Raw genomic sequence first — 56,914 nt, forward strand, 5'->3', positions numbered from 1 at the left:
TCCGGCCGGAAATCCGTTCGTCCCAGGGGCGCTGCCAAAATATCGAAAACAACCCCATGCAAAGTAGCCGGCGGTAGCCAGCGTTCGACCAGACAACTTGACACGTCCGGCAACTCAGGGGTATTATTCTAATATTCCGAAATTGCGCATTCCTGCTCTAGTCCGCCTCCGCGCTGAGGAAGCGGACGCCGAACGTATCGGCGTTGGCTTCGCCCCAATCGTAGAGTGCCTGCAGCATCGGCTTCAGCATCTCGCCGCGCTTGGTCAGGCAATAGCGCGAGGAGCCGCCGCCGCGCTCCTGCCTGACGAAGCCTGAATTGCAGAGATCGCGCAGGCGCTCGGTCAACACCTTGTCGCTGAGCTGCGGGATGTCGTGGCGCAATTCGCCATAGCGCATCGGCCGGACCTTGAGCCGGCTCAGGATCACCGTCTTCCATTTGCCGCTGAGCTGATCGATCGAGAACTCGACCGGGCAACCATATTTGCGCTTGGTCTTGCGGATCATTGCAACTCTCCCGCGGCACTTTCCATCTGGTTCGTTGAGAGCCGCCATCGATCCATCTAAGCACGCATTGCACGGGTTGGGCGAGTTCAGGGATCATTGCAAGGCATGACAGACGACAATTCCGCCCAAGGTCCAAGCGACAAGCAACAGCCGCGCAAACGCATCGTCGTCAGACGCAACGGGCCCTACGAACCGGAGCCCGGCATTCCGATCGTCGATCATCTCGGCGTGCCGATCGCAGCCGAGGCCCCAATGCGGCTGTGCCGCTGCGGACAATCGCAGACCAGGCCGTTCTGCGACGACAGCCACGTCGCGCGCGGCTTCACCGACGCCAGGGATCCGCGGCGCGCGCCGGACAGGCTCGAGGTCTATGCCGGGCAGCAGGCGTTCGTGTTCGACAATCGCGGCACCTGCGCGCATTCCGGCTTCTGCACCGACCGTCTCACCTCCGTGTTTCGTCTCGGCGAGCAGCCTTTCATCGCACCCAGCGGGGCGCGGTTTGACGACCTCCTCAACGCGGTGCGCAGATGCCCCTCGGGCGCGCTTGGCATCGGTATCGGCCCCAAGCGTGACGCCAGCCTGTCCGACGTCAGCAGGCCGCCGCAGATCGAAGTGTCGAAGGACGGGCCCTATCGCGTCACCGGCGATGTCGAACTGGTCGATGAGGATGGCGCGCCGATCACACAGAACGCGGGCGCGTCGCAAGAGCATGCCAGCCTGTGCCGCTGCGGCGCGTCGCTGAACAAGCCGTTTTGCAGCGGCATGCATTGGAACGTCGCGTTTCGCGATCCCGTTCCCGATCCCGATCCGATGCGCGAGCCGACTCTGTTCGAATGGGCCGGCGGCTATCCGGCGCTGCTCGACATGACGCGCATCTTCTACAGTCGTTACGTGCCGGAAGATCCGCTGCTCGGGCCGCTGTTCGCCGAGATGTCGCCGGACCATCCGGAGCGGGTGGCGGCGTGGCTCAGCGAGGTGTTCGGCGGTCCGTGCTTCTACACCGAGCGCTATGGCGGCTATCGCCGGATGGTGTCGCAGCACATAGGCAAGGAGATCCGGCCGGAGCAGCGCGCATTGTGGGCGACCTACATGGTGCAGAGCGCCGACGATGCCGGCTTGCCGAGCGATCCGGAATTCCGCGCCGCCTTCGTCGCCTATATCGAATGGGGCTCGCGCATCGCGGTGGAGAATTCCGGCGCCGGCGCGACACCGCCGCCGAACATGCCGGTGCCGCGATGGTGGTGGGTCTGCAACGCAACGCCCGCTGCGCGGCCGTCCGCAACGGCGAGCGATGCGCAGGCCGCGAACGAGATCAGCGTGGCACTCCCCGGTCCCGACGAGGCCGTGCAGTTCGAGCAGCACATCCGGCCGTTGTTCCGGCCGATGGACCGCAGTTCGATGCTGTTCGCCTTCGATCTCTGGAACGAGGCGGATGTCGCCAGGCACTGCCAACAAATCCTGGCACGGCTCAAGGCCGGGACCATGCCCTGCGATGGCGCCTGGCCGGCCGAGCGAGTGGCACTGTTCGCGCGCTGGGCGAATGGGCAGAATCCGCCGACCTGATTGCGCCGAGCCGATCTCGGAGCAATTTCGAGCGATTTCGGTGAACGGCGCTGCAAATTGTGCAGTGGCGGCGCTCGCTCTGGCAGGTTAGACAGTGCCCGCCATTCAGTGGAGACCCAAATGAGCATTCAGCGTTTCGAAACCGGCCCGCGCATGAGCCAGGCCGTCGTGCACGGCAACACCGTCTATCTCGCCGGCGTCGTCGCCGGCAAGGCCGCGGGCGGCAGCGTCACCGACCAGACCAAGGACATCCTGGCGATCATCGACGGCCACCTCGCCAAGGCCGGCACCGACAAGTCGAAGCTGCTCAGCGCGACGATCTACATCACCGACATGAAGACGTTCCCGGAAATGAACGCGGTGTGGGACGGCTGGGTCTCGCAGGGCAACACCCCGGCCCGCGCCACCGTCGAGGCCAAGCTGGCGGCGCCGCAGTACAATGTCGAGATCATGGTCGTCGCGGCGAAATAGACGCGACGCACGTCATCCAAAGGATACCGGATGCCCCGGATCGCAAAGCGCAATTCGGGGCATTTTCATCTAGCACTCACGCGCTGATCCGCGCTCGCTCGCCCGCAGCCTCACCGAGATCGGACTGAAGCCAGCGGGCAATCCGGCGCCATGAACCGGCGAGAGCCTTGCAGCCCATGAACAGTCCGAGGTGACCACACGGCTCAGTATGGCATTGCAGCCACGCGGGCGGCGTGGCCAAGAGCCGCGCTGTCGCAAATGCCTGGTCGGGCGGAACAACGATGTCGTTCTCTGCGGCGAGCAGGAAGACGGGCTGCTTCACGGCAGCGAGATCGACCTTGCAGCCAAGCGCAACGAAGTCTCCAGCCGCGATCCGGTTCTGGCGAAAGATCCAGTCGGTCACTTCGAGGTAGTAGGTGCCCGGCAGATCGAGCGTCTCGTCATTCCAGCGCGTGAAGCGATCGAGCAACGCCCGCGCATCCTCCGAATTGCGGTCGAGCCGCCTCTGCAGCGCCGCTTCCGCGTCACGCATGGTGAACGGGATGCTCCAGGCCTGCAGCATGTGCTTGCCGCTGATGATCCCATCCCCCTGACGGACCAGCGCCTCGAAGCCTTGCGATGGAAGCGAGGCGACCATCCGGGAAAGCTCCGACGGTACCGAGACGTCGACCGGGCTGCCGGCAAGCACAAGCCGCCGTACCTTGCCGGGAAAGCGCGCCGCATAGAGCAACGACAGCCAGCCGCCCTGACAGAGACCTGCAAGGTCGACCGGCGGCCCGATCGTGTCGACGGCCACGTTGAGATCGGACAGAAAGGTGTCGATCGAGAAATATCGCATCTCCGGTGCCGCCGAGCGCCAATCCGTGAGATAGAGACGCGCAACGCCGGCCTTCTGCAACGCCTCCATCAGGCTGTGGCCGGGGGCAAGATCCGCAATCTGCGCGCGATGCAGCGCATAGGGCGCGCAGACCAGCAGCGGCCGGCCTTCGGCCGCTCTCGAGAAATCCAGCAGGCACATCGACGGCAGCTGAAGCGCGACCGAATGGGCTGTCGTCCAGGGCAGCGCCGCCGCTTCGCCCGGCGAATCCGTGGGCTCGGGCGGACGGTTAGGGTACCACTGCGAGTAGATGTCCAGCGCCAATCGCGCGGCTTCAAACGGCCATAGCCAGGCGTCCTGCGCCCAGCTGGTGCTCGCACTTCGATCCGATCGATCCGTCTTTTCGGGCAAGCTCATTCACCGATTGATCGCTACCGGGATGGTCTGGCCAACGCGGGTCACCTTCACGCCCACAAATTCAGGTCGGATCAGTTTACGCCAAACCGGCTGGCGCGGCAGCCACGCCGGGATGTCACGATCTCGCGACCCCGGCGCCGCTTGCTGCCAAGCAGCAAAAGTCCGTCGTTTCAGCGGACCAAAGCGCGATGAGATTGGGTTGAATCATCATCGCGCTTTAGCTCCTTGTTTGAGCATGATCTTTTCGGAAAACCGCTCCACCCTTTTCCGGATCATGCTCTAGGCGGCGCGTGCCGTGCCCTTCTCCGCCTCGAGCTTGCGCGCGAACAGCCAGCGGAAATAGGTCAGCGGGGCATCGGCGCCGATCGCGAGCAGCTGATAGTCCGGATCGGCGTCGAACACGCGCTGCTGCGCCTCGATGATATCCTTGTCCTCGTTGAACCCTTCCTCGAGGCTGTGCCGCAGCGACAGCGCGATGTTCGGATTGTCGATGTCGAAATCGTGCAGATAATTCCAGAAGAAGTGTGTGGTCGAGCGCGTCTCCGGCGTCATGAACTGCGCGTTGCGATACGACCGCGTGCCCGGAACCTGGACGCCCTTCTCGACGCCCTGCCCCGCCGGCGCAAACGTGGTGTCGAGCGTGAAGATGCCGGGCACGATCATGCGGCCGATATTGCGGCGGTCGATCTTGTCGGTTTTGTTCGGGATCACCTTCTTGTGGTAGGGCGGCGGCTCGGCGCCCATGTGCCAGCGCTCGACACGGAAACCGTCGTCCAGCTTCTCGATCGCGACCGGCTTGGTCTTGTAGGCGTATTCCTCGGAGCCGCCGAGCGTGTTGGTGTGCACGAAGGCGAGATGCGCGAAGTCGCTGAGGTTGTCGACAATCAGGAGCCAGTTGGCCTTGTAGTGCATGTAACCCGGCAGGCCGCGCCATCTGGGATCCTCGAGCGGCGGATAGTCGAGGATCAGTTTCGGATCGGCCTTCTCGGGATCGCCGGTCCAGATGAAGATCAAATTGTAGCGCTCGACCACGGGATAGCTGCGCACGCCGAGCTTCGCGGGGATCGTGTCCTGGCCGGGAATCTGGATGCATTTGCCGTCGGCAGCGAACTTCATGCCGTGGTACATGCACCTGATGTCGTCGCCCTCGATGCGTCCCATCGAAAGCGGCGCGGCGCGATGACAGCAGCGGTCGTCCAGCGCGACGACTTTGCCGCTCGACCCGCGATAGAGCACGATCGGCCGTTCCAGGATGGTGCGCGCGACCATCTTGCCGTCGATCAGTTCGTGATTCCACGCCGCCACGTACCAGGTGTTGCGCAGGAAAATTCCGTCGTCAGCCATCTCTCCCTCCCGATGCAAGATTTGGTTGCGACGAGGTTAGGTGATTGCGGTCACCGGGATAATCCGATTTGGCTGGACACACTGTACCGGTGGATGGACAATCGGCCATGGAGTGGCGCGACTGGGAGCTGTTTTGCGAGGTTGTTGAGCATGGCGGCTTCACCGCGGCTGCGCGCGTGCTCGGCCATCCCAAATCGAGCCTCAGTGCTGCGGTGCAGCGTCTCGAAGCCAATCTCGGGCTGCGGCTGATCGAGCGCACCACCCGGCACCTGCGGCTGACCGATTCCGGCGAGACCATCTATCGCAAGGTGCGCCCGCTGTTCGCGGCGCTGCACGACACCCACAGCGAGGCGCTGGCGATGTCCAGCGCGGTTGCGGGCACGCTGCGCATCAAGGCGCCTTATGAATTCGGCGCGCATCATGCGGGACCGGTTGCCTGCGCGGTGATGGGTCGCTATCCGGAGCTTTCGATCCGGATCGACGTCGAGCACGACATCGTTAGTCCGATCGCCGAGAACTACGACATCGTGTTTGCGATGCTGGAGACGCCGCTGCCGTCGGCCGGGATCGTGATCCGCCGCGTCTTCACGCTCGAGCGCGGCCTGTTCGCGGCTCCGGCACTGCTGGAGAAATTCGGCGAGCCGCGCACGCTGGATGATCTGAGAAAGCTGCCGCTGCTGACCGGCCCCAGCGATCCGCCATGGGCGATCACCGCTCCCGGCGGCGCGGTCGAGCATCTCGCGGTCGATCGCGCACGCCTGACCAGTTCGAATGCCCATGTCCGGCTCCAGGCCGCGCTCGCCGGCCATGGCGTGCTGCGGGTCACCGCCAGCTATACCCGCGCCGCCGTCGCGGCCGGCCAGTTGCGGCGGCTGCTGCCCGATCATGTTTGCGAGCCGCTCAACGTGCATGCGCTGTTGCCGGCGCGGCAATTTGTCCCGGCGAAGGTGCGCTGCTTCCTCGATGCGATGGAGGCGCATGCGCGCGGGGATCCGGAGGCCTATATCAGGCCGTAGCAGTCTTTTTTGGCCGATTACCATTTTCCCGGGAACCTGCACGGCCGGTCGGCATCCAATGATATTATTCCGCCAACAGTGAGGGCGATCCCGCCATGCGCCAGGCCCATGTAACGTCCCTGCCGCCGACCAGCTCGGGCGATGCCGAGCTCGTGCAACGCGCGCTCGCCCGCGACGAGGCCGCAATCCGCGCCATCATGCAGGCGAATAATCGCCGGCTGTTCCGGCTGGCGCGCGGCATCCTGCGCAACGACCACGAGGCCGAGGACGTGGTTCAGGACGCTTATGTGCGCGCCTTTACCCATCTCGACCAGTTCCGCGGCGACTCCAGCCTGTCGACCTGGCTGTCGCGGATCGCGATGAACGAGGCGCTCGGCCGCCTGCGCCGCAGGCACAGCAGCGTCGAATGGTCCGATCTGCCGAAAGGTGCTCCTGAAGCCCAGATCATCCAGTTCCCCCTGTCGTCAACGGACGATCCGGAAAAATCCATGGCCCAGCGTGAGATCCAGCGCGTCGTCGAGCACGCGATCGACGAGCTGCCCGAGGCGTTCCGCCTCGTCTTCATCACCCGCGTGATCGAGGGCATGAATGTCGAGGAGACCGCTGAGATCCTCGGCCTCAAGCCGGAAACCGTGAAGACCCGCCTGCACCGCGCCCGCACCATGCTGCGCGACAATGTCGAGCGGAAGATCGGCCCCGTCGTCATGGAGGCCTTTCCCTTCGCGGGCAAGCGCTGCGAGCGATTGACCGAGGCGGTTCTGAAACGGCTGCGCGCCACGGCCTGAATTTTTCGGGAACCTCTGCTCGTCCGCACCATCCAACTCCTGTGCAAGCAACGACGCGCCGCGCGCTACGCCCGGCTCAACAGGAGTGTCAAACCATGTTCGTTCGATTGGGTATCGCGGTCGCCGCGCTCAGCCTCCTCAACTGCGCTGCGCTGGCGCAGGGCGCAAAGCCGACCGATCCGCAGATCGCGCACATCGCCTATACGGCCGGCGTGATCGACATCAATGCCGCCAAGCAGGCGGAAGAGAAGGCCTCCAACAAGGAGGTCAAGGCGTTCGCCAAGGACATGGCGCGCGACCACGAGGCGGTGAACAAGCAGGCGCTCGACCTCGTCAAGAAATTGAAGGTGACGCCGGAGGACAACGACACCAGCAAGGCGCTGTCGAAGCAGGCGGCCGACAAACTCGCCGAACTCGGCAAGCTGAAGGGCGCCGCCTATGACAAGGCCTATATCGACAACGAGGTCGCCTACCACAAGGCCGTCAACACCGCGCTGGAGACGCAGCTGATCCCCTCGGCCAGCAATCCCGAGCTGAAGGGCCTGCTGCAGACCGGCCTGAAGATCTTCCAGGGCCACCAGCAGCATGCCGAACACGTCGCGGCCGGCCTGAAGTAAGGAGGCGCGCGATGTTGCCAGGACGCTGTCTCGCAACGCTGGCTTTGCTCGCGCTCGGCGCGATGGCTGTCCCGGCGCATGCGGCGACCATCCAGATCGTGATGGAGAATCTGGTGATCTCCCCGGCCGAGGTGTCGGCCAAGGTCGGCGACACCATCGAATGGGTCAACAAGGACGTGCTGGCGCACACCGCCACCGCGAAGAACGGCGACTTCGACGTGACGATCGCGCCGAAGAAGACGGTCAAGTCGGTCCTGACCAAGGCCGGCACGGTCGACTATTACTGCCGCTACCATCCCAACATGAAGGCGGTGCTGACGATCGCACCATAGCCCGCGCGATGACCTCAGAGGTAATCGATCGGCGCACGCGAACCTTCGATAGTCCGGACCGCCGTACAGTCCGGCACTATCGAAGGAGAGCACCATGACCGACCATGCCACCATCGCCCGCCGCTATATCGATCTCTGGAACGAGCGGACGCCGAGCCGGCGCCGCGAGATGCTGAGCGAGAACTGGACCGCCGATGCGCGCTATATCGATCCGCTGATGAGCGGCGACGGCCATGAGGGCGTCGACGCACTGATCGCGGGCGTGCAGCAGAAGTTTCCGGACTTCCGCTTCAAGCTGATCGGGGAGCCGAACGGCTTCGGCGACCATGTCCGGTTCTCCTGGGGCCTTGGCCCTGACGGCGTCGACAGCCCGATCAAGGGCACCGACTTCGCCATGCTGAAGGACGGCCGGATCAGGAGCATCACCGGCTTCCTCGACCAGGTGCCGGGCGCCTGAGGCGCCGCTTCCACGCCGGCGATGTCGCTGCCAGAGCGTTTTCGAGCGAAGTGGATCCCGGTTCGCGCCAGGAAAACGCGTCAAAACAAAGAATCCAGAGCCCCGTTCCGATTCCTTCGGAACGGAAAAGGCTCTAGTCTTCCCGAAACACAGGGAGGACGCCATGAAGGCAGATTACGCCTTCGAGACTTCTGTCGTCAGCGACATCACGCCGGCGCTGCTGGCGATCGGCCGCGACAGCTTTCCGCAAGCCCTGATCGGCGCGCTGCGCCGCGTCGCCGGTGTCGGTCATTGCATGGTATTCTCGTTCACCGGCCCGCGGACCGCCGCGTGCCTGCTCGATGTCGGCAACATCCCGACCGGGCGCGACCTCGGGATCGCCTATTCCGAACATTTCCATCAGGCCGACCCGAACCGCGATGCGGTGTTCGAGGGGCGGACGCAGGCTGCGCCGATCGTGCTGCCGAACTTTGCCCGCCGGATGTACAGCGACGGCTACCGCAAGATCTTCTTCGACGACTCCGACATTGTCGACAAGTTCGCCTCCGCGATCTGGACCGGCGACACCTGCTTCTATGTCAACTTCTACCAGATCACCGCGCAAGGCCGCTTCAGCCGCGAGCAGATCGCGCGCCTGGCCGCGGTCGCTCCGGCGTTGACGGCGGCCGTGGCGCGGCATTTCCAGCGCGACCCGGCACCGGATGTTGATCCGATCGAGCGGTTGAAGATCCTGTTTGCGACCGCCGAGCCGCTGGCAAGGCTGACCGGGCGTGAGCAGGAGGTCTGCCTGCGCATCCTCTCCGGCCTCAGCTCGGAAGCGATCGCCGCCGAGCTCGGCATCGGGCTGCACTCCGCCCTCACCTATCGCAAGCGCGCTTATGACAAGCTCGGCATCTCCTCGCAGAACGAGCTGTTCGCGATCGCGCTGCGCCTGATGGCGTCGGCGCGTCAGTTGAACTGAGCGCGCTCCAGGCGATGGTCTCCCGCTGTCCCCAGCGGTGGGGACAGACGGGCCGCGCCGCCCGGCCTATGCTCGGTCCGAAAACCCGAGGCCAAACCGAGATCACGTCGTGAGCACCGCGCCCCATTTCAATATCGACGTCCCCGCCTTCTGGCAGGATCCCTACCCGGCGCTGGCGCGCATGCGCAAGGAGGCGCCGATCGCCTTCGTGCCGCAACTCGGCAGCACGCTGCTGTGCAGCCGCGACGACATCTTCATCTCGGAGAAGCAGATCGACGTGTTCTCATCGCACCAGCCCGAGGGGCTGATGAACAAGCTGATGGGCCACAACATGATGCGCAAGGACGGCGATGCGCACATGAACGAGCGCAAGGCGATCTTTCCGGCGATCTCGCCCAAAACGGTCAGATCGCACTGGACGGCGCAGTTCGAAGCCCACGCGACGCGCATTCTCGACGAACTGAAGCCGGACGGCGTGGTCGATTTCGTGCAGGCATTCGCGCTGCCGTTCTCGGCCGAATGCCTGAAGTCGATCACCGGCCTCACCAATATGCGCTTCCAGGACATGAACGCGTGGTCGCAGGGTATGATCGACGGCATCGCCAATTATGTCGGCGATCCCGCGATCGAGACGCGGTGCCATGCGGCGACCTCCGGGATCGATGCCGCGATCGACGACATGGCCCCCAGGCTGCGCAAGACGCCCGACCTCAGCCTGCTCGGCGTGATGCTGCAGACCGACATGCCGATGGAGAGCGTGCGCGCCAATATCAAGCTTGCGATCTCGGGCGGCCAGAACGAGCCGCGCGATGCGATCGCCGGCACGGTATGGGCGCTGCTGACTCATCCCGACCAGCTTGCGCTGGCGACGAGCGGCACGATCCCGTGGCTGCAGGTGTTCGAGGAATATGCGCGCTGGATCTCGCCGATCGGGATGTCGCCGCGGCGGATCGCAAAGCCCTGGACGATCAGGGACGTCGCATTCGAGACCAATGAGCGCGTGTTCCTGATGTTCGGCTCGGCGAACCGCGACGAGAAGCACTTCGACAAGCCCGACGCGTTCGATGTGCGCCGCGACGCCAGCAAGAGCATCGCGTTCGGTGCCGGTCCACATTTCTGCGCCGGCGCCTGGGCCTCGCGCGCCATGGTCGCCGACGTCGCGCTGCCCGCGATCTTCAAGCGGCTGAAGAATCTGCGCCTGATCGAGCACCAGCCGGCGCGGATCGGCGGCTGGGCGTTCCGCGGCCTGCTGGATTTGCCGGTGACGTGGGACGCATAGCCCCCGTTACCGTCCCCAGCGCAGCACGACCGGATCGAGTGTCCGCGCGATCTCGATCAGCCCCGCGCGCGTCGCCGGATGCAGCGGTTGCAGCGGGTGGCGCACTGCATCGGACTTGATGACGCCGCCCTCGCGCATCAGCACCTTGCAGGCCTGCAGCCCGCATTGCCGGTTCTCGTAATTGATCAGCGGCAGCCAGCGCGCATAGGCCTGCACCGCCTCGTCGCGCCGGCCGGCGAAGAACGGATCCATGATCTGGCGGATGCCGTCGGGATAGCCGCCGCCGGTCATCGCGCCGGTGGCGCCGGCATCGAGATCGGCCATCAGCGTGATCGCCTCCTCGCCGTCCCACGGCCCCTCGATCTCGGCGCCGCCCTTCTCGATCAGGCCGCGCAGCTTGTTCGCCGCCATCGGCACCTCGATCTTGAAGTACCTGATATTGGCGAGCTCCTTCGCCATCCGCGCCAGGAAATCGACCGAGAGCGGCGTGCCCGCGACCGGCGCGTCCTGGATCATGATCGGGATGTTGATGGCATCCGACACGATCCGATAAAACTCATAGATGGCTGGCTCGCCGACGCGGAAGGTCGCGCCGTGATAGGGCGGCATGATCATCACCATCGCAGCACCGGCGGCTTCCGCCTCGCGGCTGCGCGCGGCGCAGACCGCCGAGGAGAAATGCGTGGTGGTGACGATGACGGGAATGCGGCCGGCGACATGCTCGAGCACCGTATGCATCACGGTCTCGCGCTCGGCGTCGGTCAGCACGAACTGCTCGGAGAAATTGGCGAGGATGCAGTTGCCGTGGGAGCCGGCGTCGATCATGAAGTCGACGCAGCGCCGCTGGCCATCGAGGTCGAGATTGCCGTTGGCGTCGAAGATGGTCGGCGCCACGGGGAAGACGCCGCGATAGGGGCGCTTTGCGACTGATGTCATCATAACGACCTCCCAGGTTGTTGTCGGATTTTCTTGTCAGCTCTGGCGGAACGGCAGCGGCGGGCCATCGAGCCGGCGCAGGCCCGGCTCGCGGCGCTCCAGCCACCAACCATACTGCTTCGGCCAGGACGCGAACACCTCGCCGCCTGCACCTCCGAGCGCGAGCTCGGCGTGCAGCGGCCAGTTCGGATCGAACAGCGCCTCGCGGCCGATCGCGACCAGATCGGCCTGGCCTTTGGCCAGGACGTCTTCGGCCTGCTGCGGATGCAGGATGAGGCCGACCGCGATGGTCGCAACGTCGGCGGCGCGGCGGATCTCATCGGCATAGGGCACCTGAAAGCCGTAGCCGCGCGGAATCCGCGCCGCGGTCGCCGAGCCGAGCAGGCCGCCCGACGAGCAATCGATCAAATCGACACCGCGCGCCCTGGCTTCGCGGGCGAACGCGACCTGGTCCTCGAGCGTCAGGCCGCCGTCGATACCGTCGACCGAGGAAATCCGCACCGACAGCGGCCGCTCCGCCGGCCAGGCCGCGCGCACGGTCTCGATGATCTCGAGCGGATAGCGCATCCGCCCGGCGCGATCGCCGCCATAGGCATCGGTGCGGCGGTTCGACAATGGCGAGAGGAATTCATGCAGCAGATAGCCATGCGCGCAATGCACCTCGACGAATTCGAAGCCGGCCTCCACCGCGCGCAAGGTGGCGCGCCGCCATTGCTCACGCAGCGCGGCGAGTTCGGCCGCGTCGAGCGCGTGCGGCATCAGCCAGCCGTCTTCCATCGGGATCGCGCTCGGCGCCACCGTCAGCCACGGCAGATCGCCGCGGCCGCGGTCGGCCTCATCGAGGGCGGCATTGCCGTACCAGGGACGCTGCATGCTGGCCTTGCGGCCGGCATGCGCGAGCTGGATCGAGGGCACTGCGCCATTGTCCTTGAGGAAGGCGGCGATCCGTTCGAGCGGCGCGATCTGCTCGTCATTCCAGATGCCGACGTCGCCATGGGTGATGCGACCCTCCGCTGTCACCGCCGCAGCCTCGACCATCACGAGCCCGGCGCCGCCCTGGGCAAATTTACCAAGATGGACAAGGTGCCAGTCATTGGCCAAGCCGTCGGTTGCCGAATACTGGCACATCGGCGAGATCAGGATGCGGTTTCGGGAGCTCACGCCGCGAAGCGTGATCGGCTGAAACAGAAGCGGCTGCGACATCGGGACCTGCGGGACGGTGTTGGCGGGAGAAATCGTGGCGGAAAGCTAGGCGGCGCGCCCCGGGATCGCAAGTCATGCCGCGGCGCAGGCGGCAAGACCTGCACGCATGCAGCACTTGCGGAGCGGCGCGATCTGCAAAACCAGCAACATCTGCCGCAGAAAATTTCCCGGCTGGTAGACACTTTCGGTCATCCCCGGGTCACGTCACGGATCGCAATTCGTCGCGGACATCCCTACATTGCCGGCATGAAGAAAATCGGATTCCTTTCGTTCGGGCACTGGACGCCCTCGCCGCAGTCGCAGGCCCGCTCGGCCGCGGATGTGCTGCTGCAATCCATCGACCTTGCGGTCGCGGCCGAAGAGCTCGGCGCGGACGGCGCGTATTTTCGCGTCCATCACTTCGCGCGCCAACTGGCCTCGCCGTTCCCGCTGCTGGCGGCCGTTGGCGCCAGGACCAGCCGGATCGAAATCGGCACCGCCGTGATCGACATGCGCTACGAAAATCCGCTCTACATGATCGAGGACGCCGGCGCGGCCGACCTGATCGCGAGGGGACGCCTGCAACTCGGCATCAGCCGCGGCTCACCCGAGCAGGTGATCGATGGCTGGCGCTATTTCGGCTATCAGCCGGGCGAGGGCGAAACCGATGCCGACATGGGCCGGCGTCATGCCGAGATCTTCCTCGACATGCTGCGCGGCCAGGGATTTGCGCAGCCCAATCCACGGCCGATGTTTCCCAATCCTCCCGGCCTGCTGCGGCTCGAACCACTCTCGGAAGGCCTGCGCGAGCGCATCTGGTGGGGCGCCGGCTCGAACGCCACCGCGGTGTGGGCGGCGAAGCTCGGGATGAACCTGCAAAGCTCGACGCTGAAGAACGACGAGACCGGAGAGGCTTTCCACGTCCAGCAGGCCGCCCAGATCCGGGCCTATCGTGCCGCCTGGAAGGAAGCCGGGCACACGCGCGAGCCGCGGGTCTCGGTGAGCCGCAGCATCTTCGCGCTGGTCGACGATCGCGACCGCGCCTATTTCGGCAACGGCCAGGAGGAAGACCAGATCGGCTTCATCGACGAGAGGACGCGCGCAATCTTCGGCCGCGGCTACGCCGCCGAGCCGGACAGGCTGATCGAGCAGCTCAAGACGGATGAGGCGATCGCAGAGGCCGATACCTTGCTTCTGACCGTCCCCAATCAGCTCGGCGTCGATTACAACGCGCATGTGATCGAGACGATCTTGACCCAGATCGCGCCCGCTTTGGGCTGGCGCTGAATCCATCGCGAACGTCAGCGATACTCGCCCGGCGCGCAGCCTCGTCACATCGAGCAGGACCGGGATAAGGACCCGCGCCGGCCGTCTTCTAGGGGGCTGTTGAGAGGGAACGGCCAGGCGCGGGCTTGAACCGACCGTTCTCGCCGGAGGTCGGTCGGCTCTATTCGACCAATGCCGGAACCCGCGACATCGTTCCGGCGGAACTTCGTTCTCAAACGCGGAGAACTACGGAAACATAACTGCGCGTTGTGAGAAGAACAGGTCGAGTACGGTGCGTTAGGCGCGCACGTTGCGTGAACAGATCGCCGTAATATCCCGGGATAATAACGAAAGGCCGTCTGCGGATCCACTGGGTCAGGAATCCCTGTCGCGATTGCGCCGGGTGAGGTCGAGCCGATCGACGCGCTCATCGATCCGCCGGTTCAGCTCCTCGTCTTCTCGCGTATTGCTGCCGCGACGGGCGCGAACCACCAATGCACAACATCCGAGCAAAACGATCGCGAAGAGCGCGTAGTACCACCATGCCATGCACTGATCTCAAATGAACGCTCGCGATACCGCCGGAAAGTCATCGTTCAGGCCGATGAGGACGCGCCGACCTTGGCGCATAATAAGGGTTCACCAGACAGGTCGCCGGCATGCCCACAGCGCTGGCCTGGCACTGATCTATCGACGTGAAGATGCAGTCCATGCGCTCGCCGACCAACTCACCGTAAACATGCATGCAGACGGGATAGCGCGGATCATACATTTGCGCGGATGCCGGCCTCGTCATCCAAAGCGCGCCCAGCGCAAGCAGCAGCGCTCCAAGCAACCTCACGTCACGTCTCCTGCTGTCGCCAAATACATTGCCGTGCCGACAAACTGTCCCGCGACATTTGCCTGAAGGCTGGAGCGGGCGAAGGGAATCGAACCCTCGTATGCAGCTTGGGAAGCTGCCGTTCTACCATTGAACTACGCCCGCGATCTCAATGCTTGAGGTCGCACCTCACGGGTGCGACCCGGCCGGACCATAGCCCGGGCGGAGGCAGCGGATCAAGCGCGCATTGGAGCCGATCGCCGCACCGCCCCCGCTAGTGGCCCATCCTCACGAGCACGTCATTGATGACAAAAGCCGCGGCGGCGGATGCGTCGCAGGTGCCGCTTCGTGCATAGATGCAGGCATCGGCGATGCCGACGCGGGCACAGCTTTGCCTTGAATAATCCGCCGGCAGATCACCGGCGGCCGCGGGCCGCGCGAGGATGCGGTTGAAGGTCGGCTTGGTCGCCTGCAACAGCGGCGGCAGGATCAGCTCGGCGAGCGGATCGGCGGGCTCCAGCGCATAGAGCGGTACTGGGCCGACCAATCGTTCCCGCCCTGGCAACAGCTGGAAACGAACATTGTAAAGTGCGAGGCCGCACAGCTGCGGATCGCTGCGCAGTTCGGCGGCGAGCCGCGCTGCGCCGACACCGCGCGTCCAGTAGTCCCGCATCCCCTCGCTAGCGCCGGCGAGCGTCACCGAGAGCAAGGCCCAGCCGCCGGTGACGATCGGCAATGCCCAGCGGCGCCACCCGGGCTTTGCGCGCAGCCATTGCACCCAATCGGCCGATCCCAGCGCCGCGACGATGATGAACAGTGCCACCGACAGGAAGACGAAGCGGTATTCCTTGTGGGCGATCAAGCTGTGGAAGACGAGGTTGACCAGCGCCACGGCCAGCAGCAGCGGCGCATGCCGCGCGCCGCGCCAGATCGCGGCGAGCGGCAACACGATCGCCGCCGACCACACGATCAGGAAGTTGGCGAGATAGGCCGAAGGGGGCGTCACGCCGAACTCGGTCGCGCGATCGTGCAGCAGGTTTTCCTTGATGTTGCCGATCAGCCAGGCGAACGGCACGGCGCCATGCGCAAGGTCGATCGCGGCGGTGAGCACCAGCGCGGCGAGACCGCCCGCGATCAGGGGAATCAGGTTTCGCCAACGCATCCAGCAGGCGCCGAGCGCAAGCGCGGCGATGGCCGGCGCGTACTGAAAGCGGCAGACAAAGGCAAAAGCGAGCAACGCGCCGCCGATCGCCAGATGCCGCTGCGACGGACGGCCGGTCACCAGCAGCGCCGCCGGCACGACTAGCGCCGTCGCCAACGGCTCGCCCAATGTGTGCGGCGAGAGCAGGATCAACTCGAACCAGACTGCCGCCGCGAACGCCGCGACGATGGCATGGGTTCGCGAAATCCGTGCACCAAAGAACCAGGCGCTGACCACGATCGACAGTGACGCAGATGCGGCGACCAGGCGCGGCACCAGGAAAGCGCCCTCGCCCCCGGCGCAATCAAGCCGCCCACCGCGACCGGCCCGGCCAGCAATGTCGGCAGGAACCAGCCGCGAATGCCTTCGCGCCACTCCCACGTCAAAATGCCGTCATGGCCGAGCATCCGCCACGCCGGCTCGAGATACTGAAAGATCTCGTCCGGATACATCACGTTGGGCCAGAGCGCGGCCGCAAGGCGCAGGACCAATGCCGGCAACAGCAATGCGAACAGCGGATGAAGACGCCCGGTCGATGTCCCGGCCACGGCTGTGCTGCCGCGCGCCCCATCCGCGCCGGTGCTGGTCATCGTTCCGCCGATCGTACCGTGGAGCAGCATGCTGACGACCAGATAGCGGGCAAAGCCTTTAAGATGCGTGACTGATAAATTGGCGAGGTCACACAGAAGGGGCCGCGACATGGTTAGCTAAACGTCAAGATTCCGGATGCGCGCGCCGGCGACAATGTTAGGATCGCGCGCGTGGGGGCTGGTGGCGTCATGGCGGGGCGTGGGTATACCATTTTCGACACGGCGATCGGCCGATGCGGCATCGCGTGGGGCGAGCTCGGCGTGGCTGGCGTGCAGCTTCCCGAGCTGCGCGAGATCGAGACCCGCAAGCGGCTATTCAAGCTTTATCCTGACGCGCGCGAGATGCGGCCTCCCGAGGAGGTCGCTGTCGCGATCGAGGGCATCGCCGCGACCTTGCGCGGCGGCATTGGGGACCTTGCCGGCGTTGCGCTCGACATGAGCGGCATCCCGGCCTTCAACGCGCGCGTCTACCAGTTTGTCCGGACCATTCCCCGCGGCGAAACCCGGACCTATGACGAGGTGGCGAGCGCCTTGCGCGCGTCCGGCGCGGTCTATTCGGTGGCACAGGCGCTCGGCCGCAATCCCTTCATGGTCATGGTGCCCTGCCACCGCGTGCTCGAGGCAGGCAATTATGCCGACCGGATCTCGCCGAACGGCGGCAGCATCTCGAAACGGCGGCTGCTCTCGATCGAGGGCGCCCAGCCGACCACCAGCAAGACCCTTTTTGATGTGCTGCTGCCCGTTGCACGACTCCGGCCGCAAGCTTAAATCCGGGGTATGGTCCGAACCACGCTGCTGCAGCGCGATCGCATCACGGTGAACGAGTTCCGCTGCACGGCGGAACCCGGCGACAAGCCGTTCGCCGAGCAGTTCGCCTCCCACTCGGTGTCCTATGTGCGCAGCGGCAGCTTCGGCTGCCATTGCCGCGGCCGCTTCCATGAGCTGGTGGCAGGCTCGATCCTGGTCGGCCATCCCGGCGACGAATACACCTGCACGCACGACCACGTGGTCGGCGACGAATGCCTGTCGTTCTTCCTCGACCCGGTGCTGGTCGAGACCATCGGCGACCGCGCGGCGGTCTGGCAGGTCGGGTCGGTGCCGCCGCTGCCGGAACTGATGGTGATCGGCGAGCTCGCGCAAACGGCGGCAGCTGGCAACAGCGACGTCGGTCTCGACGAGATCGGCCACCTCCTCACCAGCCGCCTTGTCGAGCTGGTGTCCGACCGCAAGACAAAGCCGCTCACCGCAGGCTTGCGCGATCGCCGCCGCGCCGTCGAGGCCGCGCTGTGGATCGACGCCAATTCACACCATCAGATCGACCTCGACGAGGCCGCCGAACAGGCCGGCTTGAGCACCTTCCATTTCCTGCGGCTGTTTTCCGCCGTGCTCGGCGTCACCCCGCATCAATATCTCGTGCGCTCGCGGCTGCGCCATGCGGCGCGGCGGCTCGCGGATGACGACAGCCCGGTCACCGACATCGCCTATGACGTCGGTTTCGGCGATCTGTCCAATTTCGTGCGCAGCTTCCACCGCGCCGCCGGTGCCTCGCCGCTCAAGTTCCGCCAGGCCTCGCGCGGCGACCGCAAGATTTTCCAAGAACGTCTCGCGCTGCAATAGCTAGGCTGCTCCCGTCCGCGCGTCTTTCGATGCGCTTAGCGACTGGAGATTCCTCATGTACGACCATATCGGATTGCGCGTTGCCGACCTCGACGCCAGCGTGCGCTTCTACACCGCAGTGCTGGCGCCACTCGGCTTCGTGCTCTGCTCGCGCGACGACAGCGGCGCCGGTTTCGGCCCGAAGGGCGAGCCCGCGCTCTGGCTGCATTTGCACAAGGGCAAGGCCCAAGGCGGCGCGCACGTTGCGTTCCGTGCCCCGAGCCATGACGCGATCAAGACATTCCATACCGAAGGCCTGAAGGCCGGCGGCAAGGACAACGGCGCGGCGGGCCATCGCAAGGATTACAGCCCGACCTATTACGCGGCGTTCCTGCTCGACCCCGACGGCAACAATGTCGAGGCGGTGTCGACCTAGCACACCACAGCTCCGCCGTCATTGCGAGTGGAGCGAAGCAATCCATCTTTCCGCCTGCTGCGGTGTGGATTGCTTCGTCGCTTCGCTCCTCGCAATGACGACACATCTGAAACCAACGAGGATTGAACAATGGCTTCCATTCACAAGGATATCCCGATCGACGCGCCGGCAGATCATGTCTGGGACGCGTTGCGCGATTTCGGCGCACTGCATACGCGGCTAGTGCCGGGCTTCGTGACTGACACGCAACTGGACGGCGACGTCCGCACCGTCAGCTTCTCCAACGGCACCGTGGCGCGCGAGACGCTGGTCGATTGCGACGACCAGCGAAAGCGGCTGGTCTATGCGATCAGCAGCGAGCGGTTGAAGCAGCATTCCGCCTCGGTGCAGGTGTTCGCCGAGGGCGACACGCGCTGCCGCGTGGTGTGGATCGCCGACGTGCTGCCGCACGAGGTCGCGCCATACATGGACGCGCAGATGGATCTCGGCGCGGCGGCGATGCAAGCCGCGATGGCCAAATCGGCCAGGGAGAAGAGCGCGGCGTGATCCGCTAGGTCATGCGACTGGCCGCGCATTTCGAACTATGACCGTCACCCTGAGGAGGTCGCGAAGCGACCGTCTCGAAGGGCGACAGTCCCGCTGTTTCTACGAGCGCACGCCGAAACACCTGGGCCGTCGATCCTTCGAGACGCCGCTTCGCGGCTCCTCAGGATGACGGATTTAATATCTACGACAGCGCCGGCTGCACTTCTGCGACCGGTGCCGACTTGCCCCAGCGCGTCAGGATCACGCTGAGGCAGGACAGCACGCCGAGCACGCCCATCGAGGCGGCGGCGAGTGCGAAGAAGTTCTGCGCGCTCGCCTCATGCGTCGACAGCCACCAGCCGCCGGTGCCGATGAAGATCAGCCGCGCTGTCTGCGCCAGCACCGGACCCAGCACCTTCGCGGCACCCTGCGAGGAGAAATACATCGACATCGCAAGGCCGATGAACGCGTACATCGGCGCGGCGGTCGAGAGATATTGATGGCTGGTCGCCCGCACGTGCGGATCATTGGTGAACAGATTGACCCAGAGGTCGGGGAAGACGGCGATGAAGCTGCCGACCACGCCGACCGCAAGGAACGACACCGTGCCCGCGGTCCAGGCGATGCGCCGGGCGCGCGCGACGCGCTCGGCGCCGACCGCCATGCCGATCATCGGCACCGAGGCGATGCCGACCGCGAAGGCGACGGAGGTCAGCATGAATTCGAGCCGCGCGCCGATGCCGTAGCCGGCGAGCACCGCGGTGCCGAACTGCGCCAGCATGTGGGTGAAGATCGAGATCGTCAGAACCGACTGCAACGGCGAGAAGCAGGACACCGCGCCGACCTTGAGGATGTCGATGAACATCGCCCATTGCACGCGCAGCCCCTTGAGTTTCGGCTTCACGCGGGCACGGCCCGAGAACAGATACCAGCCCATCACGCTGATGCTGATCGAATAGGCGATCAGCGACCCCGCGGCGACGCCGCGCATGCCGAATTGCGGCACCGGACCGAGACCGAGCCCGAGCGTGCCGCCGAGAATGATCTGCCACACCGCCGAGGACAGGATCATGGTCGACGGCAGCTTCATGTTGCCGGTGCCGCGCAGGATGCCGGCCATGGTGTTCATCAGCCAGGGCAGGATCGCGCCGCCGAAGAACACCTGCGAATAGGCGATCGCCTGCGCCAGCACATTGCCCCGGCCGCCGAGCAGTTCGAGCAGGCGCGGGCCGAAGATCAGCATGCCCAGCATGAACGTCAAACCAAAGGTCAGGCCGATCAGCAGCGCATGCATCGCCAGCGTCGAGGCACGCTCGATCTCGCCGGCACCGAGCGCACGCGCGATCGCGGATGCGACGCCGCCGCCCATCGCGCCGCCGGACATCGTCATGGTCAGGATCACGCAGGGAAACACCAGCGCCATCGCCGCGAGCGACTCGACGCCGAGCCGGCCGATATACGAAGTCTCCGCGATCACGACGCAGGTGCCGGCGGAGAGCGCGATCACGTTCGGCCACGCCAGCCATAGCAGCGTGCGCAGGATCGGCCCGTCGAGCAGCGCATTGCGCGCCGGCTTGGTCACCGGCGGCGGCAGCGGCCGCTCTTGTTCGTCGACAGGAATTTCGGCGAGGCCGAGATCGGACATTTCTACTCCCACGCGCGATCTGGGGAGCCGCGCCATGGTGTTTCCCTACCATGGCGGCGGCGGAATCCACGTGCGCGGGGCGCAAGGGGGGCCTGCGCGATTGCAGGTGAACCCGGATGAACCTTGGGGCTAGCCGATCGACCAGACGAACGGCGCGCCGGCGGCGCGGTTCGGCTTCAGATGCACCGGAATATGCCGCCCGCAGCCGGCGGCCAGCCCTTCGAACAGGCCTGTCAATACGCTGGCGCAGGCCGGATGATAGTCGGCCACGTCGGCCATCAGCTTCCAGCCCTGCTGGCGGATTTCGAACTGGCCCTCGGATTCGGTGATGTCAGCAATATCGTCCTGCGACTCGAAGAGAGTGCGCAGGAATGCGGCAAATTCCGTGGCACGGCCACGGCGGCCGCCGAGCGCCTGCGCGACCTCGTCGTAATACTGCATGCCGATCAGTCTGCCGGTGAGATGCAGCAGATAGCTCGCATCCTCCGGGCCGAACACCTGCACGATGACCGGCGCGGCCGTCTTCACATATTCCATCGCGTAGTTGCGATAGGCCTTTTCCAGCCGCGGCTTCGGCCAGCTGTCGACCGGCAGCGCCGGCGCGGTGTTGGGATCGAATAGCGGCGCCTCGATATGGCGCGCGAACACCAGGCGCTGGTCGAGCTCGAGCGGATGATCGTACTCGCAGTAATAGCCTTCGAGGCCGTCTTGGCCGTCGACACTCTGCTTGGTGCAGACGAAGCCGAGCCGCAAGTCCCCGAGCGCGACGCCGTTGTTGGCGTGCCAGCCGCGCAGCATCGCGCGCGAAACCTCGCCGGGCACGCCGCAGATCGCCGTGCCCTTCCAGATCCAGCGCGGCGGCGGATAGCGGATCCAGGCCTTGCGGTCGGTCTCATACATGTATTCGACATGCACGCCGCCGATCCAGTTGGAGAGGTAATGATATTGCGCGGCCGCGACCGCCGGCGGCAGGCTGTCGAGGCCGAGCTTCTTCAAGCCGGGCAGGAAGCGCTCCTGCTGCTGGCGACGAAACACGCGGAAGACGAACTCGGCGGCATCAGCCGTGCCGCGCCGCGTGACGACGGTGAGGATCAGCCCGGTGAAGAAGGCGTGATAGAGATCGGCGACGCTGCGCCACTTCCGCCATTGCGTTTCGCGCGCGTCCTGCTCTCCGGTCATGTCTGCTCCCGCTGTTCTTGTTGGCGAGATAAAGCCTCGCGCGCGCAATCGTAGCCCGGATGCAGCGAAGCGCAATCCGGGGCGGCTCAATGCGCGTATGCAGCGCCCCGGATTTCGCTAGCGCTTCATCCGGGCTACGGAATTACACGCGCGCGAAACGGAATTACACGCGAAAATGCTTGGAGAGCTTCAGGCCCTGCGCCTGATAGTTCGAGCCGATGCGCTGGCCGTACAGCGCGTCGGGGCGCTCGAGCATCCGCTCATAGACGAGGCGGCCGACGATCTGGCCATGCTCGAGGATGAACGGCACCTCGCGCGAGCGCACCTCCAGCACGGCGCGCGCCCCCTTTCCGCCGGCGCCGGCATAGCCGAAGCCGGGATCGAAGAAGCCGGCATAATGGACGCGGAATTCGCCGACCAGCGGATCGAACGGCACCATCTCCGCGGCGTAGTCCGGCGGCACCTGCACCGCCTCTTTCGACGCCAGGATGTAGAACTCGCCGGGATCGAGGATGAGACTGCCGTCGGGCCGGGCCTTGATCGGCTCCCAGAAGTCGTCGACAGCATAGCCGCCGCGGCGATCGACATCGACCACGCCGGTATGGCGCTTGGCGCGATAGCCGACGAAGCCGCCCGAGCTCTCGCCGGAGAGATCGACCGAGAGCGCGACGCCATGGGTGAGATCGGCATTGGCGGCGTCGACCAGCCGCTCGGCGGCATGCAGCGCATCGAGCTCGTCGGCGGTCAGCGTCGCCTCGCCGATCCGGAAGCGGACCTGGCTGAGCCGCGAACCCTCGCGCAGCAGCACGGGAAACGTCTTCGGGCTGATCTCGGCGTAGAGCGGCCCGTGATAGCCGGCGCCGATCATGTCGAAGCGGCGGGTGCCGTCGGCGATCACGCGGGTGAAGACGTCGAGCCGTCCGGTCGAGCTCTTCGGGTTGGCCGCGGCCACGATCTCCGGCGGCAGCGCCAGGCTCTCCAGCAGCGGCACGATGTAGACGCAGTTGGTCTCCAGCACCGCGCCGTCGGACAGATCGATCTCGTGCAGCTTCAGCTCGTCGATCCGCTCGGCGACGGTGGCATCGGGCCCCGGCAGGAAGCTGGCGCGGACGCGGTAGGCAATGTCGCCGAGGCGGAGATCGAGGCTGGCCGGCTGGATCTGGCTCTCGACGAAGTCATAGGCGGGCAGAATGAGGCCGGCCTCCGCCATCTCCGCGATCATGCGGTCGGGCAGGATTCCGTTGGATTCATCTTCCAGCGTGAACGACACGATGCGGTCCCTCGGCGATCCCTCGAGATGGCCCAAAAATCATACTCCAGGCGGCCATCAAGCCCCAAAATATGGGCTTTTACGGGTTATCCGATGACCGTCTTGACGGAAAGGGCGCGAGGGAATATCAGCTGCACTTATCCCGTGGTGATTTGAGCCGGCCGGCTTGCAGCCACGTTAAATAAGTCGCTAAACAGGCCGGGGACAGTGTGATCCCGGCTTGTGGAGGTTGCTCCAGGCCGGTTTTTTTGTGGCCATTCTCCAGGGGAAATGGCCACCTCGGAGGTCACATGTCTGAATCTGAAACCACGGCCCGCTTTCGTCCCGAAACCCGTCTCGTCCATGGCGGTACGCTGCGCTCGCAATTCGGGGAGACGTCGGAAGGGCTGTTTCTCACCCAGGGCTACGTCTACGACACCGCCGAGCAATGCGAGGCGCGCTTCAAGGGCCAGGACCCCGGCTTCATCTATTCGCGCTATTCCAACCCGACCATTGCGATGTTCGAGCGCCGCATGATCGAGCTCGAGGGCGCGGAAGCCGCGCGCTCGACCGCGACCGGCATGGCCGCGGTGACCACCGCGATCCTCGCCCCGCTGAAGGCCGGCGATCATGTGGTGGCCTCGAAGGCCCTGTTCGGCTCCTGCCTCTACGTGGTGCAGGACCTGTTGCCGCGCTACGGCATCGAGACGACGCTGGTCGACGGCCTCGATCTCGACCAGTGGCAGCGCGCATTGCGGCCGAACACCAAGACCTTCTTCCTGGAGAGCCCGACCAATCCGACGCTCGACGTGCTCGACATCGGCGCGATCGCAGAGATCGCGCATAGCGGCGGCGCCCGGCTGATCGTCGACAACGTGTTCGCGACGCCGATCTGGCAGAGCCCGCTGTCGCTCGGCGCCGACGTCGTGGTCTATTCCGCGACCAAGCATATCGACGGCCAGGGCCGCTGCCTCGGCGGCGTCATCCTGTCGTCGGAGGCCTTCATCGCCGAGCACATCCATAATTTCATGCGCCAGACCGGGCCGTCGCTGTCGCCGTTCAACGCCTGGGTGCTGCTGAAGGGGCTGGAGACGCTCGGCGTCCGCGTCCGCGCCCAGACCGAGAACGCGGCGAAGATCGCCGAGGCGCTGGCCAAGCATCCGAAGATCACGCGGCTGGTCTATCCCGGCCGTCCCGATCATCCGCAGGCCGCGACGGTGAAGAAGCAGATGGGCGCCGGCTCGACGCTGGTCGGCTTCGAGGTGAAGGACGGCAAGGCCGGCGCCTTCCGCTGTCTCAACGCCCTGAAGATCTCGCGCATCTCCAACAATCTCGGCGACGCCAAGAGCCTCGTCACGCATCCCGCGACCACGACGCATCAGCGCCTGGCACCCGAGGCCCGCGCCGAGCTCGGCATCAGCGAAGGTTTCATTCGCTTCTCGGCCGGGCTCGAGCATCCCGACGACCTGATCGAGGATTTTGAGCGCGCGCTGGAGCAGGTTTGAAGCAACGCGTCATGGCCGGGCTTGCCCGGCCATGACGGCTTCTCTTGAAGATTAAGTCGCAGCCGTCGTGACGCCGCCGTCGACCACGATGGTCTGGCCGGTCATGAAGGTCGAGGCATCGGAGGCGAGATAGGCCACGGCGCCGGCGATCTCGTCGGGCTCGCCGATGCGGCGGAGCGGCGTCGACGCCGTGCGGCGCTTCAGATTGTCCGGGTCCTCCCACAGCGCGCGGGCGAAATCGGTCTTCACCAGGCCCGGCGCCACGCAATTGACGCGCACGCCCTTCGGGCCCCACTCGCCGGCAAGGCTGCGGCACAGCGCGAAGTCGGCGGCCTTGGAGATGCCGTAGGCGCCGATCACCGTAGAACCCCGAAGTCCGCCGATCGAGGAGATGATCACGACCGAGCCCTTGCCGCGCTCTGCCATCTGCGGGATCGCCAGTGCGGACAGCCAGATGTTGCTCTTGACGTTGGAGCCCATGATCTTGTCGAAGGCCTCGTCGGTGATGTCGAGCAGCGGGCCGTAATAGGGATTGACCGCGGCGTTGCAGACCAGGATGTCGATCTTGCCGTAATGCTTGATCGTCCCCGAGACCAGCGCCTCGACCTCGTTGCGGCGCGCGATGTTGCAGGGGATGACGAGCGCATCGCCGCCCGCGTTCTTGATGCCGTCGGCGACTTCCTGGCAGGCATCCGCCTTGCGCGAGGAGATCACGACCTTGGCGCCGAGTCTTGCCAGAAGCTCCGCCGAGGAGCGGCCGATGCCGCGGCTCGAGCCGGTGATGACCGCGACCTGGCCGGTGAGATCGAACGGGGTGTTTTTCATTGTTGTTTCCCTGTTATTTGCACGTCATTCCGGGGCGCGACGCAGTCGCGAACCCGGAATCCAGAGGTTACGGCGCCAGATTCCGGGTTCTCGCTTCGCGAGCCCCGGAATGACGGAGATGGCTCAGGCCAACAACCCACCGCCCTCGCTGACGCGGCGGAGGTGGTAGTCGGTGTCGCCGAGGGTGTTCTCGATCATGGTCAGCCGCTTGAAGTAGTGGCCGATCTTGGCTTCCATGGTCATGCCGATGCCGCCATGAAGCTGGATCGACTGCTGGCCGACGAACTTCAGGGACTTGCCGACCTGCACCTTGGCGGCGGCGACCGCCGACGCACGCTCCTTGGCATCGTCGAAGTCCGACGCCATGGTGGCGAACATCGACATGCTGCGGGCCTGCTCCAGCGCCACGAACATGTCGGCGGCACGGTGCTGCAGGCTCTGGAACGAGCCGATCGCAACGCCGAACTGCTTGCGGGTCTTGATGTACTCGACCGTCTCCTTCAGCGACTCGTCCATCGCGCCGACCGCTTCCGCGCACAGCGCAATGCGGGCTTCGTCGGCGACGCGCTCGATCAGGGGCAGGCCGTTCTCGGGATCGCCGATCGCAGCGTCAGCACCGACCTCGACATTGGTGAAGGTGATGTCGGCCGCGTGCAGGCCGTCTTGGGTCGGATAGCCCTTCCTGGTGACGCCCTTGGCATCCGCTGGGACCAGGAACACGCCGATGCCGGTCTTGTCGCGCTGGCCGCCCTTGGTGCGCGCGGTCACGATCAGCGTGTCGGCGTTCTCGCCGTTGAGCACCACGAACTTCTCGCCGTCGATCACCCAGCCGTCGCCCTTCTTCTTCGCGCTGGTGACGACGTCGAAGAGGTCATAGCGCGAGTTCTTCTCGAGCTGGGCGAAGCCAAAGGTCCTGCTGCCGTCGATGATGCCGGGAATGTACTTGGCCTTCTGCTCGGCCGAGCCACCATGGCGCAGGAAACTGCCGGCGACCACGACGGTGGCGAGATAAGGCTCGACCACCAGCGCCTTGCCGAGCGCTTCCATCACGATCATGGTCTCGACCGCGCCGGCGCCAAAGCCGCCGTCGGTCTCCGCGAAGGGCAGACCAAGCAGGCCCTGCTCGGCGAGCTTGCTCCAGAGCGCTTTGCTCCAGCCGCCCTTCTCCTTCATGTACTTCTTGCGCGCATCGAAGTCGTAGGCATCCGCCAGCAACCCGTCGACGCTTTCCTTGAGAAGCCGCTGCTCCTCGGACAGATCAAAATCCATGTTCGTTCCCTTAACTAACTGATCGTTGTTCAAGCCGGGGCCTCTTCACCTCGCCCCGCTTGCGGGGAGAGGTCGGATCGCGAAGCGATCCGGGTGAGGGGGTACAGGTCTCTCGGCAGTCGTTGCTCGGAGAGATGCCCCTCACCCCAACCCTCTCCCCGCGAAGAGCGGGGAGAGGGAGAGGATCAAAGCCCCAGCACCGCCTTGCTGATGATGTTGCGCTGGATCTCGTTGGAGCCGCCGTAGATCGAAACCTTGCGGTTGTTGAAGTAGCTCGGCGCGATCTGCGCGGTCCAATCCATGCTCTCGTTGGAACCGGCATCGCCGTGCTCGTCATAGGGCGCGGCGAACGGACCGATGATCTCCATCAACAGCTCGGTCGTGGTCTGCTGGATCTCCGAGCCCTTGATCTTGAGCACCGAGGACGCCGGATTGGGCTTGCCCTTGCCGTGCTTGCCCTCGTCGGCGACGACGCGGAGCTGGGTCAGCTCGAGCGCCTTCAGCTCGATCTCGCAGGCCGTGAGCTTCTCGCGGAACGCCGGATCCTCGATCACCGGACGGCCGCCGGCCTCGACCTTGGAGGCCAGCGCGCGGATGCGGCGCAGCCGCTCCTTCGACACGCCGACCCGGGCGATGCCGGTGCGCTCATTGCCGAGCAGGAATTTTGCGTAATCCCAGCCCTTGTTCTCTTCGCCGATCAGGTTCTCGTAGGGCACCTCGACGTCGTCGAAGAACACCTCGTTGACCTCGTGGCCGCCGTCGATGGTCTGGATCGGACGCACGGTGACGCCCTTCGACTTCATGCTGAACACGATGAACGAGATACCCATCTGCTTCTTCGCGGCCGGATCGGTGCGGCAGAGGCAGAAGATCATGTCGGCGTGCTGGGCGAGCGTGGTCCAGGTCTTCTGGCCGTTGATGATCCACTTGTCGCCACGGCGCTCGGCCTTGGTCTTCAGCGACGCGAGGTCCGAACCCGAGCCCGGCTCCGAGAAGCCCTGGCACCACCAGTCGTCGACATTGGCGATGCGCGGCAGATATTCCTTCTTTTGCTTCTCGTTGCCGAAGGTGTAGATCACCGGGCCGACCATGCTGACGCCGAAGGCGAGCGGCTGCGGCGCCGGATAGGACTGCAGCTCCTCGTTGAAGATGTAGTGCTGCACGGTGCTCCAGCCGGTGCCGCCATATTCCTTCGGCCAGTGGGTGACGCCCCAGCCCTTCTTGTTGAGGATGCGCCACCAGGTGACCATCTCGTCCTTCGACAGATGGCGGCCTTCCTGCAGCTTGCGCCGGGTCTCCGGCGGCACGTTGTTCTTGAAGAACTCCCGCACCTCCTCGCGAAACGCTATCTCTTCCTTGGTGAAAGCGAGATCCATCGGATCCTCCTTTTGAAATTCAACTGCTTCTTTCCTGGTCGTCCCGGCGAAGGCCGGGACCCATAACCACCGGCTTTCGTGTTTGACAACGCCGGCTGCCGCATGTGCCCAAAGAGAAGCCGCGGCGTATGGGTCCCGGCCTTCGCCGGGACGACAATCCTACTGCAGCACCTCGAACAGGCCGGCCGCGCCCATGCCGCCACCGACGCACATGGTGACGACGGCGTATTTGGCCTTGCGGCGGCGGCCCTCGATCAGCGCGTGGCCGGTGAGCCGCGCACCCGACATGCCGTAGGGGTGGCCGACCGAAATCGCGCCGCCATTGACGTTGATCTTCTCCGGATCGATGCCGAGCTTGTCGCGGCAATAGAGCACCTGCACCGCGAAGGCCTCGTTGAGCTCCCAGAGATCGATGTCGTCGAACTTGAGGCCATGGCGCTTCAGCAGCCGCGGCACCGCGAACACCGGACCGATGCCCATCTCGTCCGGCTCGCAGCCGGCGGAGACGAAGCCGCGGAAGATGCCGAGCGGCTTCAGCCCGCGCCTGGCGGCCTCCTTGTCGCTCATGATCACGGAGGCGCTGGCGCCGTCCGAGAGCTGGCTGGCATTGCCGGCGGTGATGGTGAAGCCCTCTCCGCGCACCGGCTTGAGGCTGGCAAGCCCTTCGGCCGTGGTCTCCGGCCGCGGACCTTCGTCCTGCGACAGCGTCACCTCTTTCATCGTGACGGCACCGGTCGCCTTGTCGGTGACCGCCATCATGGTGGTGATCGGCGCGAGCTCTTCCTTGAACTTGCCGCCCTGCTGCGCGGCCGCGGTGCGGCGCTGGCTTTCCAGCCCATACTCGTCCTGCCTCTCGCGCGAGATGTTGTAGCGCTTGGCGACGATCTCGGCAGTGTCGATCATGGGCATGTAGACCTCGCCCTTGATCTTGAGCAGCGCCGGATCCTGGGCGTGGAAGGAATTCATCTTGTCGTTCTGCACCAGCGAGATCGATTCACCGCCGCCGCCGACCGCGATCTCGACGCCGTCGAAGATCACCGAGCGTGCGGCGAGCGCAATCGCCTGCAGGCCGGAGGCGCATTGGCGGTCGATCGTGGTGCCGGCAACGGTCACCGGCAACCCGGCGCGGAGCAGTGCCTTGCGCGCGATGTTGCCGCCGGTCGCGCCCTGCTGCATCGCCGCGCCCATCACCACGTCCTCGATCTCCTTCGGATCGACCTTGGCGCGCGCCACCGCTTCGCCGATCGCGTGCCCGAGCAAGGTCGCGCCCTCGGTGACGTTGAGCGCGCCGCGATAGGCCTTGCCGATCGGCGTGCGGGCGGTGGAGACGATAACGGCGTCGGTCATGAGCGAGATCCTGATGCAGTCTGTTGTTGCGTGGATTGAGATGTCTCGGTTTGAGCAGTCTTGGGCTGCTGCTGGCGCAATTCGTGACGCGACAGCTTGCCGACCGGGGTGCGCGGCAATTCGTCGACGAACTCGACGGCCGCCGGCAGTTCGTGCTTACCGACCTTGCCGGTGAGGAATGCACGCAGCTCGTCGATCGAGAAGGTCTTCTCGCCGTCGCGCAGCTTGATGAAGGCCTTTGCCGCCTCACCGCGGTAATCGTCGGGAATGCCGATCACGATCACCTCCTGCACGGCAGGATGGGTGTAGATCGCCTGCTCGATCATCTGCGGATAGACGTTGAAGCCGCCGGAGATGATCATGTCCTTCTTGCGGTCGACCAGATAGAAATAGCCGTCGGCGTCCATGTAGCCGATGTCGCCGGTGAGGAAGCGGTCGCCGACGAAAGCCTCCGCGGTCTCCGCCGGCCTGTTCCAGTAGCCCTTGGTGACGTTCGGGCCGCGGATGCGGATCTCGCCGACCTCGCCGACCGGCATCACCCTGGTGGAATCCTCCAGCGACACGACGTCCATCTCGATGCCGGGCAGCATCAGCCCGATCGAGCCTGGTTTCTCCGGTCCCTCCTTGGGATGGCCGGTGCCGGGCGAGCAGGTCTCGGTCATGCCCCAGCCGCTCTTCAGCTTCATGCCGACGCGGCGCTCGAAGATCTTCGCGACCTCCACCGGCAGCGGCGCGCCGCCGGAGCCGGCGACCACCAGCGAAGAGAGATCGCGCTTGTCGAGATCGGGCAGCGAGGCGATCGCGATCCACATCGTCGGCACGCCGGGAAACACCGTTGCGCGCTTGACCTCGATGTCGCGCATCACGGCCTCGACGTCGAAGCGCTGGTGCAGCGAGATCAGATGGCCGCGCCGGATCGCCGACAGCAGGACGACGGTCAGCGCGTAGATGTGAAACAGCGGCAGCACGCAGATCACGCGCTCGATCGCATTGCGTTCGAGCCGCCCGGGCTTGCCCCAGACGTCGTAGATCGACACCGCCGCGGTGAGATTGCCATGGCTGAGCATGGCGCCCTTGGGCAGGCCCGTAGTGCCGCCGGTATATTGCAGCAGCGCGACGTCCTCGACGTCGACCGCCGGCCATTGCGACGGCCTGGTCGCGCCGTCGATGAACTGGCGATGGGTGATGATCGCGGGATTGTCGGGCAGCGCCGTTTGCGGCGTGCCGACCTTGCCCCAATTGTCGTCCTCGCAGACGATCAGACGATCGAGCAGACCCTTGGCGAGGAATTTCAGCGCGGTCGGCAACAGCGCCGACAAATTGCTGGTGACCAGCACCCGCGCGCCTGAATCGGACAGCTTGTGCGACAGCGCGATCTCGCCGTCGAGCGGCGACAGATGCACGACGCGGGCGCCGGCCTTCAGCGCACCGAAGAAATTGATCGGATGGTCAGGCGAATTGCCGAGGAACAGCGCGACCGACGTTCCCTTGCCGTAGCCGGTCCGCATGAAGGAAGCGGCGGCGGTCTCGACCAGGGCCTCCAGCTCGGCGTAGCTGATCGGCCGGTCGCGGAATTCGAGCACCGGGCGCGCGCCGAACTCGGCGGCGGCGCTCGACAGCAGGTCCGGCAGCGTGCCGCGCGTGATCTCGTCGCTCCACTGCACGCCCTTGGGATAATATTGTTCGCCGGGATAGGTCATGAAAACCAGACTCTGGAAACTGTCATTCCGTGGCACGCGCAGCGTGAACCTAAGATGCGCAATTTGCGCATCGGGGAATCTCGAGATTCCGGGTCTGCGCCTTACGGCGCATCCCGGAATGACACGTGGTTACAGTCGGCCAATCACGCCGCCTTCGACGGCGCGGCGAGCGAGGCGAAGGTCTTGCCCTCGTCGGCGAGCTTCTTGAGCAGCGGCGCCGGCTCGAGCGAGGGATCGTTGGTCTCCTTGGCGTAGAAGGCCAGGCGATCGGCGATGTGCTTGAGGCCGACGGTGTCGGCCCAGAACATCGGACCGCCGCGATAGATCGGCCAGCCATAGCCATAGAGCCAGACCACGTCGATATCCGACGGGCGCGCCGCGATGCCCTCGGCGAGGATCTTCGCGCCTTCGTTGATCATCGGGTACATCATGCGCTCGAGGATCTCGTCGTCGCTGACGACGCGCTTCTTGCGGCCGAGGCGCGCCAGCGTCTCGTCGATCAGCTTCTCGACCTCCGGATCGGGCAGCGCCGCGCGCGAGCCCGGCTCGTACTTGTAGTAGCCCTTGCCTGTCTTCTGGCCGAAGCGGCCGGCTTCGCACAGCGCGTCGGCGATCTCCGACTTGATGCCGCGGTCCTTGCGCGAGCGCCAGCCGATGTCGAGACCGGCGAGATCGCCCATCGCGAACGGGCCCATCGGCATGCCGAACTTGGTCACCACGGCGTCGACCTGTTGCGGCAGGGCGCCTTCGAACAGCAGCTTCTCGGACTGCTTGCCGCGCTGCGCCAGCATGCGGTTGCCGACGAAGCCGTCGCAGACGCCGACCACTGCCGGCACCTTGGCGATCTTGCGGGCGATCGAGACGGCCGTGACCAGCGCGTCGGGCGCGGTCTTGTCGGCGCGCACGATCTCGCACAGCTTCATGACGTTAGCCGGCGAGAAGAAGTGCATGCCGAGCACGTCCTGCGGACGCTTGGTCGACTTCGCGATCTCGTCGATGTTGAGATAGGAGGTGTTGGAGGCCAGCACCGCGCCCGGCTTGGCGTACTGGTCGAGCTTGCCGAACACTTCCTTCTTCACCGCCATGGTCTCGAACACCGCCTCGATCACGAGATCGGCGTCGCCGACGTTCTCGATGCCGACGACACCGTTGATCAGCGCCATCCGCTTGGCGGGCGCGTCCGCCGGGATGCCGCCGCGCGCGGCGGTCGCCTCGTAGTTCTTCTGCATGATGCCCATGCCGCGCTTGAGCTGCTCCTCGCCGGTCTCGATCAGGGTGACCGGGATGCCGGCGTTGGCGAACGACATCGCGATGCCGCCGCCCATGGTGCCGGCGCCGAGGATGGCGACGCGCGCCACGTTGCGGCCCTTGGTGCCCTCGGGGACGCCGGAGATCTTGGCGGCTTCGCGCTCGGCGAAGAACGCGTAGCGCTGTGCCTTGGACTGGTCGCCGTTCATCAGCTTGAGGAAGCCCTCGCGCTCCTTCTTCATGCCCTCATCGAACGGCAGGTCGATCGCGGCGCCGACGGCGTCGGCAGCGGCGAACGGCGCCTCGAGGCCGCGCGACTTCTTGGTCAGCGCAGCGACCGCATTGGTGAAGATCGAACGATCGGCCTTGGCCGCGGCGAGCTTGCTGTCGTCGTCGCGCAGCTTGCGCAGCGGACGCTTCTCGGCGACCACCTTGCGCGCGAATGCCTCACCGCCCGAAGCCGGTCCCTCGACGATCTCCTCGATCAGGCCGGCCTTCAGCGCCGCGTCCGCGCCGATCGGATCGCCGCCGACGATCATCTTGACCGCGAGCTCGGGACCGACCGCGCGCGGCAGGCGCTGGGTGCCGCCGGCGCCGGGCAGCAGGCCGAGCTTCACCTCGGGCAGACCGAGCTTGGCGTCCTTGGTGGCGACACGGTAGTGGCAGGCCAGCGCGACCTCGAGGCCGCCGCCGAGCGCGGTGCCGTGGATCGCGGCAACGATCGGCTTCGGCGAGCTCTCCATCAGGCTCAGCACTTCGGCGAGCCCGGGCGGCTTCGGCGGCTTGCCGAATTCGGTGATGTCGGCGCCGGCGATGAAGGTACGGCCGGCGCAGGTCAGCACGATGCCCTGGACCTGCGCATCATCGATCGCGCTCTTGATGCACTCGAAGATGCCGCCGCGCACCGCGGCGCTCAGCGCATTCACAGGCGGACTGTTGACCGTGACGACGGCAATATTGTCATGACGTTCGAGCTTGACGACTTCACTCACCGGGACTCTCCCTGGATGCTTGTTCTTGGACTTGTGTTGAGTAGCTGCACGACTTGCGTTGAGCCGCTACGATTAGACCAATTTCGCACTGCGAAATTTAATTCCACATCTTGACATGGAGGGTTATTTTGAAGCACGTGCCTTGTCAACGAGCATGACAAGGGCAGGGCAAGGATAGGGATGAAGCGCGCTAGCAAGAAAGCCGCGACCGATCGCAATTTCGTCGTCGCCCTTTCCCGCGGACTGGACGTCCTGCGCGCATTCCAACCCAATGACGGGTTGCTCGGCAATCAGGAGATTGCGGCCCGCACCAAGTTACCGAAGCCAACCATTTCCCGGCTGACCTACACGCTGACCAAGCTGGGATACCTTACACCTGTACCGAAGTTCGAGAAGTACCAACTCGCGCCGTCGGCGATGGCACTCGGCTACGCCGCGCTCGCCAATCTCGGTGTTCGGCATTTGTCCGAGCCCTATCGAGAAGAAGTGATGCGCGCGACCGGCGGAGCGGTCGCCGTCGGCGGCCGCGACCGCCACAGCATGATTTATTTCGGCCAGAGCCGGAACGGCCTGGCGCTCGGCGTACAACTCGACGTCGGCTCGCGGGTGCCGATCGCAACCACCGCGATGGGGCGTGCTTATATTTGGGCATTGCCGCCCGACGAGCGCGCGGCTTTACTGCGTGAGCTGCGGGATCACTACGGCAGCCGCTGGGCCAAGATGCGCGACGGCATCGAGCGCTCCGGCGAGACGGTCGCGAAGCACGGCTTCACGATGTCCGCAGGCGACTGGCAGAACGACGTCGCCGCAGTCGGCGTTGCATTGAGATTGAACGACGGAACCGGTCCTTACGCCTTCAATTGCGGCGCGCCGGCATTCCGCTTCACGGAAGACAGATTGCTCAACGACATTGGACCTCGTCTTGTCGCGATGGTAAGGAACATCGAGCAGGCGCTCGGTGGAATGGCGCCGCAATCCAAAAAAGAAGAACGCAAAAAGACCAGAGTAGGAGGGAAAGTTGCACGTTTGGCCGAGGGGATCAGATAGCCTCCATCACGTCCAGCGAAACGCATCGCAGGGCCGCTCGCACCGCTCGAAGACGGCGGGCGAGACGAGATGACGCAGGCACAGCTCGCGCAGGGGAATGATCCCCTGCTCGCGGTTCGCGACGTCAGCGTCGTGTTCGGCGGCATCATCGCACTGAACGGCGTGTCGTTCGACATGCGCCATGGACAGATCCTCGGGCTGATCGGGCCGAACGGCGCCGGCAAGACGACGCTGTTCAATTGCCTGTCGCGGCTCTATCAGCCGTCGTCGGGCGACATCCTGATGGAAGGCAAGAGCATCCTGTCGCGCCCGCCGCACCGGATCGCCGAGATCGGCATCGGCCGCACCTTCCAGAACGTCGCGCTGTTCCCCAACCTGTCCGTGATCGACAATGTGCGCGTCGGCGCGCATGCGCGCACCTCGAGCGACATCGTCAGCGACTCGCTGCGCCTCGCCTGGGTCCGCCGCGGCGAGACCGACATGAACAAGAAGGTGCACGACATCCTCGGCTATCTCGATCTCGAGGACGTCGCCCACACCGTGGTCTCGGGACTTCCGTTCGGCACCCAGAAGCGCGTCGAACTGGCGCGCGCCCTGGCCGCGGATCCGAAGATCCTGCTGCTCGACGAGCCGGCCGGCGGCCTCAATCACGAAGAAGTCTATGTGCTCGGCGACCTGATCCGCAAAATCCGCGACGACCGCAAGATCACCGTGCTGCTGGTCGAGCATCACATGGGTCTCGTGATGTCGATCGCCGACCACGTCGTCGCGCTCAATTTCGGCCGCAAGCTTGCCGAAGGCACGCCGGCCCAGGTCCAGGCCGACCCTGATGTCATCAAGGCCTATCTGGGGAGCAAGGACCAATGACCACGATGCTCAACGTCAAGGACCTGCGCGCCTATTACGGCCAGGTCCAGGCCCTGCACGGCCTCTCCTTTTCGCTCAACGAGGGCTCGCTGACCACGCTGCTCGGCGCCAACGGCGCCGGCAAGACCACCACACTGCGGGCGATCTGCAACATGGTGCGCTCCACCGGCGCGATCGAGTTCGAGGGCAAGCCGATCGGCACGCGCTCGACCGAAAACGTGGTCCGCCTCGGCATCGCCCACGTGCCGCAGGGCCGCGGCACCTTCACCAACATGACGGTGGAGGAAAACCTGCAGCTCGGCGCCATCAGCCGCCCGGACAAGAGGGCGATCGGCGCCGACATCGAACGGATGTACGAGCATTTCCCGGTGCTGAAGCAGCGCTACACCCAGCAGGCCGGCACGCTGTCCGGCGGCGAGCAGCAGATGCTCGCGGTGGCGCGCGCGCTGATGCTGCGGCCGCGCCTGATGCTGCTCGACGAGCCGTCGTTCGGCCTCGCGCCGCTGATCGTGCGCGACCTGTTCCGCATCCTCGGAAAGATCAATCGCGAGGAAAAGGTGACCATCCTGGTGGTCGAGCAGAATGCGCAGCTCGCGCTCGAGCTCGCCGACCAGGCCTACGTGATCGAAACCGGACGGATCGTGATGTCGGGCAATGCCAAGGACATCGCGAACAACGAAGACGTCCGCAAATCCTATCTCGGCTACTGAGGGAGCTGGCACAATGGAGCTTTTTGCCAACCAGGTCCTGGCCGGCATCGCCACCGGCGCGATCTATGCCTGCATGGCGCTCGCGGTGGTCATGATCTACCAGGCCATCGACCATCTGAATTTCGCCCAGGGCGAAATGGCGATGTTCTCGACCTTCGTGTCCTGGCAGCTGATGCAATGGGGCGTGCCATATTGGGGCGCCTTCGTGCTCACCGTCGCCTTTTCGTTCGCCGCCGGCATCGTCATCGAGCGGTTGCTGTTCAAGCCGCTGGCGAAGGCGCCGATCCTGACCAACGTCGCCGGCTTCATCGCGCTCTACGCGATCATCAACTCGGTCGCCGGCCTGATCTGGGACTTCACCATCAAGCAGTATCCGACGCCGTTCGGTTCCTCACCGTTCCTCGGCAGCCAGCTGATCTCGACCCACCAGGCCGGCATGATCGGCATCACGCTGTTGATGCTGCTCCTGCTGTTCTTCTTCTTCCGCTTCACCCGGGTCGGTCTTGCGATGCGCGCCGCCGCATCGCTGCCGGAATCGGCCCGGCTGGTCGGCATCAACACCTCGTGGATGATCGCGCTGGGCTGGGGCATGGCCGCCTCGATCGGCTCGATCGCCGGCATGATGATCGCACCTGTGGTGTTCCTCGAGCCTAACATGATGCTCGGCGTGCTGATCTATGGATTTGCCGCAGCCGTGCTCGGCGGCCTGTCGAGCCCGTTCGGCGCCGTCATGGGTGGCTTCCTGGTCGGCGTCTTCGAGAACCTCGTCGGCACCTACATCCCCGGCGTCGGCAATGAACTGAAACTTCCGATCGCGCTTGCGCTGATCATCGTCGTCCTGGTCGTGAAACCGGCAGGCCTGTTCGGCCGCGCCATCGTGAAGCGAGTTTGATCATGAGCGCCGCTGAAGAAATCGTCACAGAAGGCTCCGCAGTCGAGGCCGTTCCCAAGCGCGCCATGACGCTCGGCTATGGCACCTCGCTCGTGGTGCTCGCCGCGCTCGTCCTGATCCCGCTGTTCGTGAAGAACTTCATCATCTTCCAGATGACGATGCTTCTGATCTACGGCCTTGCGGTGCTGGCGCTCAACATCCTGACCGGCGGAAGCGGCCAGTTCTCGCTCGGCCAGAGCGCGTTCTATGCCGTCGGCGCCTATACCTCGGCGATCCTGATGGAGCATGTGGGCATGAACTATGCCCTCACGCTGCCGATCGCCGGCATCGTCTGCTTCGCCTTCGGCTTCCTGTTCGGCCAGCCGGCGCTGCGGCTATCCGGCGTCTATCTGGCGCTCGCGACCTTTGCGCTAGCCACCGCGATGCCTCAGCTTCTGAAGCTGGGCTATTTCGAGCACTGGACCGGCGGCGTGCAGGGTCTCGTGGTCACCAAGCCGGATGCGCCGTTCGGCCTGCCGATGGGGCAGGACATGTGGCTGTATTACTTCACGCTGGTGGTCACGATCGCGATCTATATCGCTTCGGTGAACCTGCTGCGCTCGCGCTCCGGCCGCGCCTTCATGGCGATCCGCGACAACGAGATCGCGGCTTCCGCGATGGGCGTCGACGTCGCGCTGTACAAGACGCTGGCGTTCGGCGTCTCGGCCGGCATCACCGGCGTTGCCGGCGGTCTCGGCGCCATCGCAGTGCAGTTCGTGGCGCCCGACGGCTACACCATCCAGCTCGCGATCTCGCTGTTCCTCGGCATGGTGGTCGGCGGCGTCGGCTGGCTGCCCGGCTCGATCGTAGGCTCCGCCTTCATCATCTTCGTGCCCAACATCGCCGAGGGTATTTCGAAGGGCCTTTCGGGCGCGGTGTTCGGCGTGCTGCTGTTCCTCGTCATCTTCCTCGTGCCGCACGGCGCCAGGCAGGTTGCGATCGTTGCCCAGCAACTGGCCGCAAAGTTCAAGAAAAACTGACAGCCTATAGAAGCAAACCAGGAGATATTATGCTTTCTACCGTTCGGATCGCCGCGATTTCCGCGGCGATCGTCGCTGTTGCCGCGACGTCCACTGCCGCATTCGCCCAAAAGAAATACGACACCGGCGCAAGCGATACCGAGATCAAGGTCGGCAACATCATCCCCTATTCGGGACCAGCCTCCGCCTATGGCGTGATCGGCAAGACCGAAGAAGCCTACTTCAAGATGATCAACGATCGCGGCGGCATCAACGGCCGCAAGGTCAATTTCGTCAGCTATGACGACGCCTATTCGCCGCCGAAGGCGGTCGAGCAGGTGCGCAAGCTGGTCGAGAGCGACGAGGTATTGCTCGTCTTCAACCCGCTCGGCACCCCGTCCAACACCGCGATCCAGAAATACCTGAATTCCAAGAAGATCCCGCAGCTGTTCGTCGCGACCGGCGCCACCAAGTGGAACGACCCGAAGAACTTCCCGTGGACCATGGGCTGGCAGCCGAGCTACCAGAGCGAAGCGCAGATCTACGCCAAGTGGCTGATGAAGGAGAAGCCCGACGCCAAGATCGCGATCCTCTATCAGAACGACGATTTCGGCAAAGACTACCTCAAGGGCACCAAGGACGGCTTTGGCGCCAAGGCGGCCTCTAGCATCATCATGGAGGAGAGCTACGAGATTTCGGAGCCGTCGATCGACGGCCACATCGTCAAGATCAAGGCCGCCAATCCCGACGTGCTGCTGATCTACACCACGCCGAAGTTCGGCGCGCAGACCATCAAGAAGACCGCCGAGCTCGGCTGGAAGCCGCTGCAGATCATCACCAACGTGTCGGCCTCGGTCGGCAGCGTGATGCAGCCGGCCGGCTTCGACAACGCGCAGGGCGTGCTGTCGGCGGCCTACGCCAAGGACGGTGCCGACACGCAGTGGAACAACGACCCCGGCATGAAGAAGTGGGCCGAGTTTCTCGACAAGTACATGCCGGGCGCCGACAAGACCGACGGCGGCTATGTGTACGGCTATGGCGCCGCACAGACGCTCGCCAAGGTGCTCGAAATGTGCGGCGACGATCTCACCCGCGCCAACGTCATGAAGCAGGCAGCGAGCCTGAAGGACTTTACGCCTGACACCCTGCTGCCCGGCGTCAAGATCAACACGTCGGCCACCGACTTCGCCCCGATCGCCCAGCTGCAGATGCAGCGCTTCAAGGGGCAGAAGTGGGAACTGTTCGGCGACATCATTTCCGGCGACGTCCCCTCCGAGTGACGTTGCACTGCGGGAATAAAACAACAGCCTCCGCGATATCCGTCGCGGGGGCTTTTTGTTGACGCCCCGCGCCGATGGTATTGAATACTCCAAACAAAGAACCCGAGGTGGGGAAACCATGACTGCCGCACGTCCGTCCCTGACGGCGCTGTTGTCCGCATTCGCTCTGATCCTGACGAGCTGCAATGTCGCGCTGGCGCAGAAGAAATACGACACCGGGGCCAGCGACACCGAGATCAAGATCGGCAACACCATGCCCTACAGCGGCCCCGCCTCGGCCTATGGCACGATCGGCAAGACCGAGGCCGCCTACTTCAGGATGATCAACGATGCCGGCGGCGTCCACGGCCGCAAGATCAAGTTCATCTCCTACGATGACGGCTACTCGCCGCCCAAGACGGTGGAGCAGGCGCGCAAGCTGGTCGAGAACGACGAAGTGCTGCTGCTGTTCGGCTCGGTCGGGACCGCGACCAATGCGGCGATCCGGAAATACATGAACGAGAAGCAGGTGCCGCAGCTGTTCATCGCCTCCGGCGCCTCGAAGTGGAACGACCCGAAAGATTATCCGTGGACCATGGGCTGGCAGCCGTCCTACCAGGACGAGGCGCGGGTCTACGCAAAATACATCATGAAGCACAAGACCGACGCCAAGGTCGCCGTGCTCTACCAGAACGACGATTTCGGCAAGGACTACCTCAAGGGCCTGAAGGACGCCTTCGGCGACAAGGCATCGATGATCGTCGCCGAGGAGGCCTACGAGACATCCGAGCCCACGATCGACAGCCACATCGTCAAGCTGAAGGCCACCGGTGCCGACACCTTCGTCAGCATCACGACGCCGAAATTCGCGGCACAGGCGATCAAGAAGGCCGCCGAGATCGCGTGGACGCCGTTGCAGATCGTCGCCAATGTCTCGGCGTCGGTCGGCGGCGTGATGCAGCCGGCGGGCTTCGAGAATTCGCAGGGTATCCTATCGGCATCCTATCTCAAGGACGGCGCCGATCCGCAGTGGGACAAGGATCCCGGCATGGAAAAATTCCTCGCCTTCCTCAAGAAGAATTATCCCGACGCCAACAAGCTCGACGGCGCCACCTCGTTCGGCTACGCCGCCGCACAGACCATGGTGAAGGTGCTGGAGATGTGCGGTGACGACCTCACCCGCGCCAATGTCATGAAGCAGGCCGCAAGCCTGAAGGATTTCGTCCCCGGCACGCTGCTGCCGGGCATCAGCATCAACACCTCGGCCACCGATTTCGCACCGATCAAGCAACTGCGCCTGATGCGGTTCAAGGGCGAAAGGTGGGAGCTGTTCGGGGACATCATTTCGAGCAATCTGAGCAACTGATCGTCACGTCGGTCTGTTCGATCCGCTCGCTCAACTCAACAGCGTCGCTTTACTCGACCGCAATCTCCGCGGTTGGCTCCACGCACACGCGAACGCGTTGGCGGATTTTTGAGCAGCGGCCCGCCTTGAGGGTGGTCGACCAAAGACGAAGCCCCTGCGGCAATGCCGCAGGGGCTTTTCATTGAGACACCCCAGGTAAGGTGATAGTTTTTACGACCAATAATGAGCCCTCGAAACAGGGGGCCGCGACACATCATCGGCAATCAGGGAGAGAAACGGCATGTCTGCAATACGACAATTGACGGCATTTGCTGCTGCGCTTGCGCTCGTCGCCGCATCCGGCAGCGCGGCGCTTGCCCAGAAGAAATACGACACCGGCGCCTCCGACACCGAGATCAAGATCGGCAACATCATGCCCTATAGCGGAGCGGCCTCAGCCTATGGCGTGATCGGCAAGACCGAGGAGGCCTATTTCCGCAAGATCAACGCCGAGGGCGGCATCAACGGCCGCAAGATCACCTTCATCAGCTACGACGACGCTTACACTCCGCCGAAGACGGTCGAGCAGGCGCGCAAGCTGGTCGAGAGCGACGAGGTACTGCTGATCTTCAATTCGCTCGGCACGCCACCGAACTCGGCGATCCAAAAATACATGAACCAGAAGAAGGTGCCGCAACTGTTCGTCGCCACCGGCGCCACCAAGTGGAACGACCCGCAGAATTTCCCCTGGACGATGGGCTGGCAGCCCAACTACCAGAGCGAGTCCATCATCTATGCGAAGTACATCCTGAAGAACAAGCCGGATGCCAAAATCGCGGTGCTCTACCAGAACGACGACTACGGCAAGGACTATCTGAAGGGATTCAAGGACGGGCTCGGCGCCAAGGCCGCGTCGATGATCGTCGCCGAGGACAGCTATGAGGTGACGGAGCCGACCATCGACTCCCACATCGTCAGGCTCAAGGCCTCCGGCGCCGACGTATTCTTCAACATCACGACGCCGAAGTTCGCCGCACAGGCGATCAAGAAGAATGCCGAGCTCGGCTGGAAGCCGCTGCACTTCCTCAACAACGTCTCCGGATCGATCGGCAGCGTGATCAAGCCCGCGGGCTTCGAGAACGCCCAGGACATCGTCTCGTCGCAATATTTCAAGGATCCGACCGACGCGCAGTGGAAGACCGACAAGGCGATGATCGCCTGGAACGAATTCCTCGATAAGTACTATCCGGAAGCGAACCGGGCCGATGCCTCCGTGATGTACGCCTATATCGTCTCGCAGGGCCTGGTCCACGTGCTCAAGGCCTGCGGTGACAATCTGACCCGCGAGAACATCATGAAGCAGGCGGCCAGCATTCGCGATTACGAGCCCGGCGGCCTGCTGCCCGGCGTCAAGGTCAACACCTCGGCGACCGATTTCGCGCCGCTTTCGCAACTGCAATTGATCCGCTTCAAGGGCGAGACCTGGGAGCGCTTCGGCGAAGTCTTGAGCGCCGACGTCGGCGGTTAGGCCGGGAAGGTCGACCAAAGATACCGCCCCTGCGGCGTTTGCCGCAGGGGCTTCTCATTGAGGCGAACCGCCTAAAATGATAATCACTGCAGCCAAATAAAGAGCTCTCCAAGCAAGAGGGCCGAGACACATGACAAACAGGGAGAGAGACATAGATGTCCGCTACCAAGAAACTTGCGGTCCTCGGGGCCGCGCTCGCGCTCGTCGCGACATCCGGCAGCGCTGCGCTTGCCCAGAAGAAATACGACACCGGCGCCAGCGATACCGAGATCAAGATCGGCAACATCATGCCCTACAGCGGCCCGGCGTCCGCCTATGGCGTCATCGGCCGCACCGAGGCCGCCTATTTCAAGAAGGTCAACGACGCCGGCGGCATCAACGGCCGCAAGATCAACTTCATCTCCTATGACGACGCCTACTCGCCGCCGAAGGCCGTGGAACAGGCCCGCAAGCTGGTCGAGAGCGACGAGGTGCTGCTGATCTTCAACTCGCTCGGCACGCCGTCGAACTCGGCGATCCAGAAATACATGAACTCCAAGAAGGTGCCGCAGCTGTTCGTCGCCACCGGCGCCACCAAGTGGAACGACCCGAAGGACTTTCCCTGGACCATGGGCTGGCAGCCCAACTACCAGAGCGAGACCCAGATCTACGCCAAGTACATCCTGAAGAACATGCCGAACGCCAAGATCGCGGTGCTCTACCAGAATGACGATTACGGCAAGGATTATCTGAAGGGCCTGAAGGACGGGCTCGGCCAGAAGGCCGCCAGCATGATCGTCGCGGAAGAAAGCTTCGAGACCTCCCAGCCGACCATCGACAGCAACATCGTCAAGCTGAAGGCGAGCAACGCCGACGTCTTCATCGACATCGCGACGCCGAAATTCGCGGCCCAGGCGATCAAGAAGGTCGCCGAGATCGGCTGGAAGCCGACCCACTTCCTCAACAACGTGTCGGCCTCGGTCGGCAGCGTGATCAAGCCGGCCGGCTTCGAGAACGCGCAGGACATCATCTCCGCCGCCTACCTGAAGGACGCCTCCGACAAGCAATGGGACAATGACCCCGGCATGAAGGAGTTCTACGCCTTCATGGCCAAGGACTTCCCCGAAGGCGACAAGCTCGACGGCGGCACCGTGGTCGGCTTCGGCGTGGCGCAGACGCTGGTCCAGGTGCTGAAACAGTGCGGCGACAACCTCACCCGCGAGAACATCATGAAGCAGGCCGCGAGCCTGAAGGACTTCCGCACCGAGGTGCTGCTGCCTGGCGTCAAGATCAACACCGCGGCGAACGATTTCGCGCCGATCAGCCAGCTGCAGCTGATGAAGTTCAAGGGCGAGAAATGGGAACTGTTCGGCGAGGTCATCAGCGCCGACGTCGGCGGCTGATCTCCCGCCGCCCCTCGACCGGGAAAGGCCCCCTGCGATACCCTCGCAGGGGGCTTTTTGTCGGCGCATTTCCGGGCGAAGCGGGTACCGATTCGCGCGAAGAAAACGCGTCGGAAACCGGAATTTAAAGCCATGGCCTGCTCGCACGCCGGCCCGGGCAATGCCCGCTTACACTTTGCCCGGCAATACGCTAGGTAAACCGGCAAGACCCCCGACAAGAAACCGGCGCCCTTGCGCGGCGGCAACAACAAGGAGATTTCGGGAAATGCCGATGCCGATCCGACACCGTGTCGCAACCGCCCTGCTCGGCCTCGCCGTCGCCGCCGCGACCGGCAATGCCGCATGGGCGCAGAAGAAATACGACACCGGTGCGAGCGACACCGAGATCAAGATCGGCAACATCGTGCCCTATAGCGGCCCGGCGTCGGCCTATGGCGTGGTCGGCAAGGCGATGGCCGCGGTGTTCAAGAAGGTCAACGACGACGGCGGCATCAACGGGCGCAAGATCACTTTCGTCTCCTATGACGACGCCTACTCGCCGCCGAAGGCCGTCGAGCAGGCCCGCAAGCTGGTCGAGAGCGACGAGGTGCTGTTCCTGTTCGGCACGCTCGGCACCGCCTCCAACACCGCGATCCAGAAATATCTCAACGCCAAGAAGGTACCGCAGCTGTTCGTCGCCACCGGCGCGACCAAGTGGAACGATCCGAAGGCCTTCCCTTGGACCATGGGCTGGCTGCCCAGCTACCAGAGCGAGTCGCGGATCTACGCGAAATATCTGCTCAAGGAAAAGCCCGCCACCAAGGTCGCGGTGCTCTACCAGAACGACGACATGGGCAAGGACTACCTCAAGGGCCTGGAAGACGGCTTCGCCAGCGATCCCGCGCGCGTCGTCGCCAAGGAGAGCTATGAAGTCGCCGAGCCGACGATCGATTCCCATGTGGTGCGGCTGAAATCCTCCAATCCCGACGTCATCGTCTTCTTCACCACGCCGAAATTCGGCGCCCAGGCGATCAAGAAGCTCGGCGAGATGAACTGGAAGCCGGTGACCATCGTCTCCAACGTCTCGGCCTCCACCGCGACCGTGATGCGTCCGGCCGGCCTCGACAATGCGCAGGGCGTGATCTCGGCCGCCTACGCCAAGGACGCCAGCGATCCGCAGTGGAAGGATGACGCCGGCATGAAGGCGTTCGACGAACTGCTCGCCAAATACATGCCTGACACCAACCGCGTCGATGCCTCGGCGATGACCGGCTACAACATGGCGACCACGATGGTCGAGGTGCTGCGCCGCTGCGGTGACGACCTCACCCGCGCCAATGTGATGAAGCAGGCGGCGAGCCTGAAGCAATTCGCGCAGGGCGGCCTGCTGCCCGGCGTGACGCTGTCGACCGGGCCTGCCGACTTCCAGCCGATCGAACAGCTCCAGCTGATGCAGTTCAAGGGCGAGCGTTGGCAATTGTTCGGCGACGTCATCAGCGGCGAAGTCGGCGGCAATTAGAGCCGGAATGGATATTGCTTCGATCGAAACGGCCGCAATCTTCCCTTACCTCTCCCGCTTGCGGGGAAGGTCGGATCGCATCAAAGATGCGATCCGGGTGGGGGCTTTCGCCGCAATACGACTCGTGGCAGCACCCCCACCCTGACCTCCCCCGCAAGCGGGAGAGGGAACAGTACCTACGTCCCGACCCGCGCAAAGGCACAACCATGACCGACCGTCGTCCTTTCCTGCGTTCGATCTTCGATGCCGCTGTGGCGGCTGCGCATCCCGATGTCGTGCTGGCGTCGCGGCTGCGGCCGGTGCCGAAGGGACGGGTGATCTGTCTCTGCGCAGGCAAGGGCGCCGCGGCGATGGCCGCGGCGGCCGAGCGGCATTATCTCGACGCGCTCGAGCTCGATCCGTCGCGGCTGGTCGGCATCGCCACCACCCGCCACGGCCATGGCGTGCCGACCCGCCGCATCAAGGTGGTCGAGGCCGGCCACCCGGTGCCCGACGAGGCCGGGCTCAAGGCGGCGGACGACACGCTGCAGCTCGCCGCGACAGCGACCCCGGACGATCTCCTGCTGGTGCTTTTGACCGGCGGCGGTTCAGCGAACTGGATCGCGCCGGTCGACGGCGTGAGCTTTATCCAGAAGCAGCAGGTCAACCGCGCACTGCTGCGCTCCGGCGCGCCGATCGGTGAGATGAACACCGTGCGCAAGCATCTCTCGCGGATCAAGGGCGGACGGCTGGCGCGCGCCGGCCAGCACGCGGCCGAGATCGTCACGCTGGCGATATCGGACGTGCCGCATGACGATCCCTCCGCGATCGCCTCCGGGCCAACGGTGCCGGATCCGACCACGCTGGCGGACGCCCGCGCGCTGGTCGCCAAATACAATCTCTCGATCGACGACGCGGTCCGCCGCGCGCTCGACGATCCCGCGAACGAAAGCTGCAAGCCCGGCGATGCCGTCTTCGCGCGGGCGACATTCGAACTGCTGGCAAAGCCGAAGGCCTCGATCGGCGCCGCGGTGAAGGTCGCGCGGGACGCCGGCTACGAGACCATCGCGCTCGGCGCCGATCTCGAAGGCGAGGCCCGCGAGATCGCGGCCGCGCATGCGCGGCTTGCGCTGAAGGCGCGCAGCGAAGGCAAGCGGGTCGCGATCATCTCCGGCGGCGAGCTGACGGTGACGGTGCGCGGCAACGGCCGCGGCGGCCCCAACCAGGAATACGCGCTGGCGTTGGCCGGCCTGCTGAAGGATACGCCCGACGTCTCAGCGCTGGCCGCCGATACCGACGGCGCCGACGGCGGCGCCGGCAGCGCGACCGACCCGGCCGGCGCCGTGATCGACCAGGCGACATTCGCGAAGATGAAATCGATCGGCCTCGATCCGAAGGCCTATCTCGAGAACAACGATGCGACGGGGTTCTTCGCCCAGACCGGGGATTTGTTGCTGACCGGACCGACGCTGACCAACGTCAATGACGTGCGGGTGATTTTGGTGGATTAGGCCGTATCCTTGACGGACCCAAGGCCAGTCTCGGGCTGCGCCCAAAGCTCCTGATAGTTACGAAACTTCGCAAGCGTCTCGTCATATCGCGTCGGCTCGAGCACCGGCAAAATGCGCTTCAACACTGAGTTGATTGGCGCGGAGGTGTGCCGAACGTATAAGTCGATCGGATCAAGCAAGTGCCTCAGGTGCAGCTTTGGATCATAGTTCAGCCCGCTGCTGCGAAACCATTTGTACCCGTTGGCGATTGCCCAGCTCACCATGTCGCGAAACACATAATGATAGAGGTGCAGGTCTAAGGCGACATCGTAGTCGAGACCTATGTACTCCGCATAGATCGCGTCACCATGTACCATGCATGCGGCAAACGCGACGATCCGCTCGTTCTGACGCCAGAGGAAGAAGCGGACCTTGTCCCCCATCCGCCGCCCCAAGTCGCAGAAGTATCGTTCCGTCAGCTTCTCGAAGTGCAGTTTCGAACGCTGATAGACTTGGAAATACAATGGATAGATCTGCGCGATCACCGGCGTCGCGTCGTTGACGACGTTCATCTCGACGGATGGAGAGGCCCGCGCTGTCGCCTCAAACTTCTTGCGAAGTTTCTTGCGGGTTGCGCTGTTGAGCGCATGATTCATATAGTCATCGAAATTGGCGTAATCGATGCAAAGCCTGATCATGGGCAGGCTGGGGATGCGGGTGAAGCCGTGAGCGATCAAGCAGTCGAGGATTGGTCGGTATCGCGCCGGAAACTCTTTGAGCACGATCAGCCGCGCCCCGAGCCTGCGAGCATGTATTGCAATCGTGGAGGCCAGCAGTTCCGCGCAGCCTCGATGGCAGGCCTCGTCCCCGTCAAGATGACCTTCCCCTGCGACGCACCCGACCATGAGCGCACGGGCGCGCATCAAACCTGGCCACATCCGGCGAATGGCGTCGATGAGTACGCCAAACCGCGGCCTCGCACCGGCCAGCAAATCCAGGTCCATTAGGAAGAATGGCTGTACAGCACAAACCTGATCAACCGCATCTTTGATGAGGAAATACCGGTAATCGAACTCGGGATGAAGGGTATCCTCGACCAACTCATAGTATCGATGATCCTTGCGCTCGCTCGCGAAGGCGAACTGCCAGCGCGGACAACGCTCCAAATCGTTCCGCACGATGACTTGGAGACGCGGCGGACATTGCATCGGCACGCGTCTCGTGAGGTCGCCGATTTGGCTCGTCAAGTGCGCTGTTGCAGCTTCCGGCACGATCTCACGCTCGCCACGGATCCCGGCCCTAGGCAGCATTTATCACGGCGCCAAAACAAAGCAGCTAACATATCCGTCAGAAACTAACTCGTTAGTCATTTGCGATTTGGCGTTGGAGCAGAACACTCCTGATACGACCCGCATGCGCGGACACTCGCCGTCCAGCGCGGCATCCGGGGAGCGGACTCATGGCAGCGGTGATTGGAGTCACGGGACTTGCATTTGAGGCGCGGATCGCTGCAGACCTGCATACGCAGGCGATCTGCAGTGGCGATGGCAGCACGCTCGCGGAGTCTCTCGCGTCGGCAATTGCTGAGGATTGCTACGGTCTTATCAGCTTTGGCGTCGCGGGCGGCCTTTCGCCCGACCTCCCGGCAGGCGCATGCGTCGTAGCATCGACGATCGTTTCGGAAACGATTCAGCTCTTCACTGATCGAGACTGGTCGCAAGCCTTGCTTCGACTCATCCCCGGTTCGATTTATGGCCCTATTGCTGGTGTGACCACGGTCGCCATGCATCCAGAAGCGAAGCGCTCGCTGCATATGAGTACAGGCGCGCTGGCGGTCGATAACGAATCCCATGTGGCGGCGAGTGTCGCTGCAGCGCGCGGCCTCCCTATGACTGCCGTCCGCGTGATCATGGATCCGGCCGGTCGGCAGCTTCCTGCCGCCGCCCTGTCCGCAGTGCGTGCAAACGGGACGATCGATCTCGCTGCGCTGGTCCGTGCGACAATGAAACAGCCGAGCGAGTTACCGATGCTGCTTCGGACCAGTCTCGACGCACTGTCCGGATTTGCGGCACTGCTTCGCTGCCGTCGATTGCTTGGCCCTGGATTAGGGTTGCCTTCCTTGCAAGCAGAAGAGTCGGAGCCAAGTTCAAGTATCGTAGCGGACGATCGTATGATCGCCCTCTAGTCGCTTTTTTAGCCGAACGGGCTGCTATACCTGCCGACTGCGTGCGTGACCTCAACGCGCATTGAAAGTGAGGCCGGCGCGCTCCTTTAGACGCTTGCGCAAGGCCGGCCCCATCAGCGCGCCCGGCGTCCAGATGCCGCCCTCACCCTGCACGTCACGCACGACGCAGAGAGCGCTTTCGGTGATCATCTTGCTTGTCGAGCCATAGCCTGGATCGCGGTCGCCGGTGACAACGGCTTCGACCCGTCCGCCATCCGGCACCTCGCCCAGAAAGAAGATGTCGTAGAAGCCCCTCTCGCGCGCTTCCCGGGTCGGGCCTGCGCCGCGTTTGAGACCGCCGGTCCCGAACAAGGACACCACCGTGGCGAACGTCTCCGTCGTCACGCTCGCGATGTCCCCAAGTCCCGGCGCCACCATCATCTCGTCATAAACGAAGTCCCTGCCGTAGGGATGGCCCAACAGGAAGTTCGTGCGGTGCACGTTCTTGGTGTTGATCGGCGCCATCGGGAACGGCACGAGCCACGCGTGCATGCTCGTGTCATATTCGGGGACGAGGCCCGACGGCTGAGACGGCCCAGTGAAGCCCGGCGTCAACGCGAAGGGATCGGTCAGCAGCCGGATCAGGGCCGGGTCGCGCGCCGCGGCGGCCAGCGTCGCCTGAGCGCTCGCCGCGGTGCCGCCAGACATGCCACCCCTCACCTTGCGCAGACGGGCCTTCACCCGCCGCGCCGGGCGTCCGAATTTCTCGCGCGCCTTCTCCTGCAACGTGAGCACACCGAGATCGAACGGGATGGAATCGAAGCCACAGGAGAAGACGATGCGCGCGCCGGTCCGTTTTGCCTCTTCGTGATGGGCGTCGATCATACCCCGCATCCAGCCCGGTTCGCCGCAAAGATCAACATAGGCCGTGCCGGTGGCCGCGCATGCCGCCACTAGCTCGGGACCGTGAAGCTGATAGGGCCCGACCGTGGTGACGACCACGGTCGCGCGCTCGCACATCGAACGCAGGCTGGCCGGCTCGGCGGCATCCGCCTTCACTAACGGCAAATCGTCCGGTGCGCCGATGTCGGCACGCACTTTCTGGAGTTTGTCGGTCGAGCGTCCCGCAATTGCCCAGGACGGAGCATCGTCGCCGCGATAGGATGTCGCCAGATATTCGGCGATGAGACCCCCGGTGTAACCCGTCGCGCCATAGACGATGAGGTCGAAGTCCCGCTTCACGGCGTTGATCCTCCTCGAGCCCCCGGAAGCGCTCCCTTCAGATCCGTTAGCAACGCTCGGTACGCTTCGCGGCCATTTGCGAGGGGCCGGGCAACATACGGGCCATCGCGCTTGACGGACGATACCACAATTGCCGCCCTTCGGCGCGCAACCTCCCGGCGATTTCCGGTCCCCCCTTGAGAGCCATCGTGAGTACGGACGCTGGTCGGCGTGAGCCGAAGCAACAGCCGGCACATTTGAGCGCCTGTGGCCGCTTGCAAACGCCCTCCGACGGCCTACCATGGATTGGGGAATTCGCGTGCAGGAGCGAAGCCATGGAACTCACCGTGGTGCCCATCGTCAAGCCGGATGAGACCAACTTCATCTTCGGCCAGTCGCATTTCATCAAGACCGTGGAAGACCTTCACGAAGCGCTGGTGGGCACGGTTCCGCGCATCCGCTTCGGGTTGGCTTTCTGCGAGGCCTCCGGCAAGCGGTTGGTGCGCTGCTCCGGTAACGACGACGCCTCGCTCGCCCTGGCACGCGACAACGCATTGGCGATCGGCGCCGGTCACACCTTCCTGATTTTCCTCGGCGACGGGTTCTTTCCCGTCAACGTGCTCCCGGCGGTGCGCGCAGTGCCGGAGGTCTGCCGCATCTATTGCTCGACGGCCAATCCAACACAGGTGATCGTCGCGCAGACGCAGCTCGGGCGCGGCGTGCTCGGCGTGGTGGATGGCGCCTCGCCGCTGGGTGTCGAAACCGACGCCGACATTGCGTGGCGGAAGGATCTGCTGCGGAACATCGGCTACAAGCTTTAGACCGCGATGGTTCGCCGCCTGGCGGAGCCCGCATGCCGGATATGTATCAACCCAACGCGTCATTGCGAGCGGACGGGCCGTCGCGCTCTCTCAAAACTCCTGCGCGAGCTTCGCCAGCATCTCCAGCAGCGCGGCGTGGTTGGCCGGACCGAGCACCTCGATCAGCCGCGCCTCGTGCTTGTTGGCGACCAGCTTCTTGGCGCGCGCCAGCACGGCGCGGCCCTTGTCGGTCAGGACGAGGATGTGGGAACGGCGGTCGTTGGTGGAGCGCATCCGCGCGCAAAGGTCGCGGCTCTCCAGCGCGTCGAGCATCGCGACGAAATTCGGCCTGAGGATCCCGAGCGTGTTGGCGATCTCGGTCTGGTTGCGGCCCGGATTCTTGTCGAGCAGAAGCAGCACCGAGAACTGCGCCGGCGTCAGCTGCAGCGGCGCGACGCAGCGCAGGAAGTCCTCGAATACCCTGAGCTGCGCGCGCTTCAACGAATAGCCGAGCAATCCGGACAGTTCGCCCAATTGCAGCATGCTGTCGTCCCCGGCAGAATCGGCCGGTTCCCTGCGCAGGGCCCGCGACGAACGGAGGGCATCGGTGGCGGTCTTGGAAACAGTCATCGCTCCAGGCTCGCAATCCCGCTACAAGAATCCCGCACGACACTCGGGGACCTTGAGATTATATCTAATAATTGTTATAGACTATATCAAATGTCGGCAGCTTTCAACAGCCGATATCGGCCGACCTGACCGGCACGACCGGTTGAGGCGGTCCGACGCTTGAGGGGGAGCGCTCGGCCTTGAACACAACGATCATGCTGTTCCTGCTGCAGGACGGCATCACCAATGGCGCGATCTACGCACTGCTGGGGCTGGCCCTGGTGCTGGTGTTCGCGGTCACGCGGGTGATCCTGATCCCGCAGGGCGAATTCGTCACCTACGGCGCGCTGAGCTACGCCATGCTGGCGACCGGCCAGGTGCCCGGCACAGCGCGGCTTGCGGTCGCGATGGGCCTCGTCGCCTTCGCCCTCGACCTGTTCTTCGCCCGTAACGCGCTGCATGCGCGGCTGGTGATCCGCTCGGTCGCGCTCAACATCGCCTTTCCCGTCGCGCTGCTCGGTCTGATTTACGCGCTGGTCGGTCCCGGCACGCCGATCGCCGTCAACATCGCGCTCGCGCTCCTGATCGTGGCGGCGATCGGTTTGTTCCTCTACCGCATCGCGTTCCAGCCGATCGCGCACACTTCCGTGCTGGTGCTGCTGATCGCCTCGGTCGGCTGCCATCTGGCGCTGCAGGGCCTCGGCCTGGTGTTCTTCGGCGCCGAAGGCCTGCGCGCGCCTGCGCTGTCGAATGCCGCAGTAACCGCCGGCCCGCTGCGCTTCACCGGGCAGAGCCTTGCGGTCTACGGCCTAACGATCGGCTTCATCGTCGCCCTGTGGCTGTTCTTCGGCTACACCAAGACCGGCAAGGCGCTGCGCGCCACCGCGGTCAACCGCCTCGGCGCCCGCCTGGTCGGCATTCGCACCACGCTGTCCGGCCAGATCGCGTTCCTGCTCGCCTCCGTCATCGGCGCGATCTCCGGCATCCTGATCGTGCCGATCACCACGCTCTATTACGACACCGGTTTCCTGATCGGCCTGAAGGGCTTCATCGCCGCCATCATCGGCGGCCTGGTCAGCTATCCCCTGACCGCGGTCGCCGCCATCGTGGTCGGCATCGTCGAGGCCTTCTCATCGTTCTACGCCAGCAATTTCAAGGAAGTCATCGTGTTCACGCTGATCCTCCCCGTGCTCGTGTTGCGCTCCCTCGCGGCGCCCGAGGTCGAAGAAGAGAAGGATTGAGCGCGATGACGCAGCGCCTTCCCCTCATCATCTTCGCGCTCGTGATGGCGGTGATTCCGCTTGTCCCGGGCATCCCGCCGTTCTGGATCGTGCTGCTCGACAATATCGGCCTCGCCGCGCTGGTCGCGATGGGCCTCGTGCTGCTCACCGGCGTCGGCGGCCTGACCTCGTTCGGCCAGGCCGCGTTCTGCGGGTTCGGCGCCTACACCACGGCGGTGCTGACCACCGCCTACGGCGTCTCGCCCTGGCTGACGCTGCCGGCTTCGCTGTTGGTCAGCGGCATCGCCGCCGTGCTGCTCGGCATCGTCACGGTACGGCTATCCGGCCATTATCTGCCGCTCGGCACCATCGCCTGGGGCATCGGGCTGTTCTATCTGTTCAGCAAGCTCGAATTCCTCGGCCGCAACGACGGCATCTCCGGCATTCCCCCGCTGTCGATCGGCTCGTTCAAGATGCTGAGCCCGGATGCGATCTACTACGCGATCTGGGTCGCGGTGCTGCTGTCCGCGCTGCTGACCATGAACCTCTTGGACTCCCGCACCGGGCGCGCGATCCGCGCCTTGCGGCGCGGCCATGTTGCGGCGGAAGCGTTCGGCGTGCAGACGCCCCGCGCCAAGCTGTTGGTGTTCATCTATGCCGCGGTGCTGGCCGGCCTGTCCGGCTGGCTGTATGCGCATTTCCAGCGCGCCGCCAACCCAACGCCGTTCGGCGCGCAGGCCGGCATCGAGTATCTGTTCATCGCCGTGGTCGGCGGCGCGGGCTACGTCTGGGGCGGCGTGCTCGGCGCCGGCATCGTCGTGATCCTCAAGGAGGTGCTGCAGAGCTACCTGCCCTACATCTTCGGCGGCCAGAGCCAGCTCGAGACCATCGTGTTCGGCATCATGCTGGTGCTGCTGCTGCAGCTCGCGCCCCAGGGCGTCTGGCCCTGGCTGATGTCGCGGCTGCCGTTCAAGCCCGCCCGCAAGACCCCGGACACGTCCGTGAAGCTGGAGCACCGCGAACGGGCGCCAGGAACGTCTCCGATCCTTCTGCACATCGACAAGGCGCGCAAGCAGTTCGGCGGCGTGCTCGCGGTCAACGACGTCTCGTTCGACGTCAACGCCCGCGAGATCGTCGCGCTGATCGGCCCGAACGGCGCCGGCAAGAGCACGACCTTCAATTTGATCACCGGCGTCCTGACCGCGACCAGCGGCAAGATTTCAGTGCTCGGCAACGAGGTCGCGAACGCTCGGCCGCAGGAGGTGGTCAAGCTTGGCGTCTCCAGGACTTTTCAGCACGTCAAGCTGGTGCCCGACATGACCGTGCTGGAGAATGTCGCGATCGGCGCGCATCTGCGCGGCAATTCCGGCGCGATCTCCAGCATGCTGCGGCTCGACCGCGCTGATGAGGCGAGGCTGCTGGCGGAAGCCGCGCGGCAGATCGCGCGCGTCGGCCTGTCGGACCAGATCGACCAGCTCGCGGGCTCGCTGTCGCTCGGACAGCAGCGCATCGTCGAGATCGCCCGCGCGCTGTGCGTCGATCCGATGCTGCTGCTGCTCGATGAGCCGGCCGCCGGCCTGCGCCACATGGAGAAGCAGCGGCTGGCCGCGCTGCTCCGGCAATTGCGCGACGGCGGCATGTCGGTGCTGCTGGTCGAGCACGACATGGGGTTCGTGATGGATCTCGCCGACCGCATCGTGGTGCTGGATTTCGGTACCAAGATCGCCGAGGGCACGCCGGCCGCGATCAAGCGCAACCCCGACGTGATCAAGGCCTATCTCGGAGCCGCCGCATGAGTGCGCTGCTATCGGTGACCGACGTCCACATCTCCTACGGCAAGGTCGAGGCGGTGCGCGGCGTTTCGCTCGACGTCGCCCAGAACGAGATCATCACCATCATCGGTGCCAACGGCGCCGGCAAGACCACCTTGCTCAACGCCATCATGGGCGTGCTGCTGCTGAAGGGGCGCACCAACTTCGCCGGCGTCGACATGGCGCCGCTCGATATCGAGGACCGCGTCGCCACCGGCCTCAGCCTGGTGCCCGAGCATCGCGAATTGTTCGGCACAATGAATGTCGAGGACAATCTCGAGCTCGGCGCGTTCCGGATCGCGAAGGCCGTCGCGGCCGCCTCGCTGGAGCGGGTCTACACGCTGTTTCCGCGGCTCAAGGAGCGGCGCAAGCAGCTTGCCGGAACGCTGTCCGGCGGCGAGCAGCAGATGCTGGCGATGGGCCGCGCGCTGATGGGCGCGCCGAAGCTCTTGATGCTGGACGAGCCGAGCCTCGGCCTCGCTCCGATCATCGTCGCCGACATCTTCCGCATCGTCGGCGAGCTCCGCGCCGCCGGCGTCTCGGTGCTCCTCGTCGAGCAGAACGCCCAGGCCGCATTGCAGATCGCCGACCGCGCCTATGTCATGGAGCTCGGCGAGTTCGTGCTGTCAGGCCCCGCGACGGAGATCGCCGCCAACAAGGGCGTCGCCGCGAGCTATCTCGGCTTCCAGCACGAAGGCGAGAGCGCGATTTAGGACGCGCAACTCCACCGCGGAGAGACCGTCACCCCACCTCGCCGCGCATTACATGCGCGGCGATCCTCCCCCTCCAGGGAAGGATGAAGGCAGGTGCGCCTTCCGGGAAATGATTTCTGACCGCGCTTGCATTCGCGCAAGGATTGCGCTCCACTTCACCCTCCCCTGGAGGGGGAGGGTCGATTGCGCGCGCGATGCACAGCATCGCGGGTGCGATCGGGGTGGGGTGAAGCCACACAAATGGTCTCAACATCAATCCGCAGAGCCGCCGCGAAGAAGCTGCGCCAACACGACGCCGCATGAACGAATCCTGTGGCGCGCGCTGAGAGAGCTGCCAACGGACGGAACGCATTTTCGAAGGCAGGCACCGATTGGCCCTTACGTCGTCGATTTCTTCTGCCCGGCCAAGCGACTCATCGTCGAACTGGACGGCGGACACCACAACGACGATGAAGTGGCGAAGCGCGATCGTGCGCGACAAGAGTGGCTGGAGCGGGAAGGATATCGCGTCGTCAGGTTCTGGAATTCGGAGGTCAGTGAGGATTTGAATGCCGTGCTCGAACGGATCTATGTCGAGCTCTATGGCGCTCGCGAAGCGGAAGCTGCGCCGCTGAAGCACTACCGGCGGCGATAGACCACCACCCCACCCCGCTTCACATCGCTACTTGCGATGCGAAGCGACCCTCCCCCTCCAGGGGAAGGTAAGAAAAAGCCGGCCCTTTATCGGGACCGGCTTCTTCGTTTCAGAGATCGCGACCGGCTTACATCGCCGGGACGTATTTGCCGTCCTTGACCGTCAGGAGGATGCGCGAACGATCGTCGAGGCCGTAGCGATCCTTTTCGGTCCAGTTGTAGACGCCCTGGGTCGCGACGATCTCCTTCTCGGAGATGAAGGCCTTGCGGATCGCCTCGCGGAATTCCGGCGTGCCGGGCTTGGCGGTCTTCAGCGCCACCGGGATGATGCGCTTCATCACCTCGAAGGCATCGTACGAGTGGCCGGCGAACTGGCTGCGGCTGTTGGCGCCGTACTTGGCTTCATAGGCCGTATTCAGCGCGAGGCCGGGCTTCTTGGTCAGCGCGCTGTCGGGCTGGGTTTCCGGCGACATGATCGGGCCGGCCGACATGATGACGCCTTCCGCGGCCGCACCGGCGATGCGGATGAAGTCCATGCTGGCGGCGCCGTGGGTCTGGTAGATCAGACCCTTGTAGCCGCGCTCGCGCAGCGCGGTCTGCGGCAGCGCCGCGGCGGTGCCGGAAGCACCGACCAGGATGGCGTCGGGATTGGCGGCGACGAGCTTCAGCACCTGGCCGGCGACCGAGGTATCCGGACGCGCAAAGCGCTCCTCGTCGGTCATGGTCAGGCCCATCGGCACGGCCTGCGCCTTGAAGTCGTTGACCCAGAGATCGCCGTAGGAATCCGAATAGCCGATATAGCCGACGGTCTTGATGTTGTGCGCCTTCATGTGCTCGTAGAGCACCTTGCCCATGATCGGAATCGACTGCGGCAGGTCGACCGACCACTTCATGCGCGCCTCGTTGATCGGGAACGGCGCGAGGCCGAAATGCGGGATGCCGGCCTCGTTGGCGACCGTCGACACCGCGATCGACGGCGGCGTGGTGCAGGAGCCCATGATGATGTCGGCCTTGGACTCGGTGACGAAGCGCCGCGCGTTGGTCGTCGCGGCCGTCGGATCGCCACCGTCGTCGAGCACGATCAGCTTCAGCGGTACGCCGCCGATCTCCTTCGGCACGAAATCGAGCGCGTTGCGCTCGGGAATGCCGAGCGCCGCGGCGGGCCCCGTGGTCGAGATCGAGATGCCGATGGTGATTTCATTGGTCTGCGCCAGTGCGGGCGCGCCCGGCAGCGCGATGGCTGCTGCGAGCGCCGCGGCGAGAGTGGCCTTCCTCATTCATTCCTCCCTGCAGTTAA

General features: G+C 64.7%; 54 protein-coding genes, 1 tRNA gene and 1 riboswitch. Of the genes, 32 read left to right on the forward strand and 23 right to left on the reverse strand.

What is annotated here, in order from left to right; translation table 11 throughout:
• Window positions 1-157 precede the first annotated feature (157 nt).
• Window positions 158-505 (reverse strand): helix-turn-helix domain-containing protein, encoded by a 348-nt coding sequence (locus J2R76_RS24350; RefSeq protein ID WP_057016039.1) that lies wholly within the window; start codon window positions 503-505, stop codon window positions 158-160.
• Between the two features lie 105 nt (window positions 506-610).
• On the opposite strand from J2R76_RS24350, the gene J2R76_RS24355 reads away from it, so the two are divergent.
• Complete coding sequence (locus tag J2R76_RS24355) at window positions 611-2,068, forward strand: CDGSH iron-sulfur domain-containing protein (RefSeq protein ID WP_253625092.1); 1,458 nt, start codon at window positions 611-613, stop codon at window positions 2,066-2,068.
• A gap of 120 nt (window positions 2,069-2,188) precedes the next feature.
• Window positions 2,189-2,539, forward strand: a complete 351-nt coding sequence (locus tag J2R76_RS24360; protein ID WP_076832423.1) for a RidA family protein — start codon at window positions 2,189-2,191, stop codon at window positions 2,537-2,539.
• Between the two features lie 76 nt (window positions 2,540-2,615).
• Here J2R76_RS24360 and J2R76_RS24365 read toward each other — a convergent pair whose 3' ends face one another.
• Complete coding sequence (locus tag J2R76_RS24365; protein WP_083715161.1) at window positions 2,616-3,773, reverse strand: alpha/beta fold hydrolase; 1,158 nt, start codon at window positions 3,771-3,773, stop codon at window positions 2,616-2,618.
• 279 nt (window positions 3,774-4,052) lie between these two features.
• Complete coding sequence (locus J2R76_RS24370; RefSeq protein WP_076832425.1) at window positions 4,053-5,117, reverse strand: aromatic ring-hydroxylating dioxygenase subunit alpha; 1,065 nt, start codon at window positions 5,115-5,117, stop codon at window positions 4,053-4,055.
• Between the two features lie 68 nt (window positions 5,118-5,185).
• Between J2R76_RS24370 and J2R76_RS24375 the strand changes: the two genes are divergently transcribed.
• From J2R76_RS24375 to J2R76_RS24405, 7 genes are all read left to right on the forward strand, one after another.
• Window positions 5,186-6,133 (forward strand): LysR family transcriptional regulator, encoded by a 948-nt coding sequence (locus J2R76_RS24375; RefSeq protein WP_253625093.1) that lies wholly within the window; start codon window positions 5,186-5,188, stop codon window positions 6,131-6,133.
• A 95-nt stretch (window positions 6,134-6,228) separates the two neighbouring features.
• Window positions 6,229-6,918 carry an RNA polymerase sigma factor gene (locus J2R76_RS24380; protein WP_076832431.1) on the forward strand — a complete coding sequence of 230 codons (690 nt, stop codon included), beginning with the start codon at window positions 6,229-6,231 and terminating at the stop codon, window positions 6,916-6,918.
• A gap of 95 nt (window positions 6,919-7,013) precedes the next feature.
• Window positions 7,014-7,535, forward strand: coding sequence for a DUF4142 domain-containing protein (locus J2R76_RS24385; protein ID WP_057016034.1), 522 nt, complete (start codon window positions 7,014-7,016; stop codon window positions 7,533-7,535).
• An 11-nt stretch (window positions 7,536-7,546) separates the two neighbouring features.
• On the forward strand, window positions 7,547-7,867 hold the full coding sequence (locus J2R76_RS24390; RefSeq protein WP_199805199.1) for a cupredoxin domain-containing protein: 321 nt from the start codon (window positions 7,547-7,549) through the stop codon (window positions 7,865-7,867).
• A 94-nt stretch (window positions 7,868-7,961) separates the two neighbouring features.
• Window positions 7,962-8,324 carry a nuclear transport factor 2 family protein gene (locus tag J2R76_RS24395; protein WP_028339048.1) on the forward strand — a complete coding sequence of 121 codons (363 nt, stop codon included), beginning with the start codon at window positions 7,962-7,964 and terminating at the stop codon, window positions 8,322-8,324.
• Window positions 8,325-8,487: 163 nt separating this feature from the next.
• Window positions 8,488-9,285 carry a helix-turn-helix transcriptional regulator gene (locus tag J2R76_RS24400; RefSeq protein WP_253625094.1) on the forward strand — a complete coding sequence of 266 codons (798 nt, stop codon included), beginning with the start codon at window positions 8,488-8,490 and terminating at the stop codon, window positions 9,283-9,285.
• Between the two features lie 109 nt (window positions 9,286-9,394).
• Window positions 9,395-10,564 (forward strand): cytochrome P450, encoded by a 1,170-nt coding sequence (locus J2R76_RS24405; RefSeq protein WP_253625095.1) that lies wholly within the window; start codon window positions 9,395-9,397, stop codon window positions 10,562-10,564.
• 6 nt (window positions 10,565-10,570) lie between these two features.
• Here J2R76_RS24405 and J2R76_RS24410 read toward each other — a convergent pair whose 3' ends face one another.
• Window positions 10,571-11,500: a dihydrodipicolinate synthase family protein gene (locus J2R76_RS24410; protein WP_253626086.1), complete on the reverse strand. Its 930-nt coding sequence runs from the start codon at window positions 11,498-11,500 to the stop codon at window positions 10,571-10,573.
• Between the two features lie 36 nt (window positions 11,501-11,536).
• The gene (locus J2R76_RS24415; protein ID WP_253625096.1) at window positions 11,537-12,703 is read right to left on the reverse strand and encodes an NADH:flavin oxidoreductase/NADH oxidase; all 1,167 of its coding nucleotides are present in this window, start codon (window positions 12,701-12,703) and stop codon (window positions 11,537-11,539) included.
• A 246-nt stretch (window positions 12,704-12,949) separates the two neighbouring features.
• Between J2R76_RS24415 and J2R76_RS24420 the strand changes: the two genes are divergently transcribed.
• Window positions 12,950-13,969 (forward strand): LLM class flavin-dependent oxidoreductase, encoded by a 1,020-nt coding sequence (locus tag J2R76_RS24420; RefSeq protein ID WP_057016030.1) that lies wholly within the window; start codon window positions 12,950-12,952, stop codon window positions 13,967-13,969.
• 354 nt (window positions 13,970-14,323) lie between these two features.
• Here J2R76_RS24420 and J2R76_RS24425 read toward each other — a convergent pair whose 3' ends face one another.
• The 5 genes from J2R76_RS24425 to J2R76_RS24445 form a co-directional block, all read right to left on the reverse strand.
• Complete coding sequence (locus J2R76_RS24425) at window positions 14,324-14,497, reverse strand: hypothetical protein (protein ID WP_168857621.1); 174 nt, start codon at window positions 14,495-14,497, stop codon at window positions 14,324-14,326.
• A 40-nt stretch (window positions 14,498-14,537) separates the two neighbouring features.
• Window positions 14,538-14,789, reverse strand: a complete 252-nt coding sequence (locus J2R76_RS24430; protein WP_076832446.1) for a DUF3551 domain-containing protein — start codon at window positions 14,787-14,789, stop codon at window positions 14,538-14,540.
• Window positions 14,790-14,859: 70 nt separating this feature from the next.
• Window positions 14,860-14,933 (reverse strand) — tRNA-Gly (locus tag J2R76_RS24435).
• Between the two features lie 109 nt (window positions 14,934-15,042).
• Window positions 15,043-16,236 carry a 4-amino-4-deoxy-L-arabinose transferase gene (locus J2R76_RS24440; protein ID WP_253626087.1) on the reverse strand — a complete coding sequence of 398 codons (1,194 nt, stop codon included), beginning with the start codon at window positions 16,234-16,236 and terminating at the stop codon, window positions 15,043-15,045.
• Window positions 16,119-16,670: a hypothetical protein gene (locus J2R76_RS24445; protein WP_253625097.1), complete on the reverse strand. Its 552-nt coding sequence runs from the start codon at window positions 16,668-16,670 to the stop codon at window positions 16,119-16,121. Before J2R76_RS24445 ends, J2R76_RS24440 begins: the two co-directional genes overlap by 118 nt.
• A 78-nt stretch (window positions 16,671-16,748) precedes the next feature.
• Here J2R76_RS24445 and J2R76_RS24450 point away from each other — a divergent pair, with 78 nt between their 5' ends.
• The 4 genes from J2R76_RS24450 to J2R76_RS24465 all read left to right on the forward strand — a co-directional run bounded on the left by J2R76_RS24450 (window position 16,749) and on the right by J2R76_RS24465 (window position 19,137).
• On the forward strand, window positions 16,749-17,327 hold the full coding sequence (locus J2R76_RS24450; protein WP_253604845.1) for a methylated-DNA--[protein]-cysteine S-methyltransferase: 579 nt from the start codon (window positions 16,749-16,751) through the stop codon (window positions 17,325-17,327).
• Window positions 17,328-17,336: 9 nt separating this feature from the next.
• Window positions 17,337-18,176: an AraC family transcriptional regulator gene (locus J2R76_RS24455; RefSeq protein ID WP_076832452.1), complete on the forward strand. Its 840-nt coding sequence runs from the start codon at window positions 17,337-17,339 to the stop codon at window positions 18,174-18,176.
• A gap of 55 nt (window positions 18,177-18,231) precedes the next feature.
• Entirely contained in the window at window positions 18,232-18,591 is a 360-nt protein-coding gene (locus J2R76_RS24460) for a VOC family protein (RefSeq protein WP_016843721.1), read from the forward strand.
• A gap of 129 nt (window positions 18,592-18,720) precedes the next feature.
• The gene (locus J2R76_RS24465; RefSeq protein ID WP_076832454.1) at window positions 18,721-19,137 is read left to right on the forward strand and encodes an SRPBCC family protein; all 417 of its coding nucleotides are present in this window, start codon (window positions 18,721-18,723) and stop codon (window positions 19,135-19,137) included.
• 181 nt (window positions 19,138-19,318) lie between these two features.
• Here J2R76_RS24465 and J2R76_RS24470 read toward each other — a convergent pair whose 3' ends face one another.
• The 3 genes from J2R76_RS24470 to J2R76_RS24480 all read right to left on the reverse strand — a co-directional run bounded on the left by J2R76_RS24470 (window position 19,319) and on the right by J2R76_RS24480 (window position 23,210).
• The gene (locus J2R76_RS24470) at window positions 19,319-20,761 is read right to left on the reverse strand and encodes an MATE family efflux transporter (RefSeq protein ID WP_057016023.1); all 1,443 of its coding nucleotides are present in this window, start codon (window positions 20,759-20,761) and stop codon (window positions 19,319-19,321) included.
• 129 nt (window positions 20,762-20,890) lie between these two features.
• Window positions 20,891-21,940 carry a hypothetical protein gene (locus J2R76_RS24475; protein WP_057016022.1) on the reverse strand — a complete coding sequence of 350 codons (1,050 nt, stop codon included), beginning with the start codon at window positions 21,938-21,940 and terminating at the stop codon, window positions 20,891-20,893.
• A gap of 163 nt (window positions 21,941-22,103) precedes the next feature.
• A complete protein-coding gene (locus J2R76_RS24480) occupies window positions 22,104-23,210 on the reverse strand; it encodes a 2'-deoxycytidine 5'-triphosphate deaminase (RefSeq protein WP_057016021.1) in 1,107 nt (368 codons plus the stop codon).
• Between the two features lie 134 nt (window positions 23,211-23,344).
• A riboswitch (SAM riboswitch) is annotated at window positions 23,345-23,424 on the forward strand.
• 76 nt (window positions 23,425-23,500) lie between these two features.
• Between J2R76_RS24480 and J2R76_RS24485 the strand changes: the two genes are divergently transcribed.
• The gene (locus J2R76_RS24485) at window positions 23,501-24,694 is read left to right on the forward strand and encodes an O-succinylhomoserine sulfhydrylase (RefSeq protein WP_253625098.1); all 1,194 of its coding nucleotides are present in this window, start codon (window positions 23,501-23,503) and stop codon (window positions 24,692-24,694) included.
• A gap of 51 nt (window positions 24,695-24,745) precedes the next feature.
• Here the strand turns inward: J2R76_RS24485 and J2R76_RS24490 are convergent, their stop codons facing one another.
• From J2R76_RS24490 to J2R76_RS24515, 6 genes are all read right to left on the reverse strand, one after another.
• The gene (locus J2R76_RS24490) at window positions 24,746-25,519 is read right to left on the reverse strand and encodes an SDR family NAD(P)-dependent oxidoreductase (RefSeq protein ID WP_253625099.1); all 774 of its coding nucleotides are present in this window, start codon (window positions 25,517-25,519) and stop codon (window positions 24,746-24,748) included.
• Window positions 25,520-25,642: 123 nt separating this feature from the next.
• Window positions 25,643-26,788, reverse strand: coding sequence for a pimeloyl-CoA dehydrogenase small subunit (gene pimD / locus J2R76_RS24495; protein ID WP_253625100.1), 1,146 nt, complete (start codon window positions 26,786-26,788; stop codon window positions 25,643-25,645).
• 185 nt (window positions 26,789-26,973) lie between these two features.
• A complete protein-coding gene (pimC, locus tag J2R76_RS24500) occupies window positions 26,974-28,164 on the reverse strand; it encodes a pimeloyl-CoA dehydrogenase large subunit (protein ID WP_057016017.1) in 1,191 nt (396 codons plus the stop codon).
• 159 nt (window positions 28,165-28,323) lie between these two features.
• A complete protein-coding gene (locus J2R76_RS24505) occupies window positions 28,324-29,511 on the reverse strand; it encodes an acetyl-CoA C-acyltransferase (protein ID WP_253625101.1) in 1,188 nt (395 codons plus the stop codon).
• Window positions 29,508-31,211, reverse strand: coding sequence for a dicarboxylate--CoA ligase PimA (gene pimA, locus J2R76_RS24510; protein WP_253625102.1), 1,704 nt, complete (start codon window positions 31,209-31,211; stop codon window positions 29,508-29,510). The genes J2R76_RS24505 and pimA overlap by 4 nt, the downstream gene beginning before the upstream one ends.
• A gap of 143 nt (window positions 31,212-31,354) precedes the next feature.
• Complete coding sequence (locus J2R76_RS24515; protein ID WP_253625103.1) at window positions 31,355-33,451, reverse strand: 3-hydroxyacyl-CoA dehydrogenase NAD-binding domain-containing protein; 2,097 nt, start codon at window positions 33,449-33,451, stop codon at window positions 31,355-31,357.
• Window positions 33,452-33,631: 180 nt separating this feature from the next.
• Between J2R76_RS24515 and J2R76_RS24520 the strand changes: the two genes are divergently transcribed.
• From J2R76_RS24520 to J2R76_RS24570, 11 genes are all read left to right on the forward strand, one after another.
• Complete coding sequence (locus tag J2R76_RS24520; RefSeq protein WP_018269093.1) at window positions 33,632-34,498, forward strand: IclR family transcriptional regulator; 867 nt, start codon at window positions 33,632-33,634, stop codon at window positions 34,496-34,498.
• Between the two features lie 69 nt (window positions 34,499-34,567).
• Entirely contained in the window at window positions 34,568-35,365 is a 798-nt protein-coding gene (locus tag J2R76_RS24525; protein WP_016847575.1) for an ABC transporter ATP-binding protein, read from the forward strand.
• On the forward strand, window positions 35,362-36,075 hold the full coding sequence (locus J2R76_RS24530) for an ABC transporter ATP-binding protein (protein WP_253625104.1): 714 nt from the start codon (window positions 35,362-35,364) through the stop codon (window positions 36,073-36,075). The genes J2R76_RS24525 and J2R76_RS24530 overlap by 4 nt, the downstream gene beginning before the upstream one ends.
• Window positions 36,076-36,088: 13 nt before the next feature.
• Complete coding sequence (locus J2R76_RS24535; protein ID WP_028339071.1) at window positions 36,089-36,967, forward strand: branched-chain amino acid ABC transporter permease; 879 nt, start codon at window positions 36,089-36,091, stop codon at window positions 36,965-36,967.
• Between the two features lie 2 nt (window positions 36,968-36,969).
• Window positions 36,970-37,986, forward strand: a complete 1,017-nt coding sequence (locus tag J2R76_RS24540) for a branched-chain amino acid ABC transporter permease (protein ID WP_057016013.1) — start codon at window positions 36,970-36,972, stop codon at window positions 37,984-37,986.
• 29 nt (window positions 37,987-38,015) lie between these two features.
• Entirely contained in the window at window positions 38,016-39,245 is a 1,230-nt protein-coding gene (locus J2R76_RS24545) for an ABC transporter substrate-binding protein (protein WP_028338101.1), read from the forward strand.
• A gap of 118 nt (window positions 39,246-39,363) precedes the next feature.
• A complete protein-coding gene (locus J2R76_RS24550) occupies window positions 39,364-40,590 on the forward strand; it encodes an ABC transporter substrate-binding protein (protein ID WP_253625105.1) in 1,227 nt (408 codons plus the stop codon).
• A 280-nt stretch (window positions 40,591-40,870) separates the two neighbouring features.
• Complete coding sequence (locus J2R76_RS24555; protein WP_076832477.1) at window positions 40,871-42,097, forward strand: ABC transporter substrate-binding protein; 1,227 nt, start codon at window positions 40,871-40,873, stop codon at window positions 42,095-42,097.
• 155 nt (window positions 42,098-42,252) lie between these two features.
• Window positions 42,253-43,479 carry an ABC transporter substrate-binding protein gene (locus J2R76_RS24560; protein WP_057016010.1) on the forward strand — a complete coding sequence of 409 codons (1,227 nt, stop codon included), beginning with the start codon at window positions 42,253-42,255 and terminating at the stop codon, window positions 43,477-43,479.
• Between the two features lie 265 nt (window positions 43,480-43,744).
• A complete protein-coding gene (locus J2R76_RS24565) occupies window positions 43,745-44,977 on the forward strand; it encodes an ABC transporter substrate-binding protein (protein ID WP_253625106.1) in 1,233 nt (410 codons plus the stop codon).
• A 206-nt stretch (window positions 44,978-45,183) separates the two neighbouring features.
• Complete coding sequence (locus J2R76_RS24570; RefSeq protein ID WP_229189409.1) at window positions 45,184-46,467, forward strand: glycerate kinase; 1,284 nt, start codon at window positions 45,184-45,186, stop codon at window positions 46,465-46,467.
• On the opposite strand, the gene J2R76_RS24575 is transcribed toward J2R76_RS24570, so the two are convergent.
• Window positions 46,464-47,693: a GNAT family N-acetyltransferase gene (locus tag J2R76_RS24575; protein ID WP_375166581.1), complete on the reverse strand. Its 1,230-nt coding sequence runs from the start codon at window positions 47,691-47,693 to the stop codon at window positions 46,464-46,466. The two genes, J2R76_RS24570 and J2R76_RS24575, sit on opposite strands and share 4 nt — an antisense overlap.
• Window positions 47,694-47,905: 212 nt before the next feature.
• Between J2R76_RS24575 and J2R76_RS24580 the strand changes: the two genes are divergently transcribed.
• Complete coding sequence (locus J2R76_RS24580) at window positions 47,906-48,631, forward strand: adenosylhopane nucleosidase (RefSeq protein ID WP_253625108.1); 726 nt, start codon at window positions 47,906-47,908, stop codon at window positions 48,629-48,631.
• Between the two features lie 51 nt (window positions 48,632-48,682).
• Here the strand turns inward: J2R76_RS24580 and J2R76_RS24585 are convergent, their stop codons facing one another.
• Window positions 48,683-49,852, reverse strand: a complete 1,170-nt coding sequence (locus tag J2R76_RS24585) for a trans-acting enoyl reductase family protein (RefSeq protein WP_253625109.1) — start codon at window positions 49,850-49,852, stop codon at window positions 48,683-48,685.
• A 314-nt stretch (window positions 49,853-50,166) separates the two neighbouring features.
• On the opposite strand from J2R76_RS24585, the gene J2R76_RS24590 reads away from it, so the two are divergent.
• The gene (locus J2R76_RS24590; protein ID WP_253625110.1) at window positions 50,167-50,652 is read left to right on the forward strand and encodes an adenosine-specific kinase; all 486 of its coding nucleotides are present in this window, start codon (window positions 50,167-50,169) and stop codon (window positions 50,650-50,652) included.
• Window positions 50,653-50,742: 90 nt separating this feature from the next.
• Here J2R76_RS24590 and J2R76_RS24595 read toward each other — a convergent pair whose 3' ends face one another.
• A complete protein-coding gene (locus J2R76_RS24595; RefSeq protein ID WP_028336531.1) occupies window positions 50,743-51,261 on the reverse strand; it encodes a MarR family winged helix-turn-helix transcriptional regulator in 519 nt (172 codons plus the stop codon).
• Between the two features lie 179 nt (window positions 51,262-51,440).
• Here J2R76_RS24595 and J2R76_RS24600 point away from each other — a divergent pair, with 179 nt between their 5' ends.
• From J2R76_RS24600 to J2R76_RS24615, 4 genes are all read left to right on the forward strand, one after another.
• On the forward strand, window positions 51,441-52,481 hold the full coding sequence (locus J2R76_RS24600) for a branched-chain amino acid ABC transporter permease (protein WP_028336532.1): 1,041 nt from the start codon (window positions 51,441-51,443) through the stop codon (window positions 52,479-52,481).
• Between the two features lie 5 nt (window positions 52,482-52,486).
• Complete coding sequence (locus J2R76_RS24605) at window positions 52,487-54,256, forward strand: ATP-binding cassette domain-containing protein (protein WP_253625111.1); 1,770 nt, start codon at window positions 52,487-52,489, stop codon at window positions 54,254-54,256.
• Entirely contained in the window at window positions 54,253-54,984 is a 732-nt protein-coding gene (locus J2R76_RS24610) for an ABC transporter ATP-binding protein (protein ID WP_253625112.1), read from the forward strand. The genes J2R76_RS24605 and J2R76_RS24610 overlap by 4 nt, the downstream gene beginning before the upstream one ends.
• Window positions 54,985-55,210: 226 nt before the next feature.
• Window positions 55,211-55,618 carry an endonuclease domain-containing protein gene (locus tag J2R76_RS24615; protein WP_253625113.1) on the forward strand — a complete coding sequence of 136 codons (408 nt, stop codon included), beginning with the start codon at window positions 55,211-55,213 and terminating at the stop codon, window positions 55,616-55,618.
• Window positions 55,619-55,745: 127 nt separating this feature from the next.
• On the opposite strand, the gene J2R76_RS24620 is transcribed toward J2R76_RS24615, so the two are convergent.
• Complete coding sequence (locus J2R76_RS24620; RefSeq protein WP_076832497.1) at window positions 55,746-56,894, reverse strand: ABC transporter substrate-binding protein; 1,149 nt, start codon at window positions 56,892-56,894, stop codon at window positions 55,746-55,748.
• Window positions 56,895-56,914: the final 20 nt, after the last annotated feature.

Source organism: Bradyrhizobium sp. USDA 4532 (assembly GCF_024171315.1).
Taxonomy (GTDB): Bacteria; Pseudomonadota; Alphaproteobacteria; order Rhizobiales; family Xanthobacteraceae; genus Bradyrhizobium; species Bradyrhizobium australafricanum.

Coding starts and splice junctions, on each gene's coding strand:
- J2R76_RS24365 (WP_083715161.1), bottom strand. CDS start 3,773: ATGAGCTTGCCCGAAAAGACGGATCGATCGGATCGAAGTGCGAGCACC.
- J2R76_RS24420 (WP_057016030.1), top strand. CDS start 12,950: ATGAAGAAAATCGGATTCCTTTCGTTCGGGCACTGGACGCCCTCGCCG.
- J2R76_RS24540 (WP_057016013.1), top strand. CDS start 36,970: ATGAGCGCCGCTGAAGAAATCGTCACAGAAGGCTCCGCAGTCGAGGCC.
- J2R76_RS24485 (WP_253625098.1), top strand. CDS start 23,501: ATGTCTGAATCTGAAACCACGGCCCGCTTTCGTCCCGAAACCCGTCTC.
- pimD (WP_253625100.1), bottom strand. CDS start 26,788: ATGGATTTTGATCTGTCCGAGGAGCAGCGGCTTCTCAAGGAAAGCGTC.
- J2R76_RS24550 (WP_253625105.1), top strand. CDS start 39,364: ATGACTGCCGCACGTCCGTCCCTGACGGCGCTGTTGTCCGCATTCGCT.
- J2R76_RS24620 (WP_076832497.1), bottom strand. CDS start 56,894: ATGAGGAAGGCCACTCTCGCCGCGGCGCTCGCAGCAGCCATCGCGCTG.
- J2R76_RS24605 (WP_253625111.1), top strand. CDS start 52,487: ATGACGCAGCGCCTTCCCCTCATCATCTTCGCGCTCGTGATGGCGGTG.
- pimC (WP_057016017.1), bottom strand. CDS start 28,164: ATGGATCTCGCTTTCACCAAGGAAGAGATAGCGTTTCGCGAGGAGGTG.
- J2R76_RS24535 (WP_028339071.1), top strand. CDS start 36,089: ATGGAGCTTTTTGCCAACCAGGTCCTGGCCGGCATCGCCACCGGCGCG.
- J2R76_RS24385 (WP_057016034.1), top strand. CDS start 7,014: ATGTTCGTTCGATTGGGTATCGCGGTCGCCGCGCTCAGCCTCCTCAAC.
- J2R76_RS24370 (WP_076832425.1), bottom strand. CDS start 5,117: ATGGCTGACGACGGAATTTTCCTGCGCAACACCTGGTACGTGGCGGCG.
- J2R76_RS24580 (WP_253625108.1), top strand. CDS start 47,906: ATGGCAGCGGTGATTGGAGTCACGGGACTTGCATTTGAGGCGCGGATC.
- J2R76_RS24360 (WP_076832423.1), top strand. CDS start 2,189: ATGAGCATTCAGCGTTTCGAAACCGGCCCGCGCATGAGCCAGGCCGTC.
- J2R76_RS24455 (WP_076832452.1), top strand. CDS start 17,337: ATGGTCCGAACCACGCTGCTGCAGCGCGATCGCATCACGGTGAACGAG.
- J2R76_RS24530 (WP_253625104.1), top strand. CDS start 35,362: ATGACCACGATGCTCAACGTCAAGGACCTGCGCGCCTATTACGGCCAG.
- J2R76_RS24445 (WP_253625097.1), bottom strand. CDS start 16,670: ATGTCGCGGCCCCTTCTGTGTGACCTCGCCAATTTATCAGTCACGCAT.
- J2R76_RS24570 (WP_229189409.1), top strand. CDS start 45,184: ATGACCGACCGTCGTCCTTTCCTGCGTTCGATCTTCGATGCCGCTGTG.
- J2R76_RS24490 (WP_253625099.1), bottom strand. CDS start 25,519: ATGAAAAACACCCCGTTCGATCTCACCGGCCAGGTCGCGGTCATCACC.
- J2R76_RS24355 (WP_253625092.1), top strand. CDS start 611: ATGACAGACGACAATTCCGCCCAAGGTCCAAGCGACAAGCAACAGCCG.
- J2R76_RS24610 (WP_253625112.1), top strand. CDS start 54,253: ATGAGTGCGCTGCTATCGGTGACCGACGTCCACATCTCCTACGGCAAG.
- J2R76_RS24560 (WP_057016010.1), top strand. CDS start 42,253: ATGTCCGCTACCAAGAAACTTGCGGTCCTCGGGGCCGCGCTCGCGCTC.
- J2R76_RS24415 (WP_253625096.1), bottom strand. CDS start 12,703: ATGTCGCAGCCGCTTCTGTTTCAGCCGATCACGCTTCGCGGCGTGAGC.
- J2R76_RS24565 (WP_253625106.1), top strand. CDS start 43,745: ATGCCGATGCCGATCCGACACCGTGTCGCAACCGCCCTGCTCGGCCTC.
- J2R76_RS24390 (WP_199805199.1), top strand. CDS start 7,547: ATGTTGCCAGGACGCTGTCTCGCAACGCTGGCTTTGCTCGCGCTCGGC.
- J2R76_RS24400 (WP_253625094.1), top strand. CDS start 8,488: ATGAAGGCAGATTACGCCTTCGAGACTTCTGTCGTCAGCGACATCACG.
- J2R76_RS24590 (WP_253625110.1), top strand. CDS start 50,167: ATGGAACTCACCGTGGTGCCCATCGTCAAGCCGGATGAGACCAACTTC.
- J2R76_RS24555 (WP_076832477.1), top strand. CDS start 40,871: ATGTCTGCAATACGACAATTGACGGCATTTGCTGCTGCGCTTGCGCTC.
- J2R76_RS24475 (WP_057016022.1), bottom strand. CDS start 21,940: ATGACCGGAGAGCAGGACGCGCGCGAAACGCAATGGCGGAAGTGGCGC.
- J2R76_RS24460 (WP_016843721.1), top strand. CDS start 18,232: ATGTACGACCATATCGGATTGCGCGTTGCCGACCTCGACGCCAGCGTG.
- J2R76_RS24545 (WP_028338101.1), top strand. CDS start 38,016: ATGCTTTCTACCGTTCGGATCGCCGCGATTTCCGCGGCGATCGTCGCT.
- J2R76_RS24520 (WP_018269093.1), top strand. CDS start 33,632: ATGAAGCGCGCTAGCAAGAAAGCCGCGACCGATCGCAATTTCGTCGTC.
- J2R76_RS24465 (WP_076832454.1), top strand. CDS start 18,721: ATGGCTTCCATTCACAAGGATATCCCGATCGACGCGCCGGCAGATCAT.
- J2R76_RS24450 (WP_253604845.1), top strand. CDS start 16,749: ATGGCGGGGCGTGGGTATACCATTTTCGACACGGCGATCGGCCGATGC.
- J2R76_RS24525 (WP_016847575.1), top strand. CDS start 34,568: ATGACGCAGGCACAGCTCGCGCAGGGGAATGATCCCCTGCTCGCGGTT.
- J2R76_RS24380 (WP_076832431.1), top strand. CDS start 6,229: ATGCGCCAGGCCCATGTAACGTCCCTGCCGCCGACCAGCTCGGGCGAT.
- J2R76_RS24595 (WP_028336531.1), bottom strand. CDS start 51,261: ATGACTGTTTCCAAGACCGCCACCGATGCCCTCCGTTCGTCGCGGGCC.
- J2R76_RS24470 (WP_057016023.1), bottom strand. CDS start 20,761: ATGTCCGATCTCGGCCTCGCCGAAATTCCTGTCGACGAACAAGAGCGG.
- J2R76_RS24425 (WP_168857621.1), bottom strand. CDS start 14,497: ATGGCATGGTGGTACTACGCGCTCTTCGCGATCGTTTTGCTCGGATGT.
- J2R76_RS24410 (WP_253626086.1), bottom strand. CDS start 11,500: ATGACATCAGTCGCAAAGCGCCCCTATCGCGGCGTCTTCCCCGTGGCG.
- pimA (WP_253625102.1), bottom strand. CDS start 31,211: ATGACCTATCCCGGCGAACAATATTATCCCAAGGGCGTGCAGTGGAGC.
- J2R76_RS24350 (WP_057016039.1), bottom strand. CDS start 505: ATGATCCGCAAGACCAAGCGCAAATATGGTTGCCCGGTCGAGTTCTCG.
- J2R76_RS24505 (WP_253625101.1), bottom strand. CDS start 29,511: ATGACCGACGCCGTTATCGTCTCCACCGCCCGCACGCCGATCGGCAAG.
- J2R76_RS24395 (WP_028339048.1), top strand. CDS start 7,962: ATGACCGACCATGCCACCATCGCCCGCCGCTATATCGATCTCTGGAAC.